The following is a 43,982-nucleotide window of genomic DNA, read 5'->3' as shown; positions in this document are numbered from 1 at the left end:
GGCGCGGCCTTCGCGACCGACGCCTTAGCAGGCGCAGCCTTTGCGGCCGTCGCCTTCGATGCGGTCGTGCCGCGCGTGCTCCGGGCCGTCTCGGAGGGCGCCGGCCGAGCCGACCCGGCCGAGGTCTTCCCGGTTGACCGGGAGGCAGCCCGGCTGGCGGTCGACTTGTTCGCAGCCGCGCGGGACGCTCCCGACTCGTTCCGCGAGGTGGTCCCGCCGGTCGACTTCGCTCGCGCGGTGGCCCGGCGCTGGCTGCTCCCCGACTCCGTGGAACTCCGCGCCGGGATACTCGCCGTAGTCGACCGCCGCGAGTTGGAGGCGGCAGCCGCCACCCTCGGCACCGGCTCGCTGTTGCCGTCCGGGTCTTCCGGCTCATCCACCCGAGCGGTGACCGCCTCGGGTTTGCCCCCAGGGATGGCGACCAGCCCCTCGCCCACTCCCCGCGCAGCGTCGTCACCCGACGCTGTCTCTGCGTGAGGGGCTGCGACCAGGCCCTGAACCGGCTCCCCCGCCTTCTCGGCCCGGGTCTTCTCCGTGCTCGCCTTCTCGCTACTCATCGCCTCGGGGCCCGGCTTCCCGTCGCTCGCGTCCGCGGGCTTGGGCGACGGCTTCGTGCTCGTGACCGGGTGGGCAGTTTGGGCAGCAAGTGTTAGGGCCGGCTTCGAGGCCGGCGCCGGGCGACCAGGAGCCTGGACGCCGCGAACTGCCTTGGCAGGCGGCGCCGAGCGGGCCTTCGTCTGTTTCCCGTCCGCCGTCACCGGCTTGGCCGACGACGCCGGGCGAGGCGCGGCCGGCTTCTTGGCCGGGGCCGAGCCGTTTGAGATCTTGACTCCGCCGGACGCCACCGGCTGGGCGGACGAGGCCGGGCGGGTGGCCGGCTGGCCTGGGCGGGCGGCGGCGGTCAGCTTCGCCGGCGAGGGGGGCGCGGTTGGTTGGAAGCGGCCGTCCGGGCCGCGCACCGGCTGAGGGCCGGAGGACGTGGCGGGAGGGCGGGCGGGGGTCACACCTGTGGTCGGGCGGGCAGCCGACCGTGAGGCGCGCCGGGGGATCGCCGTCGTGTGGTCCCGGATGGACAGATCCTCAGCGGCGGCCCGAGGGTCTGCGGAACCTTTTGTCGCCTTTGCCATAACATAAGCCAGAGTGCCACGACCTGGGGCTCGTCACAGGCGTTTCCCGACTCCCCGTGCGAACCGCCCCATTCGTTCGCCGAAGGACGGCCTACCGCCCGCCGAAGCGCCACCCGCCCAGCGGCCGGACAACCGGCTCGGTCAGCCGAATCGGCTGGCAGCGCCCGGCTCAGAGCAACGAGCGCCTCGTGACACCGGCTCCAAAGCGATGAGCGCCCTATGACACCAGCTCCAAAGCGACGAACGCCTCAGATGCCGCGGCCCGCGTAGGGCCGGTTGGCGCGCCGGGGCCACGCGTAGGGCACGCACCCGCGCAGGGACAGGGTCTGCTGGACCATCACGGGGGCCGCGGCTCCGCGCTGGGGGCAGTCCTGGTGGCCCTGGCCCAGTTCGTGGCCGACCTCGTGGTTGATCACGTACTGCCGGTAGGTGGTCAGGGGCACCTTGGCCGCCACGTAGGGGGCCGCGGACAACCGCCACCGGTCGAGGTTGATGATCACGCGGGCGGTGGTGCGGCAGGAGGTGTACGGCTGGCCGCGGTCGCGGATGTCGAGGCCGCCGGCGGCGCACATGGCGGCGGCGGTGTCCCGGGTCGTCAGGTAGATCACGAAGTCGGAGGGCTCGGCGCCGCCCACCCGCTGGAGTCGCAGCTCGCGGTTGCCGATCCAGCTGCGCGGGTCGCCCAGGGTCGACTCGACGGCGGCGGCGAAGGCGTTCGGGTCCTCGTCGCTGCCCCGCTCCACGGCCACCTTGAAGCGGCGGACCGGGCCGGCGTACCCGAGGACCTTGCCCCGGCCGGTCGCGTACCCGAACGTGCGTTGCCCGCGGGCCGGCACCGGGCCGACCAGACGGACCGGGTCGGTCTTGAGGAAGGTGCGCGGCGGCGTGGGCGTGGACGAGGCAGGCGACGGGGACGGAGCGGCGCCCAGCGGCGGGGCGGATGGTTGCGCCAGCCGCTGACGGACCAGGCCGGCGACGGCCACCAGGATCAAGATGATCAAGGGTACGGCGAGCACCCACCGGCGATCCGGTGCCTGGTGCCTGCGGACGATGGTCATCGCCTCCAGCGTCGCACAGAAGCTGATCACGCACCGGGCACTCAGGCCGCCGGCGAAGCCTCCCCCAGCGAGGCGGCCGAGGCAGCCGAGGCGGGTGGGCCGGGTGAGGCCGGTGAAGCGGCCGAGGCGGGCGAGGCGGCCGGGGCGGGTGAGGCAGGCGAGGCAGGCGACACGGAAGGGCCAGGAGGGGCGTCGAGCATGCCGACCACCGCCCGCGCGACCAGCCGGGGCACCTCCATCTGGGCCACGTGACCCACCCGCGGCAGGATCAGCAGCCGCCCGTCGGGCACCACCCGCGCCACCTGCGCCGGCACCCGCGGGTCGATCAGGCTGTCGGAGAGGCCGCCGATGACCAGGGTCGGCGCCGTGATCCGGGCGGCCAGCCGCCACTGCGAGCCGGCCCCGGGCAGGTAGGCGCGGACGAAGCTGGAGACCAGGCCGCGCAGCGTACCCAGATAGGCCTTGGGGTAATGGGCGACCGTGTGGCGGAGGCGGATCTCCTCGGTCGCCTCGGCCCGGCGCTGGGCGTGCACCAGGGTGACGTCGCCGAAGCAGGCCGCCAGCACGTCGTCGGTCATCTGCTCGACGGTCATCCGGGCCATGCCGTGGGCGAAGAGCCGGTCGGCGCGGGGCAGCGCGAGCAGCGGCAGGATCGGGCCGTGGGCGGTGCGGCGCGGGTCGAGGAACGGCATGGCGGGGGAGATCAGGGTGAGGGTGCGTACGAGATCAGGACGCAACGCCGCGACCCGGACCGAGATCGACCCGCCCAGCGAGTTGCCGACCAGATGGACGGGCCCGCGACCCTCGTGCTCGAGGTAGGCGATCAGCAGGTCGGCGAAGGCGGGGATCGAGTAGCGCTTGGTCGGGTCGCTGTAGCCGAAGCCGGGCAGGTCGACCGCCTGGCCGTCGAACCGGTCGGCGAGCAGCGCGGCCACGTCGGTGAAGTTCTGTGACGAGCCGCCCAGCCCGTGCACGTAGACGGCGGGCTCGGCCGACGGGCTGGTCGCGGCGGTGTCGCGGACGTGCATCATCGCGCCGTTGATCACGACCTGGCGCGGCGGCCACGGCGGTGGCGGGACCGCGCCGTCCGGCGGCAGCGCGCTGTCGGCGGCCAGCTGAGCACCCTTCATCGAGACAAGAGTGCCTCCAGCCGCCGGTTCGTGGCGGCCAATGTGGCGCGGACCATCGCGTGGCGTCCGTCGTTGCCGACCATGGCCGAACCGGCCAGCTGTTCCACCCAGCCACCGCAGGACATCAGCAGCACGACCACCGCGACCTGGTTGGAGCCGAACGGGACGGCCCCGGCGTGTTCGACGAAGCACCGGGCCGGACCCTCGGGCCGGCGGTCGGCGGCGACGAGCAGGTCGTTGATCGCCTCGGTGGTGGCGGTGGCGCAGAGCCGCAGCAGGTAGCCGTCCACGGCCGGGCCGGTGGCGATGCCCTTGGCCGCGCGGCCGCCCATGATCAGCCGCACCTCGACCGACGCCTCGGTGCCGAAGGTGGTCACCTGCACGTTGTCGATCATGACGCGCGGCACCGGCTCGTGCCCGATGTCGAGCGGTCCGGGCGGGCCGGGCTCGGTCTCGGCGCCGGGCTCGTCGAGGGTCGGCGGCTGCGGCATGGTCGGCATCCGGCGCAGGTCGCCGGCGGGCGCGGGGGCACTGCCGGCGATCGGGTCGGCCGGGCCGGGCTGGCTGGGCACGAACGCGGCGGGCATCGGGGTGGTCGGCACCGACGCCGAGGCGATCGGCGCGGGGTGGGGTGGCAGCGGCCCGGTCGGCTGGTCGCTGCCGCCCTGCGGCGCGGCGTCCAGGCCCATCCGGTCTTGCAACAGCCGGGCCACCAGACGGCTGACCTCGGCCGGGTCGGCGCCCTCGGCCAGGTCGAGGCGGAGGCTGTTGGCGCCGGCGGGCGTGGTTCGCACCATCGCGTCGCGGACGCCCGCGACCTCGCGGACGGCGGCCAGGATGTCCTGGACGTCGAAGCCTTCCTGCCGCTCGTCGGGGTCGAGCAGGTCGTCGCGGCGCAGGCGGTTGGCGATGCGGGCGAGCTCGGGCGTCTCGGCCGAGGGCTCGACCAGGGCCGGCTCGGGCACGGTGGGCACGTTGGGCACGTCCGGTTTGGCCGGGACCCGCTGGGGCAGGGCGTTGGCGGCGTCCTCCGCGGTCGTGGCGGCCTGACCGGGGTACGCCACCGGCGAGGCGTACCCACCGGCGGACGGCGCCACGGCCGGCCCGGGCGGCGCTTCGTACGGGAGCCGGCGCGGGAACGTCACCGGATCGTAGGGCTGGCGCACCCGAGGGGCATCCGGGCCCTGGCCGGAGTCGGACGACGGCGGCTGGATGTGTGGCAGGCCCGCGACGGGTGTGGGGTCGAGGGCGTGCCGGGCCGGCTCGTTGCGGCGGCCGGGCGGGGGCGCCGCGCGCACGGCCGGAAAGGTGGTCTGCTGGTTCGCGGCCTGGGGCCGGTAACCGTTGTCGTCGTCCAGGTCACCCTCATAGGGGTACGGCGGCGCGCTGCTCGGCGTGGGCGGGTCGAGCAGGGCCGGGGCGGGTGGGCGCTCGTCGTCACGTGGCCGGCCGGGCGCAGGGCGGCGGTCCTCGTCGTCCTGCAGGGTGTCGGGCCGGGACAGGTTGTTGAACCGGGCCGGCGCGAACGGCTCGTTGCCGCGGGTGCCGGAGAAGTGCTTGAGCAGGTCTTCGTATCGGCGGTTGCTGTCCGACCAGCGGGGCGCGCCCGGCTCGGACCCGGCGGACGGCGGCTCGGGCTGGGGCGGCGGCGCCTGGGACGAGTCGGCGGGCGGAGCACTGCGCTGCTGGGGCGCCTGCGCGCCCGGGAACGGATGAATCTCGGCACTCCCCGGAAATGGACGGACGTCACCGGACGGCCGCTCGCCCGGCGGCTGCCGGGTGAAGGGCCGGATCTCCTGCGCGGGCCGGCGCCAGGAGGGCACGTCATCGTCGGACTCATCGCCCTGATCCGCCGCGGACGACCACGGGCTGCGGGAACTCGCCCAGCCGTTCAGCAGGGTGCGGTCGCGCGCATCCGCGCCGCCGCCACCCGCTGCCCCGGTGTCACCGGAATGCCCTGTTTCGTCCACCGCGCGCTCCTTGCTCGCCCCCGCTGAGGCTACCGTGTGAGGGCAGTGGCGATAAGTTGCAGCGTCGCGACAATTGCCCGGCCGAGGGTTACGACCCGACCGGGCGGGCGATGAGCGGGGGACCCTGGCTTGAAGAGGTTGGAGAGATCATGACCACTGCGTCCGGCGGGGCTCAGACCGCGCGGCCCACGCGTCTTCCCCGGTCAGCCCGGCGCAAACAGCTGCTCGCGGCCGCGCAGCAGATCTTCGTGGCCCATGGCTACCACGCTGCGGCGATGGACGACATCGCGGAGCGGGCCGGCGTCTCCAAACCGGTTCTCTACCAGCACTTTCCCGGCAAGCTTGAGCTCTATCTGGCCCTGCTGGACACGCATTGCGACGCGATAATCGCCAAGGTGCAAGATGCGATGCACGCCACACCGGACAACAAGGAACGCGTCCGCGGGGCCGTCCGTGCCTATTTCGACTTCGTCGACCATGAGAGTGAAGCCTTCCGGCTCGTCTTCGAGTCCGACCTGCGCAACGACCCCCAGGTCCGCGAGCGGGTCGAGCGCGTGGAGCAGGGCTGCATCGCGGCGGTGACCGAGACCATCATCTCGGACACCGGCGTCAGCCGGCCGCATGCCGAGCTGCTCGCCTCCGGGCTCGTCGGCGCCTCCGGCCAGAGCGCGCAGTGGTGGCTGGCGCACGGCCGGCCGACCCCCAAGGGCGAGGCGGAGACCCTGGTCACGTCCCTGATCTGGCGGGGTATCGCGAGCTTCCCGCTGCAGGACGGGTCATCACCGGGAACGGCTGAGGAAATCGGCTAGCCTTCATGCGGAACACCACTTCGTCAAGGAGGACCCCGTGGAGGTCAAGATCGGCGTGCAGTATGCGTCGCGTGAGCTGACGCTCGAGAGCACACAGACCCCGGCGGAGGTCGAGCAGGCGGTGTCCGAGGCGATCGCCAAGGACGGCCTTCTTTCGCTCACCGACGAGAAGGGCCGCAAGGTCATCGTGCCGGTCGCCAAGATCGCGTACGTGGAGATCGCCGAGAGCACCAGCCGGCCGTTCGGCTTCACCACCCGCTGACTCGCCTCGTCACGGCCGGGCGCCTCCAGGGCCAGTTCCTGTGCGCCCGGCCGCTATATCACGCTCCCGAGCAGCCAGATCTCTTGGTCGGGTAGACTTCACCTGTTGCCGCCGACGTTGATCTCTTCTGACGTCCCGCCGCGACAGCGCGTGCGGCCCGCGACTTCGGTTCGCGTGTGGCCCGCGCCCTACCCGAAACGCGCCCAGGACTTCGACGGGCGCACCACGAGAGGCACCCGTAGAACTTCATGAGTGAGATCGAGAACATCGAGACAGAGCCCGCTCTGGTCCCTGTGCTGAGTCGCGCCCCCGTCCGCGCCGACAGCCCGACCTTCGCCGAGCTCGGCGTCCGGGCCGAGACCGTCGAGGCGCTGGCCAAGGCCGGCATCACCCGGGCCTTCGCGATCCAGGAGTACGCCCTTCCGATCGCCCTGCGCGGCACCGACCTGATCGGCCAGGCGCCCACCGGCACCGGCAAGACCCTGGGCTTCGGCCTGCCCCTGCTGGAGCGGGTGCTCGCCCCGTCCGAGGGCGCGGACGGCCAGCCCCAGGCGCTGGTCGTCGTACCGACCCGTGAGCTGGGCCTCCAGGTGGCCCGCGACATCGCCGCGGCCGGCGCCACCCGCGGCGTGCGGGTGCTGCCGATCTACGGCGGTGTGGCCTACGAACCGCAGGTCGACGTGCTCAAGAAGGGCGTCGAGATCCTGGTCGGCACCCCCGGCCGCCTGCTCGACCTTGCCAAGCAGAAGATGCTGAAGCTGAAGAGCATCAAGGCGCTCGTGCTGGACGAGGCCGACCGCATGCTCGACCTGGGCTTCCTCGAGGACGTCGAGAAGATCCTGGCCATGCTCCCCGAGCAGCGTCAGACGATGCTGTTCTCGGCGACCATGCCCGACCCGATCGTGGCGCTGTCCCGCCGCTTCCTGACCCACCCGGTGACCATCCACGCCGGGCACACCAGCGAGAGCGGCCCCAGCCCGCTGACCAAGCAGGTGGTGTACCGCACCCACCCGATGAACAAGCTGGAGATGGTCGCCCGCATCCTGCAGGCCAAGGACCGCGGCCTGACGATGATCTTCACCCGCACCAAGCGGGCGGCCGACCGGGTCGCCGAAGATCTCGACTTCCGCGGCTTCGCCGTCGCCGCCGTCCACGGTGACCTGGGCCAGGGCGCTCGCGAGCGGGCCCTGCGCGCGTTCCGCACCGGCAAGATCGACGTGTTGGTCGCCACCGACGTCGCCGCCCGCGGCCTGGACGTCTCCGGTGTGACGCATGTCATCAACTACGACTGTCCCGAAGACCCGGACACCTACACGCACCGCATCGGCCGCACCGGCCGGGCCGGCGCCACCGGTGTCGCGGTGACCTTCGTGGACTGGGAAGACATGCCGCGGTGGGTACTCATCGACAAGTCGATGGGGCTCAGCATGCCGCAGCCGCCCGAGACGTACCACACCTCGCCGGCGCTCTACGCCGACCTGGACATCCCCTCCGACATCTCCGGCACGCTGCCGACCGCCGTCCGCACCCGGGCCGGGCTGTCGGCCGAGGTCGAGGAAGACCTGGGCGGTGGCCGTCGGCCTCGCCGGGACGCCGGTCGCAGTGGGGCCGGCAGCCGCCGGGGCCGCCGCGACGCGCCCGGTCCGGCGGCCGAGGCCCCGGCGCCCGAGCGCAGTGAGGCCGACGGGCCCAAGCGGCAGCGTCGCCGGCGCCGGCTCGAGGGCGAGGACGACAACGTCGCCACACCCGCCGACGCCACGACCGAGACGTCGCCGGACGCGCCGGTGGCCGAGGTCAGCAACGAGGAACGCCCGCGGCGTCGCCGGCGCACCGCCGCCGCCCCGACCGAGATGCTCTTCTCGGCCGGCGACGACGACACCGCGGTGGAAGCCACCACCGAATCGGCCGGCGACGGCGACGGCGACGGCGATGAGGGCGGTGACGGCGATGACCGTCCGCGCCGCCGGCGTCGTCGGGGTGGCCGAGGCAACCGCGGGTCCGGCTCGGGCAGCGCCACGGCCGAGATGTCCGGCGGCTCCGAGGCCGGCGTCGGAACCACGGCCGAGGCGTAACATCGCTCCCCCTCGCGGCCGGTGACCCCGGCCGCGGGTGGGGTTGACGCCGTTCCCTGCTCGACCGGCGCCGTCCGGCCGCGGAAGGCTGGGAGTGGCCGGGCGTACCCGTCAGATCTGGATCTTTCAGTGTCGAGGCGTGACGCCCAGCGCGGTGCAGGCCTCGTGATACATGCGGACCGCCTCGGCGCGGACCTGGCGGCGCTCGGTCAGACGCTCGCTGAACGGGATGCGGATCGGCACCTCGACACCGTTGATGGCGGCCGTGAAGTCCATTCCGTCGGCGTCCATCCCGGACATCCGGGCCGCCGTCGCGTCGCCGGCGCCGCCCAGACCACGCACGATCAGCACGTTGTCGTCGGCGTGGTCGCCGTTCATGTGCTGGGCGATCTGCGCCACCACCTCGGGCGGGAACGGGTCGGTCACGTCCAGCGCTCCTTGAGCTCGGCCAGCACGGCGATGTTGTGGCGGTACGCCTCGGCCACCTCGTCGAGGAACTCCTGCTCCTCGGCGGCCGCCCAGGTCAGCGCGTCGAGCATCTCGCGGTAGCGGGTGCGGAAGGCCGCCGGCCGGATGCCGTCGAACACGAAGAACCGGTGGCCGTCGCCGTTCAGCCCGTACGACCTGGCGATGGCCGGGCCGAGATATTGGCCGCCGGAGAGGTCGCCGAGGTAACGCGTGTAGTGGTGCGCGATGAACGCCGGCGCCCGGTCGAACGCCACCTCGCGCAGCCGGGCGGTGTAGGCGCGGGTGGCCGGCAGCGCCACGACCCGCGACGGCCAGTCGGGGCCGACCAGGAAGGCCAGGTCGGCGGCGAGGGCGGGCTCGCGGCGCAGCTCGGGCCGCACGAAACCGCCGGCCACCGGGTCGTCGAGCTGGGCCAGCGCCGCCGCCTCGAGGTCGCGGTAGATGAACCAGTGCTGCGCGGCGAGATCGGCGTACGCCTCGCGGGGCAGCCGCCCGTCGGCCAGCCGGTCGAGGTAGCCACTGCCCATGGCCGCCTCATGATCGGCACGGGTGCCCGAGCGCAGCCGGACGGACAGCCGCTCCGCCTCGGTCGGTTCAGCGACTGACATCCGGCAACCCCTCGGTCTGGCTCGGTCTTCGCCCCGTGAGTTAGGTCAGCCTAACCGATGGGGGCGATCTTTCGAACGGGGCAGAATGGTGGGATGCCCCAGTCCCTCGACACCATCCTGGCCGAAGTTCGTGACCTGTTGCTCGACCCCGCGCTGACCCGGGCCGTGGCGGCCGGCAAACGGCGCGGTCAGGAGCCTTCGGTACGCCGGGCCGAGCTACGCCCGGTGTCGCTCAAGGGCGGCACCAAGCTCCAGATCGTCACCGACGACGGCGCGCGCCCGTTCACCCGCAACGTCTCCCCCGGCCCCGAGGCGGCCGCGGCGGTCGACGAGCTGCTGGCCGAGCCGTTCGGCAACTGGCATGTCGAGACGACCGCGGCGACCGTGCAGGTCCGCATCACGAAGAAGGGCGACGCCCAGGTGCACCGGGCGGCGGCCGACCGCACCGACGCCGCGCCCCGCGAGCACGACCGGGCCAAGCAGTGGCTGCTCGACCCGGGCGACCCGCTGTTCCGGGTGCTCGGCGCCACCGCGGCCAAGCGCCGCCAGGTCGACGCCTTCCTCCGCGCGCTCGCCGCGACGCTGCCCGCCGAGCTGCCGTCCCCGCTGCACGTCGTCGACCTGGGCTGCGGCAACGCCTACCTGACGTTCGCGGCCTACCGCTATCTCGCCGACCGCGGCGGTCAGGTCCGGGTCGTGGGGGTCGACGTCCGCGAAGATCAGCGGGTACGCAACACCGCTCTCGCCGAAGCGCTGGACTGCGCCGATGACGTGACCTTCGTGGCCGGCACCATCGAGGACGCCTCGGTCGACGTGCGCCCCGACCTGGTCCTCGCCCTGCACGCCTGCGACACGGCGACTGATCAGGCCCTGGCCCGCGCGGTCCGCTGGGACGCGACCTGGGTGCTCGCCGCGCCGTGCTGCCACCACGACATCGCCGCCCAGCTCAAGGCCCACCCAGCCCCCGAGCCGTACGCCGAGGTGACCCGCCACCCGATCCTGCGCGAGCGCTTCGCCGACGTGCTGACCGACACGCTCCGCGCGGCCCTGCTCCGCGCCGAGGGCTACAAAGTGGACGTCGTCGAGTTCGTCGACTCCGCGCACACCCCGCGCAACCTGCTCCTGCGCGCTCGTCACACGGGCGCCCCCGGCCCGCGTGACGAGTACGACGCCCTGACCGCGCAGTGGGGTGTGACCCCGGCGCTGGCCACGTTGCTATCCGACTGAGGCGGTCCATGAGGCGGTGTGCACCTTGCCGCCGACCTGGAAGTCGAAGAACATCCGGTAACGGCCCGGCCCCGGTGCGGCCAGCCAGAACTTGACCTTGCCGTCGGCCAGCGTCGCCTCCGGGTGGACGTGCACGTAGCCGAGATCACCCTCGCGCATCACGACGAGGTGGCCGAACGCCCCGAGGTAGGGCTCCAACGTGGCCGGTCGGCCCGCCGACGTCACGGTCATGAAGAGCGGCTGGGTCACCCCGACCCGCGGCTGCCCCTCGTACGCCACCTGGAACTCCCCGGTCACCGCCTGCTGCACCGGCGCGGGCAGCGCCACCGGCCGGTAGTCTCCCGGCACGGTCAGGTCGGCGCCCAGCGTCACCGGCACCTGCCGGCCGCCGACGATCGCGGTGAAGTCGGCGACCGCCCGGTAGCTTCCCGGCCGGGCGAGGGTCAGCGGGATGCTCCAGGTGCCGTCCGGCGCCATCGTCGGGTGCACGTGCTGGAAGACGGACAGGTCGCGCCGGATCACGATCAGGTGCAGCGGCTTGTCGTGCACGACCGCGAACGTGGTGATCGCCGCGTTCCCGGCCCCACGGATCGCGAACGAGAAGTCTTGCGTCCGCCCGGCCGCGAAGGTCGACGACTTCGGCGCCAGGGTCAGGCCCGCGCTGGTCAGGCTCAGCCCGCCGACGTCGGCGCTGCCCGACCCGCCGCCCGGCGTCACCGACCCGTCGGCGTTGTGGACGTGTGGCGCCTGACCGGAGTCATCGTGGGACGGCGCGGCGGCCGGCGCGTTGTGGCCGTGGCCGTCAGCCGCGGGCTGGGCCGGGGCGCTGGACGCGGCCGGCGACTCGTTCAGCCGCCCGATGCCGTACCCGGCGAACAGCACCACGATCAGCACGGCGCCGAAGACGGCCAGCTTGAACGCGGCGCTCTGTTCCCGGGCCGGCGGGCGGTTCAGAACGTCCTCAGACATCGGCGAGCTCGTAGCCGGCCTCGTCCACCGCGGCCCGTACCGCGTCGGCGTCCAACGGCGCCACGCTGGTCACGGTGACCACGCCGGAGCCCAGGTCGACCTGGACGTCGTCGACGCCGGACAGCCCGCTCAACTCGTTCGTCACCGCGCTGACGCAGTGGCCGCAAGTCATTCCGGTGACGGTGTAGGTGGTGGTCACAGACATTGTCGAATCCTCCGTCAGCTCTTGACCAGGCGGGCGATGGCGTCGGACGCCTCCTTGACCTTCTCGGTCGGGTCGCCCGCCCGGGCGGCGTCGACCACGCAGTGCGCGAGATGGTCTTCGAGGAGACCCACCGCGACCGCCTGGAGGGCGCTCTTGGCGGCGGAGATCTGCGTCAGCACGTCGATGCAGTAGGTGTCCTCGTCGACCATCCGCTGCAGCCCGCGGATCTGGCCCTCGATGCGGCGCAGCCGCCCGAGCAGCGCCTGCTTGTCACCGGAGTAGCCGTGCGGCCCGGCGTGGTCGTCACTCATGCCGCCAGCATACCCCCCACCCGTATCCCACGGTCAGCCGTCCCTTTGGGCGATTTGTCTCGTTGAAGCCGACGTGCACCGTCTCATCATCGTGATCTTGCTGGCCGCCGTCGCCCTCGGTTCCCCGGCCCACGCCGCCGACCGGCCGTCGACCGGCGAGCTGGACCAGCGGATCACCGCCGCCGCCCACCGCCTCGAGGTGATCGTCGAGCAGTACAACGAGTCCCGTGAGGACCTCCGCGCCAACCTGGCCCGGCAACGGACGCTCGGCGCCCGGATCGGGCCGATGACCGAGGACCTGCGGCAGCGGCGGCACCTGATGAGCGGGCTGGCGGCGCGCACCTACCAGCGCACGGTTCGCGGCCCGACCGTCGCCCTGTTCAGCGCCGACGACCCGCACGAGTTCGTCGCGAAGATCGTCGGCCTGCACGAGCTGGCGGCCCAGCAGCAGCGGGCCGTCCGCGACCTGGACCTGGCCCGGCAGCGGGTGGCGGGCACCCGCACCACCCTCCGGCGCCTGGCCGACCAGGAACGGCGCGCCCAGACGCAGCTCAGCGCCCGGAAGACCCTGGTCGAGGGCGAGATCGCCGCGCTCGAGCAGATGCGCCGGGTCGCCTACGGCGGCGGGTCTCGATATGCCGCGGTCTTCCGCTTCCCCGCCCCGCCCGACCTCGCCGGCGCCGGCGGCAAGGTCGTGGCCTTCGCCTTCGCCCAGCTCGGCAAGCCCTACCGCTGGGGCGCCACCGGCCCGCGAGCCTACGACTGCTCGGGGCTGACGCTGGCCGCCTGGGAGCGGGCCGGGGTGTCGCTGCCGCACAACGCGGCCCGCCAGTACGGCGCGACCGCCCACCTCGACCGATCCGACATCAAGCCCGGTGACCTGGTCTTCTTCTACGGCCGGATCAGCCACGTCGGCGTCTACATCGGCGACGGCATGATGATCCACGCGCCGGAGTTCGGGGAGAACATCCGCATCGCGCCGATCGACCAGCAACCTATTCACGGCTTCGGGCGCCCGTCATCCCGCTAGTGCCAGCGCGAACGGAAGGACCGCGGTCGCGCCGGCCCGGCGCAGCGCCCGCCCGGCCAGCGTCATCGTCCAGCCCGAGTCGACCAGGCCGTCGACCAGCAGCACCGGACCATCCGGCAGGTCGAGGCCCGGCGGCACGGTGAAGGCGTCGTGCAGCTGGAGGACGCGCTGGGCGCTGTTGCCCCGCGGCTCGTCGCCCGGCCGGTGGTCGAGCGACCCCAGACAGGGCAACCGGCCGACCGACGCGATGTGCTCGGCGAGCCCGCGGACCAGCCGGGTCGAACTCATCGCGACCACCGCGACCGGCCGCTCCGCCCACGCGTCGTCGCCCTGAGCCCACGACTTGAGCGTGCCGACCACCGCGCCGCCGACGTCGTCGGGCAGCGGCCCGTCGTCGCCCTCGACCAGCTCGCGCAGCCGGGAACCCCAGCCCAGGTCGGACAGCCGGCCCACGGCCCGGCCGGCCGCGATCTGTTCGCCCGCCGGAATCTTGCCCTTCAGCTTGACCCCGACCGCGTCGAGGCCGGTGGGCCACATCTTCTTGGGCGCGATCGGCACACCCGGCTTGCCGAGGAAGGCGTGCGCGGCGGCCAGCGCGCCGGGTGACACGTCGGTGTCGAACAGCGGCTCGGCGCAGGTGTCGCACCGGCCGCACGGCGCGGCGTCGGGATCGTCCAGGCAGCGGCGGAGGAATTCCATGCGGCACACGGTCGTGCGCGCGTACTCCAGCATGGTCTCCTGCTCGGCCGTGCGCGCCTCGGCGACGCGACGCAGGCGGGCGGTGTCGTAGGTCCACGGCTCGCCGGTCGCCGTCCAGCCGCCCTTGGTCCGCCGGACCGCGCCGTCCACGTCGAGCACCTTGAGCATCATCTCCAGCCGGGTCCGGCGCAGGTCGACCAGCGGCTCCAGCGCCGGCGTCGACATCGGACGGTCGCCGGACAGGTTGGCCAGGACCAGCCGCACCTGATCTTCCGGTGGGAACGCCAGCGACGCGAAGTATCGCCAGATCGCCCGGTCTTCCGCCCCCGGCAGCAGCACCACCTCGGCGTGTTCCACCGCGCGGCCGGCCCGCCCGACCTGCTGGTAATAGGCGATCGGCGACGGCGGCGCGCCCAGATGCACGACGAAGCCGAGGTCGGGTTTGTCGAAGCCCATGCCCAGCGCCGACGTCGCCACCAGCGCCTTGATCTTGTTGTCCTGGAGGTCTTGCTCGGCCGCGCGGCGCTCGGAGTCTTCGGACTGGCCGGTGTAGGACGCCACGGCGAACCCGCGCGACCGCAGGAAGTCGGCCGTCTCGATCGCCCCGGCCACGGTCAGCGTGTAGATGATGCCGGAGCCCGGCAGCTCTTCGAGATGGTCGGCCAGCCAGCCCAGCCGGTGGGCCGGGTCGGGCAGGGGCAGAACCGCGAGACGCAACGAGTCGCGGTCGAGCGTGCCCCGCAGCACCAGCGCGTCGCCCAGCTGGTCGGCCACGTCGGCGGTCACCCGGGCGTTGGCCGTCGCGGTGGTGGCCAGCACCGGCGTACGCGCCGGAAGCCCCGCCAGGAACGTCCGCAACCGCCGATAGTCGGGCCGGAAATCGTGCCCCCAGTCGGAGACGCAGTGTGCCTCGTCGACCACCAGCAGCCCGGTCGTCGAGGCCAGCCCCGGCAGCACGTTGTCGCGGAAGTCGGGATTGTTCAGCCGCTCGGGGCTGATCAGCAGCACATCGACCTCACCGGCCCGGATCTCGGCGGTGATCTCGCTCCACTCGTCGAGATTGGCCGAGTTGATCGTGCGGGCCCGGATGCCGGCGCGGGCGGCCGCCTCGACCTGGTTGCGCATCAGGGCCAGCAGCGGCGACACGATGACCGTGGGCCCGGCCGGCGGCTCCCCCGGCTCGGCGGCCAGCCCGTCACGCAGCAGGGCGGTGGCCACGAAGTAGACCGCCGACTTGCCCCACCCCGTGCGCTGCACACAGAGCACCCGCCGCCGGTCGATCACCAGCGCCTCGATGGCCCGCCACTGATCGGCCCGCAGGACCGCATGGTCACCGGCGAGCTTGCGCAGCACCTCTTCGGCGCACTCGCGCACCGCCGCCCGTTCCGCGTCGCTGACTGTTGTTTCTGCCACGCCGCATGTCTACCAGCCGCCTCTGACAGTGCCGGAGTTATCCACAGGCCGGATTTCGGAACGCCCCGCGTGGAAGGGTGAGAACCATGTCCAAGACGGTCGCCGAGAAGCTGCAGATCAAGCCCCACACCACGGTCTGGGTGTCCGACCCGGCCAACATCGCGCTGCTCACCCCCATGCCCGAGGGCGTGCGGGAAAGCGACCAGCTGGCCACCGCCAGCACCGCGATCATGTTCGCCGACAACGCCGCGTCGGCCCGCGAGCTGATGGAGACCCACCGGGCCGACGTCACCAAGCCGAACGCGTTCTGGGTCGCCTACCCCAAGGGCGGCCGGGCCGACATCAACCGCGACTCGCTGTGGCCGATCATCGCCGAGTTCGACCTGCGGCCGGCCGGCCAGGTGGCCATCGACGACCACTGGTCGGCGCTGCGCTTCCGGGCCGTCTTCACCGCCCCAGGACCGTCCCCCCGTTGACGTTGATCACCTGCCCGGTGACGAAACCGCCACCCGGCCCCACCAGCCAGCGCACCGCCTCGGCGATGTCGGCCGGCACGCCGGGCCGCCCGACCAGCGTCGAGTCGACCCGCTTGCGGTGCCCTTCCTCGGTCATCCGGCCCAGGAAGAACTCGCTGTCGGTGATGTATCCCGGCGAGATCACGTTGGCGGTGATGCCGTCCGGCCCGAACTGGACCGCGAGGTCGAGCATGTAGCCGTGCAGGGCCGCCTTGGCCGCCGAATACGGCCCGCCGCCACCACGCTGGGCGGCGATCGAGCTGGTCAGGATCACCTTGCCGCCCGGCCGCCGCAGGGCCGGCCGCAACGACTCGGTGAGCAGCACCGCGGTCGTGACGTTGGAGTCGAGGTTGGCCCGCCAGTGCTCGACCAGCCCGCGCGGCGTCGAGTCGTCCCCCGCGACGAACGCCCCCGCGTTGTTGACCAGCACGTCCACCGGCCGCCCACCGACGGCGTCGACCACCCGGCCGACCTGATCCGGGTCGGCCAGATCGGCCGTGACCGCCGAAGCCTGCGGCCCCACCCACGTCACCGCGTCGGCCAGCACCTCGGGCCGCCGCCCCACGATGATCACGTCGTAGCCCTCACCGGCCAACATCCCGGCAATCGCCCGCCCGATCCCGGTCCCACCCCCACTAACCACCCCAAGCCTCATGGGCCGACCCTATCGCCGCTTCCCAACCTCAAGATCAAAACCTTGATGAAGTACGGGCACACCAAAGTCCCGCCTTCGACGCGCCGGCCAGTCGGTGGTCCAGGCCGCTTCTAGCCGCCGGGTCAGCCGGTCCCAAAAGTGGTAGCCCAGAGCGGTATCCGAGGCTCAGATGCCGCGATGGGCTACCACTTCGCTGAGCGCGGGATTCACGACCGGCCTGGCGGCGCCGACCGGGCGTGCGGGCCGGCCGGCGCCGTTGCTAGGCGTCAGCCCTCGGGAGGCCCGATCGATGTCGACGGCCGGGGCGCGGGTGGGTCGGTGGGTTCGGGTGGGTTGGTGGGTTCGGGGGTGGAGGGGTGGAGGGCGTTGGTGGCTGTGCCCAGGGGGTGCCAGGCGGCTGCGGTCAGGACGGTCATGGCGGCGGCCGCGGTCCAGAAGGTGGCCAGGAGGCCGTAGGCCTGGGCCAGGAGGCCGCCGAGCAGGGAACCCAGGGCGGCGCCGCCCAGGTCGAGGAAGGCGTAGACGCCGGTGGCGCGGCCGTACATGGATGGCGGGACGGTGCGCTGGCGGATGGTCACGACGACCGTGCCCCAGACCGCGCCGTGGATGCTGAAGACGACGATCGCGACTGCGGCCAGCCAGGGGTCGGTGGTGGCGGCGAGGGTGGCGTGCAGGCCGACCTCGATGAGCAGGCCGACGCGGAGCAATGCGGTGGCGCCGGCCGTCCGGAGCAGCCAGGGGGCCAGGGCGGTGCCCAGCAGGCCGCCGACCGCGAAGGCGGTGAGCAGCAACCCGTACCCGAAGGAGGACAGGCCCAGCACCGAGCGCGCGTAGAGGACGAAGATGGCGAACGCCGCGCAGAAGACCAGGTTGCCGAAGGCCATGGTCACGGCGATGCTGCGGAGCAGGCGGTGTCCCCAGAGGAAGCGCAGGCCGGCGCGGATGTCTTCGGACAGGGGCCGGCGTTCGACCCGGGCAGGCGGCGGGACCGTGCGCAACCAGGCGATGAGCAGCGCGGAGGCCAGGAAGGACGCCGCGTTGACGCCGAACGGCAGCGCCGCGGCCAGGGCGAACAGCCACGCCCCGAACGGCTTCGCGGCGAACTGGTGTACCACCGTGAAGGTGCCGCCGAGCAGGGAGTTGGCGACCGGCAGGTGGCGTTCGGCCACGATCGTGGGCACGAACGCGGACGACGCCGTGTCGGCCAGCGTCTCGCCGGCGCCGAGGACGAAGAACACGCCGTAGATCAGCGGCACCGACACGAACCCGAGAGCGATCGACGCGGTCAGCAGGGCGATGGCCAGGGCGCGGACGACGTTCACCGCGACGACCAGGCGACGGCGGTCGAGCCGGTCCGCCCACGCGCCGCTGACCAGGGCGAACAGCAGCCACGGCACCTGTTGGGCGAAGACCGCCCCGGCGACGGCGGCGGGGTCGGTGGTCAGGGTGGAGACGAGCAGGGGGCCGGCCACCATGGTGACGCCGTCGCCCAGGTTGGCGACCGCCGACGCGGTCAGAAGTTTGCTGAAGTCCGCGCCGAGACGCACGGATACCAGGGCACGCAAAAGGAGCTCCTCAACGAGGCGGGATGGAGGTCGTATCCGCCTAGCCGCGAGGAAGAAGAGAGGGCTAGGCGAGAACCCCAGCCGTGGTGAGAAGCATCATCAGCGCCCTTCTGACAAGGGAAAGATCAGCCCACGGTAGCGGGCACCCGATGCCGTCGCACGGCGTTTACCGCCGCGACCGCGGTGTCGGGGTGGTCGGTGAAGAAGCCGTCCACGCCCATGTCGAGGAAGTACTCGTACTCCGAGGTGACGTCGCCGCGCCACCCGGGATCGTCGCCGATCCGGAAGGCCGGCGGCAGGAACTGGTTCTCGGCCCGGATCGTCCAGGCATGCACGGCCAGCCCGGCTTCGTGCGCCCGCCGCACCAGCCGCGGGTCGTCGACCAGCAGGTCCTTGTCGGGGCCGATGCCGTACGCGTAGGACGCGATGGCCCCGAGGTCGGCCGGCGGCTCCTCGAACAGGTGGATCAGCCGGATGTCGGTCATCGTGTGGATCCTGGTCAGCGAGGACGCCTCGAACGACTGGATCAGGATGTGGTCGGCGCGGTCGGCGAAACCGTTCCGGTAGAGCGTCCGGACCAGCGGCTCTTCCAGGGCCAGCCCGATCGACGCGAAATGGGACGGGCTCTTCGTCTCCGGGTACACGCCGACGGGACGGCCGAGCCGACGCTCCTCGGCGGACGCCAGGTCGAGGATCTCCTGGAACGTCGGCACGGTGAAGCGGCCGTCGAAGAGGGTGTTCTGCGGGCGTACCCGGGGAAGCCGTTCAACCGCGCGGAGCGTGCGCAGCTCGTGGAGCGTGAAGTCTTCGGTGAACCACCCGCTGACCTCGGCGCCGTCGATGATCTTGGTGGTGCGCCGGCCCGCGAACTCGGGGTGCACGGCGACGTCGGTGGTCTGCGAGATCTCGTTCTCATGCCGCGCGACGAGCACGCCGTCGCGGGTGGAGACCAGGTCGGGTTCGATGTAGTCGGCGCCCTGCCGGACCGCCAGGCGGTACGACTCGAGAGTGTGCTCGGGGCGATATCCGCTGGCTCCCCGATGCCCGATGACCAGTGGCTTGGCCGGTACGTAGTCCACGATCACATTCAACGGTCGAGAGGCGACAAGCGCGTTGGTTTGACGCAACGAACGTGTGAACGCGTGCTAGATCGCGACCGAGAAACCGCCGACGCGGGTGGGCGGAGGCGGCGGCGACGGCCGTACCGGCATCTTCTCGATCTTGGGTTTCGCGGGCTTCCTCCTGGTGGAGGCCGGTTTTCGCTTCGGCTTGGTGACCGGCTTGTCGGCGGTCGCCCTGGGCATCCGCTTGCTCACCCGCGTCGGCTCGGGGGTGGGTTGCGCGGCGGGGGCGGCCTCAGCCTCGATGGTGCGTGCGCCGACCACCTCGGCTTCGCAGGTACGCCCATCGAGCGTGAACGCGAGCGGAAGCGGGTTGGTGCCCCGGTACGCGCCGCGGAGCAGGACGCTCACCGACCGCCCCGGCCCCAGGTTCCGCCGGCCGTGGAAGATCACCCGGCGGCCGGTCTGCGCCACTGCCTGGGCCGGGTTCTTCAAGCGCTGGGTTCCGGGGTACGCGAATTCCATGCGCCAGCCACCGACGGCCCGCTCTCCGGTGTTGACCACGGTCAGGCGCGCCTGGAAGTCGGTGCCGGTGTCCTTCTCGACCCGGTAGCGGACCGTGCAGTCGGCGGCGTGCACAACCCCGGCCGCCGCGCCCGCGGCCGCCGCCGAGGCCTGGGCCGGTCCCACCTCGGCCGGCTCCCCCGCTGCCGTCCAGCTGATGCCGACCACCGCCAGCAGCGCGACCGTGGCCGCGCCGGCCTGCAACCGCAGCCGCCCGGAGAACAGGTCGTGCCGCACCTGCCCGCCCCGGAACAGCCCACCGCCGAGCGGTTTGGCCACACCGACGTGCAGGGCGCCGAGGAGCCGGAGGCCGGCCCGCAGCCGCAGCGACTTGGCCGGCTTGGGCGGCCGCAGCCTCAGCCGGGTGAAGATCGTCTCGACGGCGGTCGGTCGCATCGCCACCGTGGGCTGAGCCGCCGGGGTCGGGGCGTGGTGCGGCCGGCTGAGCACGGCCGTCGGGGCGTCGCTGATCGGCGGGGCGATCGGCGGCATCCCGACGATCGTGCCCAGCCGATCCGCCACCTCCGCCGCCTGCGGGCGTTCGTCCGGCGCCTTGGCCAGGCAGCGCAGGCACAGGTCGGCCACGCCGGCCGGCAGCCCGGGCAGGGTGGGGAAGGGCTCGGGATCGGCGTAGAGGTGGGCGCGCAGCGCCTCGGTGGTGTTCTCGGCCGGCCAGGGCAGCCGGCCGGTGAGCGTGCGGTAGAGCAGGACGCCGAGCGCGTAGATGTCCGCGGCGGGCGAGACGTCGACCCCGCCCAGTCGTTCCGGCGCCAGGTAGGCCGGGGTGCCGAGCAGGCTGCCGTCCGGGGCGGCGTCGCGCTGCCCGACCAGGGCGGAGATCCCGAAGTCGACGACCTTCGCGCCGGCCCGGGTGAGCATCACGTTGGCCGGGGTGATGTCCCGGTGCACGACACCGCAGGCGTGGGCGGTGGCCAGCGCGGAGGCGACCTCGGCGGCCAGGGTGACGGCGTCCCGCCAGGCCATCGGCCCGTTCCGGCGGACCCGCGTGGCGACCGACTCGCCGTCGTTGAGTTCCATCACCACGAACGGGACGGACGCCTCCCCGAAGCCGCCGGACGGCGCCTCCCCGAAGTCGAAGACGCTGGTGATGTGCGGGTGGCAGAGCCGCGCCGCGGCCAGCGCCTCCAGCCGCAGCCGGGCCCGGAAGGCGTCGTCATCGGCCAGCCGCGGCGAGAGCACCTTGACCGCGACGTCCCGGCCCAGCGTCTCGTCGTACCCGCGCCAGACCTCGGACATCCCGCCGGTGCCGAGCTTGTCGACAAGGCGGTACCGGTCCGCGATGCGCCGCCCGATCCGCCCCATATGCCAATTGTGAAACGAACTCCCCATCCGCAGTCGCCGCTCGGAGAAACCGGCCCCGATGTCCGGAGTGGGTCGCCTGGGGTTCAGCCCTGCAGGAGCTGGTCGACCGGGGCGTAGTCGTCGGTGAGCACCCGGCTGTCGCCGAGGTAGGTGGTGAGGTCGGCGCCGGTGAGCAGGGTGACCGGCTCGTCGGCCAGGTCGAGCGCATCCCGCAGGAAGGTCGTCGGCAGCGGCGACTCGGAGCCGACGATGACGAAGTTCGATCCGGTCTCGCCGGCCAGCGCCTTCGGCGGGGCGATCAGCGCGGTGTACGGGAAGACCGCGGCGACCGTGGCGAGCTCGGCCCGGATGAAGCGGCTGGGCGGATAGTCGATGACGTTCTGGGCGTACACGCCGTCGGGGCGGAGGACCCGGGCGATGTCGGCGACCATCTCCTTGGTGGAGAGGTGCCACGGGACGACGAGGTGCCCGAAGGCGTCGCCGACGACCAGGTCGTACGCGTCGGTGCGCTGCTCGGCGAGACCCACCCGGGCGTCGCCGACCCGGGTGCGCAGCCGCGGGCCGGTGCGCAGGCCGAGTTCCCGCTTGTCCAGGTCGACCAGGCCGCCGTCGAGCTCCAGCACCAGCTGGTCGCTGCCCGGCCGGGTCGCCGCCACGTACGCCGGCATGGTGAACCCGCCGCCGCCCAGGTGCAGCGCCGAGATCGGGGCCCGCGGCAGGCGGATGGTGTCGGTGACGGCGCCGAGCCATTGCACGTACGCGAACTTGAGATGTTCGGGGTCGTTCAGGTCGACGTACGAGTGCCGGGCGCTGTTCAGGATCAGCGTGCGCCCGCCGGCCACGGCCGCATCGTGGTCGACCCGGGCGCAGTGGTACGCGGTCTCGACGTCGCACGGCGTCGGCGACAGCGCTCCCAGCCCGGCGCCCACCAACCCGATCGTGGCCAGGACCGCGCGCGTACGCGGTTGGCCCGGCGTGACCACCGCCGGATCACGCCGCCGGAGCCACCAGCCGAGCCCGAACCCGGCCACCGCCAGCATGATCGCCAGCGTGAGGATGATCCAGCTGCTCGGCATCGCGGCCACGAAGATGAAGCCGGTCCCGAGCGTCGCGGTGATCGCCCCGAGCGTGCCGATGCTGGACAGCCGGCCGACCACCTCACCGGTCCGGCGCAGGTCACCGAGCTGGAGCTTGACCACCAGCGGGCTGATCGCGGCGAGGATGAACGCGGGCAGGAAGACCGCCAGAGCGGCGAGCAGGAGTACGGCCGGAGCCGCGCCGCCGCGCAGGAACTCACCACCCCACCGAACCAGCGGCAGGGTGACCGCCGTGCCGATCGCGCCGAGGATCAGCGCCGGCGCGAGCAGCACCCGCGGGTCGTACCGGTCGGCCAGCCGGCCACCGAGCCACGTCCCGTAGGCGATCGCGGCCAGCGAGATCCCGATGACCGAGCTGCTCACCTGCAGGGTGACCCCGACATAGGGCCCGACCAGCCGCAACGCCACGATCTCGAGCACCAGCACCGACCCGCTGGCGAAGAAGACCAGCGCGGTCGCGAGGGCGTTGGGAAGCGGCCGCGTGGGGGCGTCGGTGGTGCTTGGCGTCTCCATCGGCCGAAGGGTACCGAGGCAACCTGGTCAGAGGATGGACAGGTGCACGTGGTTGGTGTGCGTGGCGTTGGGTCCGCCGGATCCGCTGTACGCGCGCCAGCCGGTGCTCGGCATCCAGATCTGCCGGAACCAGATCACGTACATCACGCCCAGCCGGTCGGCGTTCTTGACGAAGTAGGCGGCCAGGTTGTTGCCGTACACCTTGTCGCCGCCGGAGGCGTTCTTGTTCTCGAAGCCGCCGCTGGCCGCGGCGAAGTCGCAGGCCCGGCCGAGTGGATGTTCGCCCGAGGACCGCTCGCTGAAGCACGACGTGTAGCGCTTGAAGCCGGCCGCCCGGGCCTGCTGGTAGGCGTTCAGCAGCCGCGGGGTGATGCAGCCGCCGCTGGTGGGGTCGTCGACGGTGCAGCGTTCCTTGGGCCAGGAGCCGTTGGCGTTGCGGGGCGCCGGCTTGGCCAGCGGCGAGTTGGCGCCGACGAACCCGCCCGCGACGCTGCCGCCGCCGACGCTGGCCAGCGCGATCTCGGCCTCCTTCTTCTTCTTGGCCATGACCGCGACCTGCTTCTGCTGCTCCTTGATCTCGAGGCCGACGGCCGCCTTCGCCTTGGTGGTGGCGGCGATCGCCTCGCGGTAGCGGGTCAGCGCCCGCCCGTCGAGCTGGGCCATGATGTCGAGCTGCTGCATCCGCTCCATGAAGGTGTCGGGCGAGCTGGCGTTGAGCAGCAGGGTCATCGTGTTGAACCGGCCGAGCCGGTAGGACCGTGCCGCCACCGCCGCGACCTGCGTCTCCAACTGCTTGGCCTCCACCTGCGCGGTCAGCAGGGTGCTCTGCAACTGCTTCTGGCGCTTCTGGGACGCGCCGAGTTTCTGTTTCGCCTCGACGTGGCCGCGGGCCGCCGACTCCAGCGCGGCCCGCAACGTCTTGCTGCCGCCTTCCGGATCGGGCGCCGCGCTCGCCGGGCCGGCCCCGATCAGGGCGGCGGCCATCGTCACCGCCGCCAGCGCCACAGCAGCACACAGCCGCCGGAGGACCATCGCCGCCACGCTCAGCCTCCCAAGGTCATGAAGCGAGGCGACTCTACCGGGACCGGCGGCCAGGACGCACCCCGATCAGGTGGACGAATATCCACCGTCGACGAAGAGTGTCTGCCCGGTCACCGAGGCGCTCGAATCGCTCGCCAGATAGACGACCGCACCGGCGAAATCCTCCGGTACGCCGTTACGGCCGGTCATCGCGCGCGCGGCGTGGGCACGGACCTTGGACGGGTCCGCGAACACCGGCTCGGTCAGTGGGGTGTGCACCACCCCGGGCGCGATCGCGTTGCAGCAGACGCCACGCCGCGACCAGGCCTCCGCCTGCGATCGGGTCAACGCGACGAGCCCCGCCTTGGAAACGCCGTAGGCGCCGCTGTTCCCGTAGGCCCGGAAGGCCTGCTGCGACGCGACGTTGATGATCCGCCCCCAGCCGCGCCCGGCCATCCGCGGCCCGAACGCCTGCCCGAGCAGGAACGGCGCCGTCAGGTTGGCGGCCAGGGTGACGTCCCAGTCGTCCTCGGTGAGCTCGTCCAGGGGTGGCCGCCGGTTGACCGCGGCCGAGTTGACCAGGATGTCCGGCTCACCGAACCCGTCGAGCATCCGGCCCGCCAGGTCGCCGACTGCGGCCCGGTCGGCGAGGTCGGCGGCCAGCGACGCGGCGTCGACCCCGAAGCCGCGCAGCTCGTCCACCGTCGAGGCCAGCCCGGCCGCGCCCCGCGCCACCACGACGACCCGGGCACCGGCCCGGCCGAGCGCGACCGCCATGACCCGCCCGATCCCGGAGGACCCGCCCGTGACGACGGCCAGCCGGCCGCCCAGTCCGAAGACCTGATCGAGGTAGGAGGTCATCTAGAAGACGTGACCGGGGAACAGCGCGTCGCGCGTGCTGTGCCAGATGTCGTCGTTGGGCGCGACCAGCAGGCCGCGCTCCGAGTCGACCGGGCGGTAGGCGCTCCCGTCCAGATGAAGAGCCGTGCCGCCGGCCTCGCGGAGGATCAGCGTCCCGGGCACGTGGTCCCAGGGCAGCACCCGCCAGAACAGGGCGAACTGTTGCTCGTCGGTCGCGACCGCCGGATATTCGTACCCCGCGCAGTGGTGTCCGGCCGTGACCCGGCCGAACTGGTGGGCGTTCGCGTCGGACAGGGCCCGCAACTCGGGCGTCAGGTATTTGCGCGCCACCACGCCGGTCATCGCCCGCGGCCCCGGGTCGTCGGTGCGGGTCTTCAGCCGTACCCCGTCGATGGTGGCCCCGCTGCCGGCCTCGGCCATCGTCATCCGGTCGTCGACCACGTCGAGGATCCACGAGGCGGTCGGATCGCCGTCCTGCAGCAGCGCGACCATCACCGCGAACGGCGTCTTGCCGGCGGCGAAGTTGTTGGTGCCGTCGACCGGGTCGACGATCCAGACCGCGCCCCCGTCGCCGACCCGGCTCAGCACGGTGGGATCGGCCGCGACCGCTTCCTCGCCGACCACCACCGACCCGGGCAGCAGCGCGGTGAGCCCGCGGGTCAGCGCCCGCTCGGCCTCCTGGTCGGCGATCGTCACGACGTCGCCGGGCGCCTTGATCTCGACGTCGCCGGCGCCCAGGTGCCGGAACCGGGGCAGCACCTCGGTCGCCGCGACCTCCCGGATCAGGTCGCTCACCTGGTCAAGCACGGGGCGGCAGCTTCACGACGCTGACGAAGAACTCGTCGATCTGGCGGATCACCGAGATGAACCGTTCGAAGTCGACCGGCTTGGTGACGTACGCGTTGGCGTGCAACTGGTAGCTGCGCAGGATGTCCTCGTCGGCCGCCGACGTGGTCAGCACGACCACCGGGATGCGGCCCAGCTCGTCGTCCTTCTTGATCTCGGCCAGCACCTCGCGCCCGTCCCGCCGGGGAAGGTTGAGGTCGAGCAGGATCAGGTCGGGGCGTACGGCGCCTTCCCACTGACCTTCGCGGCGCAGGTAGGCCAGCGCCTCGGCGCCGTCGGAGACCACGGTCAGCCGGTTGCGGACCTTGTGGTCCTCGAACGCTTCCTGCGTCATGAGCACGTCGCCCGGGTCGTCCTCGACGAGCAGCACCTCGATCGGAGTGCCGTCAGCTCTGTTGATCGAGCCGGTCATGCCGTGACCTCTTTCCGTGGTTCCTCCGCCGCGACCAATACCGGCACCGGAAGCGTGAAGTTGATCGAGGTGCCCTCGTCCACGTCCAGGTCCAGCCAGATCCGGCCGCCATGGTATTCGACGATCTTCTTGACGATCGCCAGACCGATGCCGGTGCCCTCGTACGCGTCCCGCGCGTGCAGCCGCTGGAAGATCACGAAGACCTTGTCGGCGAATTCCCGCTCGATGCCGATCCCGTTGTCCCGCACGGTGATCTTCCAGTCGCCGCCGTCCCGGACCGCGGTGATCTCGATCCGCGGCGGCGCGTCGGGCCGGCGGAACTTCAACGAGTTGCCGATCAGGTTGACGAACAGCGTCGTGAGCAGCGCCTCTTCGCCCTCGACCACCGGCAGGTCGTGCCAGACGATCTCGCCGTCCTCCCCGGCTGCGGTCTCCAGCTGCGACTTCACGTCGTCGAGCACGTGGTTCAGGTCGACGTCGGTGAAGCCGTTGGTGAGCCGGCCGATCCGGGAGAAGGCCAGCAGGTCGTTGATCAGGCGTTGCATCCGCTGGGCGCCGTCGACCGCGAACCCGATGTACTGGTCGGCGCGCTCGTCCATCTGCCCGGCGTAGCGGCGCTGGAGCAGCTGGCAGAAGCTGGCCACCTTGCGCAACGGTTCCTGCAGGTCGTGCGAGGCGACGTAGGCGAACTGCTCGAGGTCGCGGTTGGACCGGACCAGTTCCTCGGCCTGCACCTTGAGCTGCTCGTTGACCCACTCGATCTGGCCGCGCGCCTCGCGGACCTCGGCCAGTTCGGCCGCGATCTGCCGGCGCATGCCGTCCACGTCCTCGGCCAGCACCCTCAACTCGGGCGACCCGGCGCTGGCCAGCTTCTTCTCGTAGTCGCCGGCGGCCACCTCGCGGACCTGCCCGGCCAGTTCGAGCACCGGCCGGGTGACCAGCCGGTCGAGCAGGAGCAGCAGCGACGCCCCGGCCAGGATGACGATGGCGGCCGCGGCGATCTCGACCGCGACCAGCGCGCTGCCGGCCTGCTGGGCGTTGTTGGCGGTGACGTTGCGCAGGACCAGAATGTCGCTCTGCAGGTCGCCGATCGACTGCCTCAGCGCGTCGAACTGCCGGGTGCCGGCCTGCTCGATCAGCGCCTGCCCGGCCGCCGGGCCCCGGGCCCGCACGGCCCGGATGACCGGGTCGGCGACCCCGGAACGCCAGTCGTCGTAGCGCTGCAGGACCAGGGCCAGCGACTCGCGGACGTCCTCGTCCCGGGGGCGGATGTGGGCCCGGATCTCGGCGATCTGCTTGTTCGCGTTGTCGGCGCCCAGGTTGTACGGGTCGAGGTTCGACGGGCGGCCGCTGATCGCGTAGCCACGGACCGCGGTCTCCTGGTCGACCATCGCGGTGACCAGGTTCTCGCCGGCGACCCGCATCGGTCCGGTGCGGTTGAGCAGGTCGTCCACGTACCCGTTGCTGCGGGTCGCGATGATCGCGGCGTAGACACCGAGCGCGGTGAGCAGCACCCCGACGGTCAGGCAGAGGGCGAGGACCCGCGCGCGGAGCGTCCACGTGCGGATGCGGAACAGGTTCACCGGCCATCACCGCGCGAGATCAGGAGCATGGCCACGTCGTCGGCCAGCGGTCCGCCGTTGGCCTGCTCGGCCTGCCCGACCAGCCACGCCGGCAACGCCGCCAGCGGGACGTCGCGCGCGGCCGGTTCGTCGAGCAGGGCGCACAGCCCCTCGATGTCGAGACGTTCGTTGCCCACGCCGGTGTGCCCCTCGATCAGTCCGTCGGTGTAGAGCAGCAGCGACCAGTCCTCGCCGTCGAACCGCACCTCGGAGACCGGCGTCGGCGTCGGGCGGACACCCAGCACGATCCCGGTCCGGGCGGTCACCGGCGTCGCCTTGCCGCCGACCAGCTGCACCGGCGGCGGATGGCCGGCCAGGCGTACCGTCGCGCGGTTGCCGGCCAGATCGATCACGACGGCCGCGACCGTGGCGAACACCTCGCGGGCCCGCCGCTCGGTCATCAGCACCTGCTCGAGCGCGCTGAGCACCTGGTCGTCGGCGACCCCGGCCAGCACCAGGGCGCGCCAGGCCACCCGGAGCTCCACCCCGAGGGCGGCCTCGTCGACGCTGTGCCCGCAGACGTCACCGACGATCAGGTGGAGCTTGTCGTCGCCGACCTGGATGACGTCGAAGAAGTCGCCGCCGAGCAGGCCCATCGCCCGCCCGGACCGGTAGAAGGTGTGCACGGCCACCTTGGTCGTGTCCATCAGCGGTTGCGGGAGCAGGCCGCGTTCCAGGCGCGCCGACTCGGACTGCCGCAACTCGACCTCGCGCAGCCGCCGGGCGTTCTCGTCGGACCGCTTGCGCTCGACCGCGTAGCGCAGGGCCCGGGTCAGCAGCACGCCGTCGACCTGGCCCTTGACCAGGTAGTCCTGGGCGCCCTCGGCGACCGCGGCCACGCCCAGGTGTTCGTCCGAGCGGCCGGTGAGCACGCAGACGGCCGCGCTGCCCGCGATGGCCAGGAAGCGGCGCAGCCCGTCGATGCCCTCGGCGTCCGGCAGGCCCAGGTCGAGCAGCACGCACTGGATGCCGCTGGTCTTGCCGCGTGCCTCGGACAGGCTGCGCGCCACGGTCAGCTCGAACGGGGCGCCGGCCTCTTCGAGCAGCTCACGCACCAGAAAGGCGTCGCCCTCGTCGTCTTCCACGAGCAGGATGCGCAGCCGTTCGGCGCTCAGCGCAGCAGGCGCGACCGGCCCCGTGCGGGGCACGACCGACCGTTCCGTCATGCCGTTTCCCCACTCGACTCCGCCCGTCGTGACATGCAGATCGTGTACCACGGCGGAGAAACTGACAACACAGTCATCCGGCTCCGCCCTCGGCCTGGAGCCGGCGGACATGGTGGGCGATCACTTGACCAAGGATGCCGTGCAACTGACCGCAGTCGGGACAGTGCAGGTTCTCGTCCAGCCGGCGGCCACCGCAGCCGACGCATTCGCCGCGGTCTTCCGGGTCGCGGTAGGCGTCGAGGGCCTTGCACATCGCCCGCACCACATGGTCGCCGACGGTGAAGGTGCGGTCACCGAGCGCCGTGCGGACGGCAATCATTGCCACGGGTGAATCACTCGGTGACGGATCGTAGGGTGCGACCCGGTCGAAGAACTCCGCGATCACGGCGGACGGGTCGAGCGGCTCGGTCACCGCTCCAAGTTATGCCACCCGCGAGAAAGATCACCGGGGTACCCGGCGTCGGGGGGACACGATTAGATGTCACCCATGCGTGACGCCCCCGACCGCGCCCTGGCCCGTCCCCGGCTTCGCCCCCTGGCCGCCCTGCTAGCCCTGCTGGTGCTGGGGGCGGTCGGTTTCCTGGCCGTGTCCTCGTTGCTACCGCCGGCCGCCCGGGACACGTCCGCGCCGGCCCCCGAATTCAGTGCCGGGCGCGCGTTTCAGCACGTCCAGGCGATGTCCACGGCACCGCACCCGGCCGGCAGCGCGGCCAATGACCGGGTCCGCGACTACCTGGTCACCACGCTGCGCGGCGACGGCCTCGACCCGCAGGTCCAGGACACGGTCACCGAGCAGGGCGGGCGGCTGTCCGGCGCCGCGGGCGGGGTCGCGATGGCGCGCGTACGCAATGTGATCGCCACGATCCCGGGCACGGCGTCCACCGGACGGGTGTTTCTGGTCGCGCACTACGACTCCGTGCAGACCGGTCCCGGCGCCAACGACGATCTCGCCGGCGTCTCCACGATCCTCGAGTCGGTCCGCGCGCTGACCGCCTCGGGCCAGCGGCTGCGCAACGACGTGGTGGTGGTGCTGACCGACGGCGAGGAGGCCTGCCTGTGCGGCGCGGAGGCGTTCGTCAAGCAGCACCCGCTGGCCCGCGACGGTGGCGTGGCGCTCAACCTGGAGGCCCGCGGCACCAGCGGCCCGGCGATCACGTTCGAGACCTCGCCGGACGACGAGAAGCTGATCGGGGTGTTCGCGAAGGCGCCGCGCCCGGTCGGCACGTCGTTCGCCGTCGAGGTGTACCGCCTGCTGCCCAACGACACCGACTTCACGCCGTTCCGCGAGTCGGGCTTCCGAGGGCTGAACACGGCGTACATCGACGGCGCGGCGAACTACCACGCACCGACCGACACCGCGTCCCGGATGGACCAGGACAGCCTCGAACACCACGGCGAGAACGCGCTGGCGCTGGTCAAGGAGTTCGGCCGGGGTGACCTGAACGACCTGGAGGCGCCCAGCGACGCCACCTACTTCCCGACGCCGGCCGGGCTCGCGCGCTACCCCGGCTGGCTGGTCTGGCCGATCGCCCTGCTGGCCCTGCTCGCGGTGCTGCGGCTGGGCGCCAGTGCGCGCAAGCGGGGCCTGGTCACCCGGGGCAAGCTGTGGGGCGGTTTCCTGCTCGGCCTGATCCCGTTGCTGGGGGCGCCGGTGCTGGCCCAGTCGCTGTGGCAGGTGGTGACGATCATCCGGCCGGCGTACACCGACCTGCAGATCGACCCGTACCGTCCACTGTGGTTCCGGCTGGGCGCGATCGCGGCCACCGCGTTCGTGGTGTTCGCCTGGTACGCGCTGCTGCGCCGCCGGATGACCCCGGCCGCGCTGACCGTCGGCGGCCTCGGCTGGCTGGCCGTGCTCGGCCTGCTGCTGGCCTGGTTCGCGCCCGGTGGCTCGTACCTCTTCGCCCTCCCGGCCCTGGCCGGCGCGCTGATGGGCCTGCTCGCGATCGCGTTCCGCGGCGGCTGGGGCTCGGTGCTCGTGCTGCTGGCCGGCGGGGCGGTCGCGGTGGTCGTGCTGGTGCCGATGGTGATGCTGTTCTTCCCGGCGCTGGGCATGGTGCTGGCCGCGTCGGGCGCGCTGCTCGGCGTGGCGCTGGGGCTGGCCCTGCTGCCGGTGGTCGACCTGCTGCACCCGGAGGCCGGTGGCCAGCGCGGCCTGGTCGCCCTCCGGTCCCGGCGGCTCGGCGTGCTGCCCTCGCTGCTGGCCCTGCTCGCGATCGTCGGGTGTGGCGCGGCCGGCCTCTACACCGACAGGTTCGACGCGGACCACCCCGAGCCGACCCATCTGATGTACGCGCTGGACACCGACACCGGCCAGGCGCGGTGGCTGAGCGACGAGACGAGGCCGCGCCCGTGGACCGCGCAGTTCGTGGCGGGCTCGAAGCGGCCGGTCGCCGACACGTTGCCCGCGTTCGGCGCCGCGCGCCTGCTGACCGGCCCCGCCAACAGCGCCGATCTGGCCGCGCCGCAGCTCACGGTGGTCAGCGACACCCGCGAGGGCGCGAGCCGGGTGCTCCGGCTGAGGCTTCGATCACAGCGGCCGGTACGCTTCACCGCCCTGCACGTGGCCACCGGCACGACCGTCACCGCCGCCTCGGTCAACGGCCGGGCCATCCCGGCCGACGTCGCGGCCGACGACCGGGACAGCGCGTGGGGCTTCGGTTTTATCTTCTTCGCCGCCCCGCCTGAGGGTGTCGACGTGCTCCTCAGGCTGGAGGGCGCCGCCCCGGCCCGGTTCCGCGCGATGGACGGCAGCGACGGCCTGACCGGCCTCCCCGGCTTCCGCCCCCGCCCGGCCGATGTCGGCGCGGTCGGCTCACACACCTCCGACCTGGTGGCGGTGGCGAAGACCTACACGGTGTAGCCAGGCCGCTGTTCAAAACCCGGCCTAGCGGCCGCGACCACGGCGGCCGCGGCTCTGGGCCGACTCGAACTTGAAGTGGATGAAGAGCCGGCCCCAGTTGTCGCCGTCCTTCTCGACCCGGTGGTAGAGCTGCTTGATCTCCTTCTGGTCGAGGAAGCGGAGCACCTTCTTCTTCAGCGCCCCGCTGCCCTTGCCCGGGATGATCTCGACCAGGGTGGCCTTCTTCTCGATCGCCTCGTCGATGACGCCACGCAGCGCCTTGTCGATCTGCTGGCCCTTGTTGAAGATGTCGTGGAGATCAAGCTTCAGCTTCACGGCACCCAGCCTACGAGTCGTTCTTGCCCAGCCAGGTCTCCACGCGGTGCAGAGCCTCCTGGTAGTCGCCGTGCTCGGTCTTCATCGCCGCGGCCAGCCGCAGGTGGGGCAGCGCCTCACGGAATCGGCCGGCCCGTTCGAGGGTCCGGCCGAGCACGTGGTGTGCGTAGTGGTCCGAGGGATCGTGCTCGATCAAGGCCCTCAGCTGGGCCTCCGCCCCGGCCAGCTGGGCCGAGTTGAAGTAGGCCCGGGCCAGTAACTGGCGTACCGCGGTGTTCCGCGGTTCCGCCTCGACGATGGGTTCGAGCATCCGGGCGGCGCTCAGCGGGTCGCCCGACTCGAAGGTGAAGGTCGCCCTGCGGTACTCCTCGAGAAGATCCACGACCGCCTCCAAGTCCGGGAATTCGAGAACACCAACGCTGGCACAACATCGAGCCAACGGCGAGCGCCCGCCTTCTCCGGCTTACCGACAAATCCCCGTAAACGGCAACTTCTGCGCCGCAGAATGCCTGCGTGGGGGACTTTCCGATCAATCTGGTCCAGGCGCCCCGGCGTCCGACGTTCGGACGGCTCAAGGCGGCCGCGATCGTCCTCACCACGCTGGCCATGTGCCTGCCGCTGACCGGCGCGGACGCCTCGCCCAGGGTCACCTCGCCAGCGTTCGCGATCCAAGGGATCAACGAGATCCCGTCGCCGCCGGCCGGGCGCAGCTGGGCGCCGGCCTTCCGTACCGCGAAGGGCCTGAACCTGGTCGCGTCGGTGAGAGAAAGAACGTTCTTTCTCCATACGGCCGGCGGCGACGTCGACTTCCTGCCCGGCGTGAACCTGGGCAGCACCACGCCCGGCCACCTGCCCGGCGAGCTGTCGATCACCCGGGAGCAGTACCGCACCTGGCTGGCCGCGATGGGCTGGCTGGGATTACGCGTCGTCCGCGTCTACACGATCCACCCGCCCGCCTTCTACCAGGAGCTGGCCCGGCACAACCGGGCCAACCCGGACCGGCCGCTCTACCTGATGCAGGGCGTCTACTTCCCGGACGAGTCGTACGTCGGGAAGCGGAACCTTTATGACAAAGCCGTGACGGACGCGATGAAGGGCGAGATCCGGGACGCGTCGAACGCCGTGGCGGGCGCGCTGACCCGGGCGCAGGCGCGCGGCCGGGCGAGCGGCACCTGGGACACGGACGTCACACCCTGGCTGGCCGGTTGGATCGTCGGCGTCGAGCTCGACCCCTACGCCGCCCACGCCTCGGACCAGCGCAACGCCACCGCGCCCACGATCAAGGGCAGGTTCTTCACGAGTACGCCGGAAGCGTCGCCGACCGAGCGCTGGCTCGCCGCCCGGATGAACGAGGTCGCCACCGAGCAGGCGAAACGTGGCCTGAGCCAGCCGATCGCGTTCACCAACTGGCCGACCACCGACCCGCTGCGGCACCCCGAGGAGCCGCTGCCGCAGGAGGACCTGCTGCAACTCGACGCCAACCACGTGCGGGCCACCGCGGCATGGCCGGCCGGCACCTTCGCCAGCTATCACGCCTACCCCTACTACCCGGACTTCCAGCGCCACGAGCCGGGCCTGCAGACCTTCCGGTATCGCGGGCGCTCCGACCCGTACGCCGGCTATCTGGATCGTCTGAAGAAGCATCACGGGACCATGCCGGTGCTGGTGACCGAGTTCGGCGTGCCGTCGGCGATCGGGTCGGCGCACCACTCGCCGCTCGGCCGCGGCCAGGGCGACCACAGCGAGCGTGAGGCCATGCGGATCGACGCCGAGCTGCTGCGGCTGATCCGCGACGTGGGCCTGGCCGGCGGCTTCCTGTTCGGGTGGGCCGACGAGTGGTTCAAGTTCACCTGGAACACCATCGAGCACCAGGACGGCGAGCGGCGGCAGCTCTGGCACGACCCGTACACCAACGAGCAGCACTTCGGGCTGATCGCGGTGGACGCGGCCGGCCCTCCGGACACGCCGCCCAGATTCCTGTTCGACACCGAGGGCGGCTGGCCGGCCCGCCGGGTCGACGCGCGGGTCGACGAGTCGTACCTGCGGCTCCGGGTCCGGCTCGGCGACCCGGCGCCGAGCGCCCTCACGCTGTCCTTCGACGTGCTGCCGGCGGTGAACGGGCCGCCGCCGCCCGGGTCGGCCGACCCGACCGGGGACGCGGCGCTCACCTTCGACCTGGTCAACCGCACCGGGCAGGCGTACCTCCGGCAGCTGTTGGACCCGCTGCCGCTCGACTACCGCGCGGCCGCCTCGGCCCGCGGACCGGCGCCGGCCGGCTGGCGCCGCTTCGAGCTGGTGGTCAACCGGGACCTGATCGTGCCGAGCACCGGCCAGAAGCTGCCGGCCGAGATCATCAACGCCGGCGCGCTGCGCTACGGAAGCTGGACCCCCGGCGCCGACAGCCGGTCGCTGTGGCGGCGCGAGGGCGACGACCTGATCGTCCGGGTGCCGTGGGCGCTGCTCGGGTACGCCGACCCGTCCGCGCACATGGTCGGGGTGCCGCGCGGGGGTTCGCTGTCGCTGGTGGTCAGCCCCGGCGCCGGGGTGACCGTCTCGGCCTCCGGCACCGACCAGTTCGTCGGCGACGTGAGCTGGGTGAACTGGAACCGGCCGTACTGGACCGAGCGGCTCAAGGCGGGCGCGTCGCAGGTGCGGGACGCGGCCTTCGAGGTCACCCGGCCCTGACCTTCGCCTTTCTCACCAGCAGCGCGGCCAGGCCGAGGGCGATCAGCAGGAAGCCCAGCGCGACGGTCGGTGGCACGAGCACCTCCGAGGTCGTGTCCGGCAGCTTCTCGGCCGCTCCGCCGGCGCCCGGTTCCGGGCTGTCGCTGGCCGGCGGGGCGAGGCCGGGCTTCGAGGTGGCGAACTCGCTCAGCGCGGTGCCGTCGGTGGCGTAGGTGAAGACCGTCAGGTCGTACGCCCGGCCGTTGGTCAGACCGGTCAGGTCGCAGCCCGTGCCGGTGGCCGCCTCGACCGTGCAGAACGCCTCGTACCCCGAGGTCACGGCCAGGTAGGCGAGGAAGTCGCCGGACCCGAAGTCGGTCGCCGGCCGCCACGACACCCGCAGGCCGCCGTTGAGGGGCACGGCCCGCACGCCGGTCACGGCCGAGGGTGAGCGCGGCAGACCCTCAACCCTGAGGGGTACGCGACTCGCGCCGCTCGCCCCGGCCCCGAGCCGGCCGGCGCCGTCGTTGCCCCAGCAGTACGCGATGTAGCGCCGATCGAGGGCGCAGGAGTGCTGGTCCCCACTATCCAGATCACGCAGCTCGTTATCCGAATCAAGTCTGGTCGGTACGAGTCGATCGGCCGTGCCGCCGTTGCCCAGCTGACCCTCCGCGCCCGTGCCCCAGCACCAGCCGGCCTGCTGTATGTCCACGCCACAGACATGCTCGCCACCGACCGCCACCTGCCGGAACCCCGGGCCGCCGGCCGCCTTCGGCCGGTTCTCCTGGCCGGTCGCGGTGCGCCCCCAGCAGGATGCCCGCCCGTCCTCGCCGACCGCACAGGACTGCTGCTTGCCGACCGCGATCTGGCGCACCGCCACGTCGTTCAGCGGCCCACTGGTGGCGATCCGCACCGGCCGCCCGGCGTCGGTGGCGGCGCCGTCGCCCAGCTGGCCCCGGTCCCCCGCGCCCCAGCACCAGGCCACACCGTCCGCAGTCGCCGCGCACGTGGTGTTGCCACCGGCCGCGATGTCGACCACCGGATCGGTCAGCCCGGTCGCGTCCGACACCCGCAGCGGCTCGTTCGAGTCCGTCGTCCCGCCCGTACCCAGCTGGCCCTCGGCGTTGCGGCCCCAGCACCAGGCCGCGCCCTGCTCGTCGATCGCGCAGCTGTGGTTCTCGCCGGTGGTCACCTCGACCAGCAGGAAGCCCGCCGGGAACCGCACCGCCACCGGGGCGTCCCGGTCGTTGGTGTCACCGGCGCCCAGCTGACCCGAGGAATTGTCACCCCAGCAGAACACCGCGCCGTTGTGCTCCAGCGCGCAGGTGTGCTCCTCGCCCGCGTCCACCTGCACGACCACCGGCATCCCGCTCGGCGCGCTCACCGGAACGGCCCGGCTCACGCTGGTCAGCGGCGGGCCGTCACCGAGTTGGCCGTCGCTGTCGCTGCCCCAGCAGTAGACCCGGCCGACGCTGGTCGTCGCGCAGGAGTGCGCCCGGCCCGCGGTGATCGAGGCGCTGCCGACGGTGGCCGCGCGCACCGAGTCCGTGGTCAGGCCGTCCGGCCAGGCGTCCCCACTGTCCGCCGCGATCGCGGGGGTGGGCGGCAGGGTTGCCACGGCGGCCACCAGCAGGGCGATGACGCGTGCCAACCCGATCTCCCAGCGCTCGGTTCCAGGACCGGCGCAATCCTGCCCGCTTCACACCGTTTCATCCCGTTTCGACACACCCGGGGCGGCATCGGCCATCATCCCGACACTGCGAATCGTGTCGGCCGCGCTCACCGACGCCCCCGCACCCGGCCGCGTCGTCGCGACCTGCCCCGGCCCGATCACGGCGGCCAGACCCACCGCGGCACTCAGCGCCACCACCGACATCCGCCGGCTCATCGTCTTCGTCATGACCACGACCATTCCGGCGTACGGTGTCCGCGCGCTGTGCGAAACCGCAGCTCCGCCTATGTCCCGGCCGCACAGGTGATACACAGGGAACGGAAAGGGCGGACATAGCCGCGCCCGCGAGAGTGGGAGCCATGACGATGGCGAACCCCGACACGAGCACCGAACTCCGCCGCCCCGACGGCGGGCCGGTCCGGGTGCTCGTCGTCGACGACGAACCGACCCTGGCCGAGCTGCTCTCGATGGCCCTCCGCTACGAAGGGTGGGACGTGCGCAGCGCCGGCGACGGCATGACCGCCGTGCGAACCGCCCGCGACTTCCGGCCGGACGCCGTCGTGCTCGACATGATGCTGCCCGACATCGACGGGCTGGAGGTGCTGCGCCGGCTGCGCGGCGAGACCCCCGACGTGCCGGTGCTGTTCCTCACCGCCAAGGACTCCGTCGAGGACCGCATCACCGGGCTCACCGCCGGCGGCGACGACTACGTGACCAAGCCGTTCAGCCTGGAGGAAGTGGTGGCCCGGCTGCGGGGGCTGATGCGCCGGATGGGCCGCTCGCCCCTGCGCGCCGAGTCGCAACTGCACGTCGGCGACCTGACCCTGGACGAGGACAGCCACGAGGTGCGCCGGGGCGGCGACCTGGTCACGCTCACCGCGACCGAGTTCGAGCTGCTGCGCTACCTGATGCGCAACCCGCGCCGGGTGCTCAGCAAGAGCCAGATCCTCGACCGGGTGTGGAACTACGACTTCGGCGGCCAGGCCAACGTGGTCGAGCTCTACATCTCGTACCTGCGCAAGAAGATCGACGCCGGCCGGACGCCGATGATCCACACCATGCGCGGCGCCGGCTACGTCCTGAAGCCGGCCGACTGACGTGCCCTCCCCCGGCATGGTGCCTATAGGTGCGCAGAGCAGCTCTGCGCACCCCGAGGCACCACCACGCCATCCGGCGCGCCGGCTCAGCCCACGGAGCTGGCCGCTGCGTACCCGGCTGGTCGCGATCCTGATCGCCTTGCTCGCGGCCCTCGGTCTGCTGGTGGGCGCGACGGCGCAGATCTTCCTGCACAAGACCCTCTACGACCGGGCCGGCGACCGGCTCGACGAGGCGACCTCGCGGATCAGGCCACCGGGCGGCCGCAACCGGCCGTTCAACAACGACTCGGTGAACTACCTCAAGAATCACCCACCGCCCGGCCTGCAGGCGGGCAACATCGTCGTGATCTGGGGCCCCGATCCGAACACCGGCACCCCCGGTGTGTTCGGCGGCAAGGTCGAATACACCCAGCCGAGCTCCGACGAGAGCTTCGAACCCGGCGACTTCGGCAGCTATGAGGGCCTGCCCACGGAGGCCGAGAACAAGCTCGCCGCGCTGGCGCCCAACGGTGAACACGTGGTGGTCGACCTGGGCGATCGCGGCGACTACCTGGTGAGTTCCCAGTTCGTGAGCTCCCAGTTCGTGCCGAACCAGGTCATCGTCGTCGGGTTACCGCTGGCCGAGACCCAGAACACGCTGCTCTCGGTTGGGCTGGTCATCGGCGGCGGGATCCTGCTGTCGCTGGTCGCAGCCGGGCTGGCCGGGGCGTACATCGTCCGGCGTACCCTCATGCCCTTGAATCGGGTTGCGGCGACCGCGACGCGCGTCTCCGAACTGCGGCTCGACCGCGGCGAGGTCGACCTGGCGCAGCGGGTGCCGGCCGAGGACACCGACGCGCGCACCGAGGTCGGCCAGGTCGGCGCGGCGCTCAACCGGATGCTCGACCACGTCGGCAGCGCGCTCGAGGCCCGACACCAGAGCGAGACGCAGGTACGCCAGTTCGTCGCCGACGCCAGCCACGAGCTGCGCACCCCGCTCGCCGCGATCCGCGGGTACGCCGAGCTCAGCCGCCGCAGCCGGCAGCCCGTCCCGGAGGAGGTCGGGCACGTGCTGCGCCGGGTCGAGTCCGAGGCGCTGCGGATGACCGCGCTGGTCGAAGACCTGCTGCTGCTCGCCCGCCTCGACTCCGGGCGGCCGCTCGAACACACCCCGGTCGACCTGACCATGCTGGTGGTCGACGCGGTCAGCGACGCGCACGCGGCCGGTCCGCGGCACGACTGGCAGCTGGCCCTGCCCGAGGAGCCGGTCAGCGTGATCGGTGATGCGGCGCGGCTCCACCAGATCCTGGCCAACCTGCTGGGCAACGCGCGTACGCACACCCCCGAAGGCACCACCGTGACCGTCGGGGTGAGCGCGACCGACCGCGAAGCCGCCCTGACCGTGACCGACCGCGGCCCGGGCATTCCCGCCGACCTCCAGCCGCACATCTTCGAGCGCTTCGCGCGGGGGGACAGCTCTCGGTCGCGGGCGGCCGGCAGCACCGGGCTGGGGCTGTCCATCGTGCACGCGGTGGTGACCGCGCACGGCGGCACGGTGGCGGTGCGGTCGGAGCCGGGCCGCACCGAGTTCACCGTGCGGCTGCCGCTGGAACCGCGGTCACCAGGGGCGGCGGCGGAGCCCGTCCATCAGGACGTCACGGAGGTCCTCCAGTAGCGCGCCGGCTGCCTCGCCGTCGCTCACGTGCAGCTCCAGCGGCACCGACTCGCGGTCGCGGCCGACGATCACATCGAGCGCGCAGAGGGCCCGCCCGGCCAGTTCGGGGCTCACGCTGGGCAACGCGGCCCGGGCCAGGCGATGGTCCAGCCAGCTTCGCCCGTACGCCGCCGGCAGACCGGCCGCGACCACCGCGATCGCCGTGATCGCCTGGGTGGGCGGAATCTCGCCGAGCAGCACGGTCGGCGTCTCCCAGACCCGGGCCACGACCGTGGCGACGGCCTGGAACCGCTCGCGGGGCGACAGCTCGAGCAACTCGTCGAGCAGATTGGGGGCCGAGACCTCGTTCATGTTCCCATCGGACCACAGGCGGACCTGGTTGCCCATAACCCGGCGGGCGTACATCCGTGTACTGTGTTGGCGTGTCCCGTTGGTATCGGTGGTTTACGAGGCCGGCTCAGCCGGTGTCCTCGGTTGTAACCTCCTGACCTGAGACACCCACCAGAGCCGGCCAAGGCAGCGACAACAATGTCGCTGCCTTTTCGTTTGCGAAAAACAAGCCGGCTCACGCTGTCAGGCGCCCGGCGGAAAGGTTGTTGTCATGACCATCCCCGAGGTGCAGCGGGTCCGGGATCAGCGCATCGCGACCGCCGTCCCGCTGATGAGCCCCGCCCTGCTCCACCACGAGCTGCCGCTCACCGAAGATCTGCACGACGCGGTGCTGGCCGGCCGGCGTCAGGTCGAAGCGGTGCTCCAGGGCCGAGATCCACGGCTGCTGGTCGTCGTCGGGCCGTGCTCGGTGCACGACCCGGAGGCCGCCGGCGAGTACGCCTCACTTCTGCGGGACGCGGCCGATCGCCTGGCCGACGACCTGCTCATCGTGATGCGCGTGTACTTCGAGAAGCCCCGCTCCACGGTCGGCTGGAAGGGCCTGATCAACGACCCGGCGCTGGACGGCACCGGTGACGTGTCCACCGGCCTGCGGGTGGCCCGGCGACTGCTGCTCGAGGTGGTCCGCCGCGGCCTGCCGGTGGCCGTCGAGTTCCTCGACCCGATCACCCCGCAGTACATCGCCGACACGGTGGCCTGGGGCGCGATCGGCGCCCGCACGGTCGAATCCCAGGTGCACCGCCAGCTCGCCAGCGGCCTGTCCATGCCGATCGGCATGAAGAACCGCCCCGACGGCAGCATCAGCACCGCCATCGACGCGATCAACGCGGCCGCCGCCCCCCACGTCTTCCCCGGCATCGACTTCTCGGGCACTCCGGCGATCCTGCACACCACCGGGAACCCCGACTGCCACCTGGTCCTCCGCGGCGGAGGCGGCCGGCCCAACTACTCGGCCGCCGACGTGGCCCGGTCCCTGACCCTGCTCGGCCAGGCCGGCCTGCCCGAGCGCCTGGTCATCGACTGCTCCCACGGCAACAGCAACAAGGACCACCTGCGCCAGCCCCTGGTCGCCGACGACGTGGCCCAGCAGGTGGAGGCCGGCCAGCCCGGCATCTCCGGCGTGATGCTGGAGAGCTTCCTGGTCCCCGGCCGCCAGAACCTCGGCGACAACCTGACCTACGGCCAGTCGGTGACCGACGCCTGCATGGGCTGGGACACCACGGTCGAGGTCCTCGAACGCCTGGCCACCGCCTCGGCCAAGCGCCGCGCCGCCTGACCCCGCGGTCGTCCACAGGCGGACCCGCTTGTGGACGACCGCCGCCGATCGTCGTGCCCCGCGCTACATTCCAGACCCACCCAGTGCCGGGGCGGGGGAGGCGGCGGCTCGTCGCGCAGCGCAACCCACCCCTACCGAGGCGGGGTGCGGCTGCGGCTGTTCAGCCGACCTGCGGGAACAGGGATGCGAAGCGGGACAGGTAGAGGGGCCAGCCCTCGTCGTGGCGGACGCCGTCGCGGAGGGACTCCCAGCCTGGGCCGTGGCGGTCGAGGTTGCGGTGTTCCAGGTCGACCCGGGTTCGGCTGGGAGATTCGGCGGTGAAGCGGACCTCGACCTCGCTGGCGTTCTCGGGGTCTTGTTCCAGTTGCCAGGTCGGGCCGATGTCCCAGGTGAAGAGCACGCGGTGGGGTGGGTCGTAGGCCAGGACGCGGGCCCAGCGGCATTCGGTGCCGTCCTCGGCCCGGTCGTAGATGTGGCCGCCGACCCGGGGCTCGAAGACGGTCTCGGTGATCGGGGACGACAGCAGGTTGTGCTCGCGCGGCTTGACATCACCGAATCGCTCGGTGAACACCGCGAACGCCTTCTCGATCGGCGCCTCGACGACGATCTGCCGGATGACGACGGTGTCGCTCATTCCTTCTCCTCCGCAATGTCCTTGAAGCCGTCCAAGGCGCGGCTCCAGTAGGTGTCGAGCTGGTCCCGCAGCGCGGCCACGCCGGCGGGGTTGAGCCGGTAGACCCGGCGGGTGCCGGCGGCCCGGTCGGTGACCAGGCCCGCATCCTTGAGCACCTTGAGGTGTTGCGAGACGGCGGGGCGGCTGATCGGCAGCACCTCGGCGATCTCCCCGACCGCCCGTGGACGCTCGGCCAGGCAGGCGACGATCGCCCGTCGGGTCGGGTCGCCGAGTGCGTCCCATCCGTCGTCGGCTTGGTAAGTAACCACGAACGGTAAGCTACGACTTACCGAGTCGCCACGTCAAGGCCCCACGACCCGGCATGACCCGGCGGCGAGAAGCGGCCTGGACCACCCGCGGCCCGGCGCGTCGACGGCGGGACTCTTCTGCGCCCGTACCCGGGAATGAACCTCACAGAATCCGCACAGGGCAACCACAAGGCGCCGACAGAGCGCGCGCCGAGAGTGACGGGGTCAGCTTGAAACCCTGCCCGAAGGACTCCGATGACCACGACGATGCCGGCTCCGCCGCTCGCGCCGCCGAACCCGCCGGCGCCGGGCCGAAAGCGCAACCTCCTGTTCGGAAAACCCGGCGACCCGCGCTGGGTGCGACCCTCATTGCTCGCGTTGCTGCTGGTGACCGGCCTGCTCTACCTGTGGGGCCTGGGCGAGTCGGGGTGGGGGAACGCGTTCTACTCCGCCGCCGTGCAGGCCGGGTCGGAGAGCTGGAAGGCCTTCTTCTACGGCTCGTCGGACGCGGCCAACTCGATCACCGTGGACAAGACGCCGGCCTCGCTGTGGGTGATGGCGCTGTCGGTGCGGCTGTTCGGGCTGAGCTCGTGGAGCATCCTGGTGCCGCAGGCGCTGATGGGCGTGGCCACCACGGGACTGCTGTTCGCCACGGTGCGCCGGTGGTACGGGCCGGCGGCGGGGCTGCTCGCGGGGGCGGTATCGGCGCTGACCCCGGTGGCGGTGCTGATGTTCCGGTTCAACAACCCGGACGCGCTGCTGGTGCTGCTGATGGTGGCCGCGGCGTGGGCGATGACCCGGGCGCTCGAGGACGGGCGCACGAAGTGGCTGGTCTGGGCCGGGGTGTTCATCGGCTTCGGCTTCCTCACCAAGATGCTGCAGGTGCTGCTGGTGGTGCCGGCGTTCGGGCTGGCGTATCTGCTGTTCGGGCCGTGGGGTGTCAAGAAGCGCATCGTGCAGCTGCTGGTGGCGGGCCTGGCGATCGTGGTGTCGGCCGGCTGGTGGATCGCCATTGTGGAGTTGGTGCCGGCGTCGATGCGGCCGTACATCGGCGGCTCCCAGAACAACAGCATCCTGGAGCTCACCCTCGGCTACAACGGCCTCGGCCGGCTCAACGGTGAGGAGACCGGCAGCGTCGGTGGCGGCGGCGGCGGCGGGGGCGGCTTCGGCGGGGGCTGGGGCTCGACCGGGCTGACCCGGATGTTCGACGCGTCGCAGGGCGGTCAGGTCTCGTGGGTGCTCCCGGCGGCGCTGATCCTGCTGGTGGCCGGCCTGGTGCTGACGCTGCGGGCGGCGCGCACCGACCGGCTGCGCGCGGGGCTGGTGCTGTGGGGCGGCTGGCTGGTCGTCACCGGCCTGGTGTTCAGCTTCATGCAGGGCATCTTCCACGCGTACTACACGGTCGCCCTCGCACCGGCGATCGGCGCGGTGGTCGGCATCGGCGCGGCCCTGACCTGGCGCGCCATCCGCAAGCGGTCGACGTCCTCCAACCCCGCGGCATCTTCCTCCATGGTGGACGGATACGCGGCTCCGACCTGGCAGGCGCCGTTCGCAACGGTGATGCTGGCGCTCGCCATCGGGGTCAGCGCCTGGTGGTCGTTCACGATGCTCGGCTGGAGCACGGACTTCCTGCCGTGGCTGCGCTGGGTGGTCCTGGTCGGCGGGCTGGCCGCGGCGGTCGGCACGCTGGGTCTGATGCGGCTGCCGATGCGGGTGGCCGCGGTGATCGCCGGGGTCGCGCTGGGTGCCACGCTGGCCGGTCCCGCGGCGTACGCGGTGCAGACCGCCGCCGAGCCGCACACCGGGTCCATCCCCTCCGCGGGGCCCGCGGTTCAGGGCGGCTTCGGTGGTGGGCCGGGCGGACGTGGTGGCCCCGGCGGCGGCGGGATGCGCGGCGGCTTCCCCGGTGGCTTCCCCGGTGGCTTCCCCGGTGGCGGCGGGTTCCCGGGCGGCGCGGCTCCGGGCGGCGCGGCTCCGGGCGGCGGCTTCGGCGGCCGGCCGGGTGGCGGCGGCATGGGCGGGCTGCTCAACGCCGCGACCGTCTCCGACCAGATGAAGTCCCTGCTCGAGCAGAATGCCGACGACTACACCTGGGCGGCCGCGGCCGTCGGTTCGCAGAACGCGTCCGGTTACCAGCTCGCCACCGGGAAACCGGTCATGGCGATCGGCGGCTTCAACGGCAGCGACCCATCGCCCACCCTGGAGCAGTTCAAGCAGTACGTCGCCGACGGCAAGGTGCACTACTTCATCGGTGGCGGCGGCTTCGGTGGCGGCGGCCGGGGCGGCAACAACTCCGGCGGCAGCTCGCAGATCTCCTTGTGGGTGCAGGAGAACTTCACCGCCCAGACGATCGACGGTGTCACGGTCTACGACCTGACCCAGCCGTAGTGACCACTTCGCGTCGGCCCGCTCAGGCGGCTCTCCATCCGGAGGGCCGCTTGAGCGGCGCGTGGTGCCTATACGCGCTCAGATCGGCCTGGCCATCAGCCGCCAGCTCACCGAAGCCATGGGCGGCGCCATCGGCGTCGACAGCGAACCCGGCCAGGGCAGCA

42 protein-coding genes are annotated in these 43,982 nt (G+C 72.2%); 14 read left to right on the top strand and 28 right to left on the bottom strand.

The window, feature by feature from the left end:
- Together AB0M54_RS25440 and AB0M54_RS25435 are read left to right on the top strand one after the other, a co-directional pair.
- Positions 1 to 477, top strand: a 477-nt coding sequence (locus tag AB0M54_RS25440) for a hypothetical protein (RefSeq protein ID WP_364474134.1), incomplete at its 5' end; no start/stop codon positions are given.
- 231 nt (positions 478 to 708) lie between these two features.
- Positions 709 to 966, top strand: a complete 258-nt coding sequence (locus AB0M54_RS25435; protein WP_364474132.1) for a hypothetical protein — start codon at positions 709 to 711, stop codon at positions 964 to 966.
- A 409-nt stretch (positions 967 to 1,375) separates the two neighbouring features.
- Here the strand turns inward: AB0M54_RS25435 and AB0M54_RS25430 are convergent, their stop codons facing one another.
- Genes AB0M54_RS25430 through AB0M54_RS25420 form a run of 3 tightly spaced genes read right to left on the bottom strand, consistent with a single transcriptional unit; the run spans position 1,376 to position 5,285 of the window.
- The gene (locus AB0M54_RS25430; RefSeq protein WP_364474130.1) at positions 1,376 to 2,185 is read right to left on the bottom strand and encodes a DUF3152 domain-containing protein; all 810 of its coding nucleotides are present in this window, start codon (positions 2,183 to 2,185) and stop codon (positions 1,376 to 1,378) included.
- 41 nt (positions 2,186 to 2,226) lie between these two features.
- On the bottom strand, positions 2,227 to 3,315 hold the full coding sequence (locus AB0M54_RS25425) for an alpha/beta hydrolase (protein ID WP_364318302.1): 1,089 nt from the start codon (positions 3,313 to 3,315) through the stop codon (positions 2,227 to 2,229).
- Positions 3,312 to 5,285 carry a Daple gene (locus AB0M54_RS25420; protein ID WP_364318300.1) on the bottom strand — a complete coding sequence of 658 codons (1,974 nt, stop codon included), beginning with the start codon at positions 5,283 to 5,285 and terminating at the stop codon, positions 3,312 to 3,314. The genes AB0M54_RS25425 and AB0M54_RS25420 overlap by 4 nt, the downstream gene beginning before the upstream one ends.
- A gap of 149 nt (positions 5,286 to 5,434) precedes the next feature.
- On the opposite strand from AB0M54_RS25420, the gene AB0M54_RS25415 reads away from it, so the two are divergent.
- The 3 genes from AB0M54_RS25415 (at position 5,435) to AB0M54_RS25405 (ending at position 8,428) form a co-directional block, all read left to right on the top strand.
- Positions 5,435 to 6,094: a TetR/AcrR family transcriptional regulator gene (locus AB0M54_RS25415; protein WP_364319023.1), complete on the top strand. Its 660-nt coding sequence runs from the start codon at positions 5,435 to 5,437 to the stop codon at positions 6,092 to 6,094.
- Positions 6,095 to 6,131: 37 nt separating this feature from the next.
- Positions 6,132 to 6,356 (top strand): DUF3107 domain-containing protein, encoded by a 225-nt coding sequence (locus tag AB0M54_RS25410; protein ID WP_364318299.1) that lies wholly within the window; start codon positions 6,132 to 6,134, stop codon positions 6,354 to 6,356.
- A gap of 248 nt (positions 6,357 to 6,604) precedes the next feature.
- Positions 6,605 to 8,428: a DEAD/DEAH box helicase gene (locus AB0M54_RS25405; protein WP_364474128.1), complete on the top strand. Its 1,824-nt coding sequence runs from the start codon at positions 6,605 to 6,607 to the stop codon at positions 8,426 to 8,428.
- 126 nt (positions 8,429 to 8,554) lie between these two features.
- On the opposite strand, the gene AB0M54_RS25400 is transcribed toward AB0M54_RS25405, so the two are convergent.
- Together AB0M54_RS25400 and AB0M54_RS25395 are read right to left on the bottom strand one after the other, a co-directional pair.
- Complete coding sequence (locus AB0M54_RS25400) at positions 8,555 to 8,854, bottom strand: DUF2470 domain-containing protein (protein ID WP_364318295.1); 300 nt, start codon at positions 8,852 to 8,854, stop codon at positions 8,555 to 8,557.
- A complete protein-coding gene (locus tag AB0M54_RS25395; protein ID WP_364318293.1) occupies positions 8,851 to 9,504 on the bottom strand; it encodes a biliverdin-producing heme oxygenase in 654 nt (217 codons plus the stop codon). Before AB0M54_RS25395 ends, AB0M54_RS25400 begins: the two co-directional genes overlap by 4 nt.
- A gap of 93 nt (positions 9,505 to 9,597) precedes the next feature.
- Here AB0M54_RS25395 and AB0M54_RS25390 point away from each other — a divergent pair, with 93 nt between their 5' ends.
- A complete protein-coding gene (locus AB0M54_RS25390) occupies positions 9,598 to 10,731 on the top strand; it encodes an SAM-dependent methyltransferase (RefSeq protein WP_364474126.1) in 1,134 nt (377 codons plus the stop codon).
- Here the strand turns inward: AB0M54_RS25390 and AB0M54_RS25385 are convergent.
- Genes AB0M54_RS25385 through AB0M54_RS25375 form a run of 3 tightly spaced genes read right to left on the bottom strand, consistent with a single transcriptional unit; the run spans position 10,720 to position 12,216 of the window.
- Positions 10,720 to 11,700: a hypothetical protein gene (locus AB0M54_RS25385; RefSeq protein ID WP_364474124.1), complete on the bottom strand. Its 981-nt coding sequence runs from the start codon at positions 11,698 to 11,700 to the stop codon at positions 10,720 to 10,722. The genes AB0M54_RS25390 and AB0M54_RS25385 overlap by 12 nt on opposite strands.
- On the bottom strand, positions 11,693 to 11,905 hold the full coding sequence (locus tag AB0M54_RS25380; protein WP_364318287.1) for a heavy metal-associated domain-containing protein: 213 nt from the start codon (positions 11,903 to 11,905) through the stop codon (positions 11,693 to 11,695). The genes AB0M54_RS25385 and AB0M54_RS25380 overlap by 8 nt, the downstream gene beginning before the upstream one ends.
- Before the next feature lie 14 nt (positions 11,906 to 11,919).
- Positions 11,920 to 12,216: a metal-sensitive transcriptional regulator gene (locus AB0M54_RS25375; protein ID WP_364318285.1), complete on the bottom strand. Its 297-nt coding sequence runs from the start codon at positions 12,214 to 12,216 to the stop codon at positions 11,920 to 11,922.
- A 73-nt stretch (positions 12,217 to 12,289) separates the two neighbouring features.
- Here AB0M54_RS25375 and AB0M54_RS25370 point away from each other — a divergent pair, with 73 nt between their 5' ends.
- Positions 12,290 to 13,246, top strand: coding sequence for a C40 family peptidase (locus AB0M54_RS25370; protein ID WP_364474122.1), 957 nt, complete (start codon positions 12,290 to 12,292; stop codon positions 13,244 to 13,246).
- Here AB0M54_RS25370 and AB0M54_RS25365 read toward each other — a convergent pair.
- Entirely contained in the window at positions 13,235 to 15,358 is a 2,124-nt protein-coding gene (locus AB0M54_RS25365) for a DEAD/DEAH box helicase (protein ID WP_364318282.1), read from the bottom strand. The genes AB0M54_RS25370 and AB0M54_RS25365 overlap by 12 nt on opposite strands.
- 86 nt (positions 15,359 to 15,444) lie before the next feature.
- Between AB0M54_RS25365 and AB0M54_RS25360 the strand changes: the two genes are divergently transcribed.
- A complete protein-coding gene (locus AB0M54_RS25360; protein WP_364318281.1) occupies positions 15,445 to 15,834 on the top strand; it encodes a hypothetical protein in 390 nt (129 codons plus the stop codon).
- Here the strand turns inward: AB0M54_RS25360 and AB0M54_RS25355 are convergent.
- From AB0M54_RS25355 to AB0M54_RS25300, 12 genes are all read right to left on the bottom strand, one after another.
- Positions 15,806 to 16,528 (bottom strand): SDR family oxidoreductase, encoded by a 723-nt coding sequence (locus tag AB0M54_RS25355; RefSeq protein WP_364318279.1) that lies wholly within the window; start codon positions 16,526 to 16,528, stop codon positions 15,806 to 15,808. The genes AB0M54_RS25360 and AB0M54_RS25355 overlap by 29 nt on opposite strands.
- 266 nt (positions 16,529 to 16,794) lie before the next feature.
- The gene (locus AB0M54_RS25350; protein WP_364474120.1) at positions 16,795 to 18,093 is read right to left on the bottom strand and encodes an MFS transporter; all 1,299 of its coding nucleotides are present in this window, start codon (positions 18,091 to 18,093) and stop codon (positions 16,795 to 16,797) included.
- Positions 18,094 to 18,218: 125 nt separating this feature from the next.
- Positions 18,219 to 19,172, bottom strand: coding sequence for a glycerophosphodiester phosphodiesterase family protein (locus AB0M54_RS25345; RefSeq protein ID WP_364474118.1), 954 nt, complete (start codon positions 19,170 to 19,172; stop codon positions 18,219 to 18,221).
- A gap of 66 nt (positions 19,173 to 19,238) precedes the next feature.
- Positions 19,239 to 21,041 (bottom strand): serine/threonine-protein kinase, encoded by a 1,803-nt coding sequence (locus AB0M54_RS25340; RefSeq protein ID WP_364474116.1) that lies wholly within the window; start codon positions 21,039 to 21,041, stop codon positions 19,239 to 19,241.
- 83 nt (positions 21,042 to 21,124) lie between these two features.
- Positions 21,125 to 22,651, bottom strand: a complete 1,527-nt coding sequence (locus AB0M54_RS25335; protein ID WP_364474115.1) for a fused MFS/spermidine synthase — start codon at positions 22,649 to 22,651, stop codon at positions 21,125 to 21,127.
- Positions 22,652 to 22,678: 27 nt separating this feature from the next.
- Positions 22,679 to 23,683 carry a hypothetical protein gene (locus AB0M54_RS25330; protein ID WP_364474239.1) on the bottom strand — a complete coding sequence of 335 codons (1,005 nt, stop codon included), beginning with the start codon at positions 23,681 to 23,683 and terminating at the stop codon, positions 22,679 to 22,681.
- Positions 23,684 to 23,758: 75 nt separating this feature from the next.
- Positions 23,759 to 24,532 (bottom strand): SDR family oxidoreductase, encoded by a 774-nt coding sequence (locus tag AB0M54_RS25325; RefSeq protein ID WP_364474113.1) that lies wholly within the window; start codon positions 24,530 to 24,532, stop codon positions 23,759 to 23,761.
- Complete coding sequence (locus AB0M54_RS25320; RefSeq protein ID WP_364318267.1) at positions 24,533 to 25,339, bottom strand: inositol monophosphatase family protein; 807 nt, start codon at positions 25,337 to 25,339, stop codon at positions 24,533 to 24,535.
- Positions 25,332 to 25,790: a response regulator gene (locus AB0M54_RS25315; RefSeq protein WP_364318265.1), complete on the bottom strand. Its 459-nt coding sequence runs from the start codon at positions 25,788 to 25,790 to the stop codon at positions 25,332 to 25,334. The genes AB0M54_RS25320 and AB0M54_RS25315 overlap by 8 nt, the downstream gene beginning before the upstream one ends.
- The gene (locus AB0M54_RS25310; RefSeq protein WP_364318263.1) at positions 25,787 to 27,373 is read right to left on the bottom strand and encodes an ATP-binding protein; all 1,587 of its coding nucleotides are present in this window, start codon (positions 27,371 to 27,373) and stop codon (positions 25,787 to 25,789) included. Before AB0M54_RS25310 ends, AB0M54_RS25315 begins: the two co-directional genes overlap by 4 nt.
- Positions 27,370 to 28,578 (bottom strand): fused response regulator/phosphatase, encoded by a 1,209-nt coding sequence (locus AB0M54_RS25305; RefSeq protein WP_364474111.1) that lies wholly within the window; start codon positions 28,576 to 28,578, stop codon positions 27,370 to 27,372. The genes AB0M54_RS25310 and AB0M54_RS25305 overlap by 4 nt, the downstream gene beginning before the upstream one ends.
- 73 nt (positions 28,579 to 28,651) lie before the next feature.
- On the bottom strand, positions 28,652 to 28,990 hold the full coding sequence (locus AB0M54_RS25300) for a hypothetical protein (protein WP_364318260.1): 339 nt from the start codon (positions 28,988 to 28,990) through the stop codon (positions 28,652 to 28,654).
- 66 nt (positions 28,991 to 29,056) lie between these two features.
- On the opposite strand from AB0M54_RS25300, the gene AB0M54_RS25295 reads away from it, so the two are divergent.
- The gene (locus AB0M54_RS25295; protein ID WP_364474109.1) at positions 29,057 to 31,441 is read left to right on the top strand and encodes a M20/M25/M40 family metallo-hydrolase; all 2,385 of its coding nucleotides are present in this window, start codon (positions 29,057 to 29,059) and stop codon (positions 31,439 to 31,441) included.
- Between the two features lie 24 nt (positions 31,442 to 31,465).
- Here the strand turns inward: AB0M54_RS25295 and AB0M54_RS25290 are convergent, their stop codons facing one another.
- Complete coding sequence (locus tag AB0M54_RS25290) at positions 31,466 to 31,756, bottom strand: Smr/MutS family protein (RefSeq protein WP_364318256.1); 291 nt, start codon at positions 31,754 to 31,756, stop codon at positions 31,466 to 31,468.
- 10 nt (positions 31,757 to 31,766) lie between these two features.
- Positions 31,767 to 32,138: a tetratricopeptide repeat protein gene (locus AB0M54_RS25285; RefSeq protein WP_364318255.1), complete on the bottom strand. Its 372-nt coding sequence runs from the start codon at positions 32,136 to 32,138 to the stop codon at positions 31,767 to 31,769.
- Between the two features lie 131 nt (positions 32,139 to 32,269).
- On the opposite strand from AB0M54_RS25285, the gene AB0M54_RS25280 reads away from it, so the two are divergent.
- Positions 32,270 to 34,441: a hypothetical protein gene (locus AB0M54_RS25280; RefSeq protein WP_364318253.1), complete on the top strand. Its 2,172-nt coding sequence runs from the start codon at positions 32,270 to 32,272 to the stop codon at positions 34,439 to 34,441.
- On the opposite strand, the gene AB0M54_RS25275 is transcribed toward AB0M54_RS25280, so the two are convergent.
- Positions 34,428 to 36,071 (bottom strand): hypothetical protein, encoded by a 1,644-nt coding sequence (locus AB0M54_RS25275; protein WP_364474107.1) that lies wholly within the window; start codon positions 36,069 to 36,071, stop codon positions 34,428 to 34,430. The two genes, AB0M54_RS25280 and AB0M54_RS25275, sit on opposite strands and share 14 nt — an antisense overlap.
- Before the next feature lie 48 nt (positions 36,072 to 36,119).
- Positions 36,120 to 36,320 carry a hypothetical protein gene (locus AB0M54_RS25270; RefSeq protein WP_364474105.1) on the bottom strand — a complete coding sequence of 67 codons (201 nt, stop codon included), beginning with the start codon at positions 36,318 to 36,320 and terminating at the stop codon, positions 36,120 to 36,122.
- A 131-nt stretch (positions 36,321 to 36,451) separates the two neighbouring features.
- On the opposite strand from AB0M54_RS25270, the gene AB0M54_RS25265 reads away from it, so the two are divergent.
- Both AB0M54_RS25265 and AB0M54_RS25260 read left to right on the top strand, forming a co-directional pair.
- Positions 36,452 to 37,189 (top strand): response regulator transcription factor, encoded by a 738-nt coding sequence (locus AB0M54_RS25265; protein ID WP_364318247.1) that lies wholly within the window; start codon positions 36,452 to 36,454, stop codon positions 37,187 to 37,189.
- A gap of 16 nt (positions 37,190 to 37,205) precedes the next feature.
- Positions 37,206 to 38,843, top strand: coding sequence for a HAMP domain-containing sensor histidine kinase (locus AB0M54_RS25260; protein WP_364474103.1), 1,638 nt, complete (start codon positions 37,206 to 37,208; stop codon positions 38,841 to 38,843).
- On the opposite strand, the gene AB0M54_RS25255 is transcribed toward AB0M54_RS25260, so the two are convergent.
- Positions 38,787 to 39,194, bottom strand: a complete 408-nt coding sequence (locus tag AB0M54_RS25255) for a hypothetical protein (RefSeq protein ID WP_364318243.1) — start codon at positions 39,192 to 39,194, stop codon at positions 38,787 to 38,789. The two genes, AB0M54_RS25260 and AB0M54_RS25255, sit on opposite strands and share 57 nt — an antisense overlap.
- 250 nt (positions 39,195 to 39,444) lie before the next feature.
- Here AB0M54_RS25255 and AB0M54_RS25250 point away from each other — a divergent pair, with 250 nt between their 5' ends.
- Positions 39,445 to 40,509 carry a 3-deoxy-7-phosphoheptulonate synthase gene (locus tag AB0M54_RS25250; RefSeq protein ID WP_364474101.1) on the top strand — a complete coding sequence of 355 codons (1,065 nt, stop codon included), beginning with the start codon at positions 39,445 to 39,447 and terminating at the stop codon, positions 40,507 to 40,509.
- 160 nt (positions 40,510 to 40,669) lie between these two features.
- Here the strand turns inward: AB0M54_RS25250 and AB0M54_RS25245 are convergent, their stop codons facing one another.
- Complete coding sequence (locus AB0M54_RS25245; RefSeq protein WP_364318240.1) at positions 40,670 to 41,143, bottom strand: SRPBCC family protein; 474 nt, start codon at positions 41,141 to 41,143, stop codon at positions 40,670 to 40,672.
- Positions 41,140 to 41,451: a metalloregulator ArsR/SmtB family transcription factor gene (locus AB0M54_RS25240; RefSeq protein WP_364318238.1), complete on the bottom strand. Its 312-nt coding sequence runs from the start codon at positions 41,449 to 41,451 to the stop codon at positions 41,140 to 41,142. Before AB0M54_RS25240 ends, AB0M54_RS25245 begins: the two co-directional genes overlap by 4 nt.
- A 234-nt stretch (positions 41,452 to 41,685) precedes the next feature.
- On the opposite strand from AB0M54_RS25240, the gene AB0M54_RS25235 reads away from it, so the two are divergent.
- Positions 41,686 to 43,818, top strand: coding sequence for a glycosyltransferase family 39 protein (locus AB0M54_RS25235; RefSeq protein WP_364474100.1), 2,133 nt, complete (start codon positions 41,686 to 41,688; stop codon positions 43,816 to 43,818).
- Positions 43,819 to 43,982: the final 164 nt, after the last annotated feature.

The organism is Actinoplanes sp. NPDC051470 (genome assembly GCF_040682035.1).
Taxonomy (GTDB): Bacteria; Actinomycetota; Actinomycetes; order Mycobacteriales; family Micromonosporaceae; genus Actinoplanes.
The sequence above is the reverse complement of the archived record's forward strand: the minus strand, read 5'-3'. Positions and strand labels throughout refer to the sequence as shown.

Coding starts and splice junctions, on each gene's coding strand:
- AB0M54_RS25430 (WP_364474130.1), bottom strand. CDS start 2,185: ATGACCATCGTCCGCAGGCACCAGGCACCGGATCGCCGGTGGGTGCTC.
- AB0M54_RS25425 (WP_364318302.1), bottom strand. CDS start 3,315: ATGAAGGGTGCTCAGCTGGCCGCCGACAGCGCGCTGCCGCCGGACGGC.
- AB0M54_RS25415 (WP_364319023.1), top strand. CDS start 5,435: ATGACCACTGCGTCCGGCGGGGCTCAGACCGCGCGGCCCACGCGTCTT.
- AB0M54_RS25405 (WP_364474128.1), top strand. CDS start 6,605: ATGAGTGAGATCGAGAACATCGAGACAGAGCCCGCTCTGGTCCCTGTG.
- AB0M54_RS25395 (WP_364318293.1), bottom strand. CDS start 9,504: ATGTCAGTCGCTGAACCGACCGAGGCGGAGCGGCTGTCCGTCCGGCTG.
- AB0M54_RS25390 (WP_364474126.1), top strand. CDS start 9,598: ATGCCCCAGTCCCTCGACACCATCCTGGCCGAAGTTCGTGACCTGTTG.
- AB0M54_RS25385 (WP_364474124.1), bottom strand. CDS start 11,700: ATGTCTGAGGACGTTCTGAACCGCCCGCCGGCCCGGGAACAGAGCGCC.
- AB0M54_RS25380 (WP_364318287.1), bottom strand. CDS start 11,905: ATGTCTGTGACCACCACCTACACCGTCACCGGAATGACTTGCGGCCAC.
- AB0M54_RS25375 (WP_364318285.1), bottom strand. CDS start 12,216: ATGAGTGACGACCACGCCGGGCCGCACGGCTACTCCGGTGACAAGCAG.
- AB0M54_RS25360 (WP_364318281.1), top strand. CDS start 15,445: ATGTCCAAGACGGTCGCCGAGAAGCTGCAGATCAAGCCCCACACCACG.
- AB0M54_RS25355 (WP_364318279.1), bottom strand. CDS start 16,528: ATGAGGCTTGGGGTGGTTAGTGGGGGTGGGACCGGGATCGGGCGGGCG.
- AB0M54_RS25340 (WP_364474116.1), bottom strand. CDS start 21,041: ATGGGGCGGATCGGGCGGCGCATCGCGGACCGGTACCGCCTTGTCGAC.
- AB0M54_RS25335 (WP_364474115.1), bottom strand. CDS start 22,651: ATGGAGACGCCAAGCACCACCGACGCCCCCACGCGGCCGCTTCCCAAC.
- AB0M54_RS25330 (WP_364474239.1), bottom strand. CDS start 23,683: ATGGTCCTCCGGCGGCTGTGTGCTGCTGTGGCGCTGGCGGCGGTGACG.
- AB0M54_RS25325 (WP_364474113.1), bottom strand. CDS start 24,532: ATGACCTCCTACCTCGATCAGGTCTTCGGACTGGGCGGCCGGCTGGCC.
- AB0M54_RS25315 (WP_364318265.1), bottom strand. CDS start 25,790: ATGACCGGCTCGATCAACAGAGCTGACGGCACTCCGATCGAGGTGCTG.
- AB0M54_RS25305 (WP_364474111.1), bottom strand. CDS start 28,578: ATGACGGAACGGTCGGTCGTGCCCCGCACGGGGCCGGTCGCGCCTGCT.
- AB0M54_RS25295 (WP_364474109.1), top strand. CDS start 29,057: ATGTCACCCATGCGTGACGCCCCCGACCGCGCCCTGGCCCGTCCCCGG.
- AB0M54_RS25270 (WP_364474105.1), bottom strand. CDS start 36,320: ATGACGAAGACGATGAGCCGGCGGATGTCGGTGGTGGCGCTGAGTGCC.
- AB0M54_RS25265 (WP_364318247.1), top strand. CDS start 36,452: ATGACGATGGCGAACCCCGACACGAGCACCGAACTCCGCCGCCCCGAC.
- AB0M54_RS25260 (WP_364474103.1), top strand. CDS start 37,206: ATGGTGCCTATAGGTGCGCAGAGCAGCTCTGCGCACCCCGAGGCACCA.
- AB0M54_RS25255 (WP_364318243.1), bottom strand. CDS start 39,194: ATGAACGAGGTCTCGGCCCCCAATCTGCTCGACGAGTTGCTCGAGCTG.
- AB0M54_RS25250 (WP_364474101.1), top strand. CDS start 39,445: ATGACCATCCCCGAGGTGCAGCGGGTCCGGGATCAGCGCATCGCGACC.
- AB0M54_RS25245 (WP_364318240.1), bottom strand. CDS start 41,143: ATGAGCGACACCGTCGTCATCCGGCAGATCGTCGTCGAGGCGCCGATC.
- AB0M54_RS25235 (WP_364474100.1), top strand. CDS start 41,686: ATGACCACGACGATGCCGGCTCCGCCGCTCGCGCCGCCGAACCCGCCG.